The following is a 56154-nucleotide window of genomic DNA, read 5'->3' on the forward strand; positions in this document are numbered from 1 at the left end:
GTGATTGTCCGGGAAGCTGGACGGCCGGTCGAAGGACCGGCCCCGGTACTCAGAACCAATCAAACACCGACCGTCTTATCGACGGCAGGAAAAAATAGCCGTCAGGCAGTCTTGGTTTATCAAAGGAACAAAAAATGAGCGATATCGCAGACCGCGTGAAGAAGATCGTGGTTGAGCACCTCGGCGTCGATCCGGACAAGGTCACCGAGAATGCGAGCTTCATCGACGATCTTGGCGCCGACTCGCTCGATACGGTTGAGCTGGTTATGGCTTTCGAAGAAGAATTCAACTGCGAGATCCCCGACGACGCCGCCGAGACGATTCTCACGGTCGGCGATGCCGTGAAGTTCCTGACCAAGGCAACCGCCTGAGCCTGTAGCCGGGGACCATGTCTCCCCGGCACACCATCAGGGGGCAAGCGGGGCAAGAATGTTTCGCAGCCCGGGGCCACGAAGTTCCGGGCAGTTTGCGGTCAGTGGGGGGTGAGTAGCCGGGGAGCGCCATTTCCCCGGCCTTTGGAGGTTAAATGAGGCGCGTTGTCGTAACTGGTCTCGGCATGGTCGGCCCCACGGGTGGCAATGTCGAAACATCCTGGGCCAACCTTATCGCCGGCAAGAGCGGCGTGGTGAAGATCGATCGGTTCGAGACGGCCGATCTCAAGGCCCGGATCGCCGGCCTGCTTCCGCATGGCGACGGCACCAACGGTACCTATAATCCGGACCAGTGGATGGAACCGAAGGAGCAGCGCAAGGTCGATGACTTCATCGTCTTCGCCATGGCGGCAGCCACCCAGGCTCTTGACGACGCCAATTGGCATCCGGCATCCAAGGAGGACCAGGAGCAGACTGGCGTACTCATCGGCTCGGGTATCGGCGGCCTGCAGGGCATCGAAGATGCTTCGCTCACCCTGCACGACCGCGGCCCCAGCCGCATCTCTCCTTTCTTCATTCCTGGGCGCCTGATCAACCTCGCCGGCGGCCAGGTCTCGATCCGCCATGGCCTCAAGGGTCCGAACCATGCGGTGGTCACTGCCTGCTCGACCGGCGCGCACGCCATCGGTGATGCCTCGCGCCTGATTGGGCTCGGCGATGCCGATGTCATGGTGGCCGGCGGCACGGAGTCGCCGGTCTGTCGTCTGGCGCTGGCCGGCTTTGCCGCTTGCCGCGCTTTGTCGACCTCCTTCAACGAGGAGCCGATCCGCGCTTCGCGTCCCTATGACCGTGACCGCGATGGTTTCGTCATGGGCGAGGGCGCCGGCTGCGTCGTGCTCGAGGAGTATGAGCACGCCAAGGCTCGCGGCGCCAAGATCTACGCCGAAGTCATCGGTTATGGCCTGTCGGGTGATGCCTATCACATCACCGCCCCTTCCGAGGACGGCGATGGCGCCTATCGCTCCATGCAGATGGCGGTGAAACGAGCCGGCATCTCGGTGGGCGATATCGACTATATCAACGCCCATGGTACCTCGACCATGGCCGACACCATCGAGCTTGGCGCCGTGGAGCGCCTGCTCGGCAATGCTGCTGGGAAGGCCTCGATGTCCTCCACCAAATCGGCTACGGGGCATTTGCTCGGCGCGGCCGGCGCCATCGAGGCGATCTTCTCGATCCTGGCCCTCCGCGACCAGATCGTCCCGCCGACGCTCAACCTCGAAAATCCCGAGGTCGAGACGCCGATCGATCTGGTGCCCCTGACTGCGCGCAAGCGCGATGTGAACGTGGTCCTGTCCAATTCCTTCGGATTTGGCGGTACCAATGCCTCGATCATCCTGCGCAAAGTCAACTGACCCCCGGAGCAAAACGCGTTTGAACGGGAACGCTGTTTTGCTTCAACTCTCTGTTTCGGCGCGTTTTTTGGTGCTGGGCGATTCCGTTGGACCACAAGACGTCAAAGCGCCTTTAGTCACCTCCGGTGTGCCGGGAGTGCTACTGTCTTGAGGCTGGCCGGCATTTTCGCCATATTCGCGAGGCATGCCGTTCATCATAATGTTTGAATCGCTTATCGATCCGTTTGATTCGGAAGGCGATTTTGTGTTCCTGTTTTGAAGCATCCTTGCCGAGGCAGGCTGGTGTTCCGGCGTACCGCAAATCCGATCGACGATCCGGGCGGCCGCCACCAGCTGTGTGGCCGGCTCGAGGATGCCCAAGCATCTTGCGATTTGACGGAAATCGCAAGATGCGTCGGAACAAAGAGTTAGAGCAAATGGCGTTTTCGCTAGAACGCGTTTTGCTCTAGGGCGGACGAGGTTTTCATGGTTGACAATCGCGACGATTCGGGGCTGCCGAACGAACGCTCACGCTCCTTCGGGAGGGGCAGCCCGGGCGGGCGCGGATCACGCAACATGATCCAGCCCGATGCCGTCGCCAAGCCGCCGAGCCGCTCGAGGTCAGTGCGCAATCCGTTCATCGTTGCCGGCAACGCGATCTTCGTCATCCTCATGCTGCTGGCTATCGGCGGCTATTTCGGCCTGCGCCAGTTCACAAGTCCCGGACCGTTGACGGCGGCCAAGACGGTTTACGTGCCCAAGGGCAGTGGCCGCGACGAGATCGCCGACACTCTTGAGCGCGAAGGGGTCATCAGCGGGGCGACGACCTTTACCAGCGGCATCCTCCTGCTTGGCCGAGGCAAGGACCTCAGGGCGGGCGAATATGCCTTCCAGCCGAACGTCTCCATGTATGACGTCATGAAGACCATGCTGGAAGGCAAGGTCATCCAGCACTCCCTCACCATTCCCGAAGGACTGACCAGCCAGGCTATCATCGACAAGCTCAACCAGGACGACCTACTCACCGGCGATGCACCGCCGGTACCGCCGGAGGGCTCGCTGCTGCCTGACACCTATAATTATGAGCGGGGCACCACTCGCTCGGCCATGGTGCGCCGGATGCAGGACGAGCAGAAGCAGATGGTCGAGGAGATCTGGAAGCAGCGCGCGCCCAATCTCCCGCTGAAGAGCCCCGCCGAGATGGTGACGCTCGCCTCCATTGTGGAGAAGGAGACCGGCCAGGCCGATGAGCGTCCGCATGTCGCCAGCGTCTTCATCAACCGCCTGCTGAAGAATATGCGCCTGCAGTCCGACCCGACCGTGATCTACGGCATGGTCGGCGGCAAGGGCAAGCTGGACTCGACGCAGAAGATCGATACGAGCTGGAAGAGCCCCTTCAACACTTATATGAATGCCGGCCTGCCGCCGTCGCCGATTGCCAATCCCGGCCGCGCGGCGATGGAGGCCGCGGCTTCTCCGCTTGCGACCAAGGATCTCTATTTCGTGGCTGACGGCAGCGGCGGGCATGCCTTTGCCGCCACGCTGGACGAGCACAATAAGAATGTGGCGCGCTGGCGCCAGCTTCAGCAGCAGGGCGGCGATGCGACGCCGGCGCCCGTTGCCGATCCGCCGGCAACGCCGGCACCGGCCGCAGCTCCGGCGCCTGCCGCCGTTCCCGCGCCGGTTGGCCCGGCTGCCGCCACCGCTCCTGCCGCGCCCCCGCCAGCCGTGCCCGCCCAGAATGCCGCCGCACCGGCGGCTGCGCCCGCCAAGCCTTGCAAGAAGGGCAACAAGAAGTGCAAGCAACAGGCAACCCAGCAGCCGCCCGCGGCTGTACCTGAGGCTGCTCCTGCGCCGGCCCCGGAGGCTGCTGTGCCCGCCGCACCGCCGGTCGCGCCCGTCCCCGCGCCCACGGCCAATGCTCCCGCTCCGGCTGCCCCTGATGCAGCCTCGGGCACGCCGACCGCGACACCCGACCAGCAAGCCCAGCACAAGAAGGGTGCCTTTGACGATCCGGTGGCTAATACCCCGCATGATCCGCTGCTCGACAAGACCTTCGACCTGAACTCTCCACAGAGCGTGCAGTGAGGCCGCAAGCCCCGGCTTGAGTGCTGCCCGTCGGGGCTCTATCGTTTCGGAAGGCCCTGCCTCTCGCTCGAGTGGGGTCCACAGATCTCAGTGCCGGTGACCGCAGCCGGGCAGGATGCAGCATATGTCCGTGACCAGCATGACCGGCTTTGCCCGGGTGGAAGGGCACACCGGCGCAAATCGCTGGGCGTGGGAAATCAAGACCGTCAATTCCAAGAGCCTGGATGTACGCTTCCGCCTGCCGCCCGGTATGGACGCGGTGGAGGCGGCAGCGCGTGCCGCGCTGGGAAGTGTCTTTGCCCGTGGCTCCTGCCAGATCGGCCTCTTGGTTAAGCGCGAGGCGGTAGCGCCGGTGGTACGCATCAACCATAGCGTGCTCGACGCCATCGTGATGGCCATGTCCGAAGCCTCGCAGCGAGTGGATGCGGCCGCGCCGCGCCTCGACGGCCTCTTCGCCATCAAGGGTGTGCTGGAGGTCGAGGAGCAGGAGGAGGATGATCAAGGCCGCGCGGCGTTGCAGGCCGCCCTGCTGGAAGGCTTCACCAAGGCGGTGAACGAGTGCGCCGAGATGCGCCAGCGTGAGGGCGCGGCGCTTGCGCGCGTGCTGTTCGGCCGGATCGACGAGATCGAGGCGCTCACCAACGAGGCCGAGATCAATCCGGCCCGTCAGCCTGCAGCGGTGCGCGAGAAGCTGGCGACGCAGGTTGCCTCGCTGCTGGACGTTTCCAAGAGCCTCGACCCCGATCGGCTTCACCAGGAAGCCATCCTGCTCGCCGCGAAGGCCGATATACGCGAAGAACTTGATCGCCTCCACGCGCACATCGGCGCTGCGCGTGATCTTCTCGGCAAGGGCGGGGCGGTCGGCCGCCGGCTCGACTTCCTGGCGCAGGAGTTCAACCGCGAAGTCAACACGCTTTGTTCGAAGGCCAATGACGTCAGCTTGACCGCGACAGGGCTTTCTCTCAAAGCAGTGGTCGAGCAATTCCGCGAACAGGTTCAGAATATCGAATGAGCATGACTGCGTCCGCTCCCCAGCGCCGGGGCCTTCTCCTGATCGTCTCTTCGCCCTCCGGGGCCGGCAAGACCACCCTGACGCGACTGCTGCTGGCGGAAGACAAGGGGATGCATCTGTCGATTTCCGTGACCACCCGCCAACGTCGACCCAGTGAGATCGACGGCGTGCATTATCGTTTCGTCGACGGTGGTACCTTCGAGAATATGCGGGAGCGCGGAGAGCTTCTCGAATCAGCCAAGGTGCACGGGAATTACTACGGCACTCCCGCCGGCCCCGTGGAGGAGGCGCTTGCCGCCGGCCGCGATGTCCTGTTCGACATCGACTGGCAGGGGACCATGCAGATCTACAACAAGATGAGGCCCGATATCGTCTCGGTCTTCGTGCTGCCGCCCTCGCTTGCGGAACTGAAGGCCCGCCTGGAGCGCCGGGCCGAGGATTCGGCCGAGATCATCATGCAGAGGCTGCAGAATGCGCGCGTAGAGATCAGCCACTGGACGAAATATGACTATGTGCTTGTTAATGCCGACCTGCAGACCACCTATGCCAAATTGAAGGAAATCCTCGATGTCGAGCGCATGAAGCGCGCGGACAAGTCGCAGGTCTCGCATCTGGTGGACACGCTGAAGGCAGATCTCGACGCCCTGACGCGGAAGTAGTCAGGGGGAGAGGCGGCATCGCGCCGAGCCGAGGTGCGTGGGGACGGCCGCCCGGGTGCTGCGGCAGTCGCCTGGATCTATTTTGCCAGCATATTGGCAAGCACTACGAAGCTTTCGACCGGCACTTCCTCCGCCCGCATGTCGGGGCGAAGACCCGCGGCTTCCAGGGCCGTCGATAGGTCACCGCCAAGGCTCTTGAGGCTCTGGCGCAGCATCTTTCGGCGCTGGCCGAAGGCAGCCTGCGTCACTCGTTCGAGCGCTGATGGCGTGCAGGGCGTGGGCTCGGGGCGGGGGCGCAGATGCACCACGGAGGATGTCACTTTCGGCGGCGGCACGAAGGCGCTCGGCGGCACGTCGAAGACAATCTGGGCCTGCGTCCGCCAACCGGCCAGCACGCCGAGCCGGCCGTAGGCGTCGTCAGCCTCAGTGGCGACGATGCGCTCGGCCACCTCCTTCTGAAACATCAGGATCATCGCATCGAACCAAGGCGGCCAGGGCTCGGTCTTGAGCCAGCCGATCAGGAGGGGCGTGGCGATATTGTAGGGCAGGTTGGCGGCGATGCGGATAGGGCCCTCAAGCACCCTGATGAGATCGGGCCAGTCGGCCTCCAGCGCATCGCCGGCATGGACAGTCAGGCGTCCGGGATAATGGGCAGCAATCTCGGCAAGCGCCGCCAGACACCGCTCGTCGCGCTCAACCGCCACTACATGCTTCGCCCCGCTCGCCAGCAGCGCGCGTGTCAAGCCGCCGGGTCCGGGGCCGATCTCGATCACGTTGACGCCTTCCAGCGAGCCGCCGGCGCGGGCGATTTTGGCGGTGAGATTGAGGTCGAGCAGGAAGTTTTGGCCAAGCGATTTCTTGGCCATCAGCTCATGCTGGCGGATAACTTCGCGCAGCGGCGGAAGCGTGTCGATCTGAGCCATGGCTTTCAGCGTGAGAGGCGGTCGGCCAGCTTGAGACTGGCAAGGAAACTGGAGGGATTGGCCTTGCCGGTGCCTGCAATGTCGAATGCGGTGCCGTGGTCGGGCGAAGTGCGCACGAAGGGCAGCCCCAGCGTAACATTGACAGCCTCGTCGAAGGCCAGCGCCTTGGCCGGAGCCAGCGCCTGGTCATGATACATGCAGAGCGCCACGTCGTAATTCTGGCGTGCGCGGGCATGGAACATGGTATCGGCGGGCAGGGGCCCCCAGGCATCGATCCCTTCTGCCCTCAGCCTCATGATGGCCGGTGCGACAACGTCGCGATCCTCGCTGCCGAGCGCGCCGTTCTCCCCGGCATGGGGATTGAGCCCCGCCACGGCCAGCCTCGGGGCGGCGATGCCGAAACGGGCCTTGAGGTCGTTGGCGACGACGAGGCCGGTGGCAAAGATCAAGTCTTCCGTCAACGCCGCGGGCACGTCCGCCAGCGGGATATGGATGGTCACCGGCACCACGGCGACCGTCTCCGACCAGATCATCATCACCGGTTCGGTCGGCCGGTTCCAGAAGCGCCGGCCGAGTTCGCCGAGGAACTCGGTGTGGCCAGGGTGCCGGAAACCGGCGCGATAGAGCACATCCTTCATGATCGGCGCCGTGACCATGGCGCGGGCCCGGCCCAGCCGGATCGCCTCAGCGGCGCGTTCGATGGCCTCGATCACCGCGGCGGCGCCGGCGACATCCGGCTGGCCCGCCCTGTCCGGCGCTCTGCTACCAAGAGGCACGACCGGCAGGCCCTTTTCAAAGGCATGACCTGCGCCTGCTTCGTCAGTTTCCATGATGGTCACATCGAGGCCGATTTGGCGCGCCCGGGCAGCGAGCAAGGCAGGATCGGCATAGGCGAAGAAGGGAGCAGCAAGTGTACGGCCGGCAGCTGCCAGAAGGATCAGTTCAGGGCCAATGCCGGCCGGCTCCCCCATGGTGAGGGCGATCGGGAGCAGGGTTTGATTGTCATGCGGCACGGCAAAGACCCATTGGTGGAGGCATTCAAAGAGATGCTGTAGCCTGTCTCACCCAGCCTGTCTTGGCGATATCGCTCCGTCGGTGCGCATAAAAGCAGATGCCCGAGGCATACCCCGGGCATTGTCTGCAATTGCGAGAGCCGACAGCGTCCTCAATAGGTGCTGCCTCCGGTCAGGTTTCCGTCCGTATCGGTGAAGGCACTCGACTTGGTGACATTGGCACTGGTGAAGCCATCGTTCCACACCTTGTCGGCGAATTCCTTCGGATTGCCGCTCACACCGAGGCCGCGCAGTTGGAGCTGGACCTGTACCGTGGTGTCGTATTTGAACGCGGTGGTGTCATAGTCACGCTGCAGGCTCATGCCGAAAGCGATGCAGGCGTCGACATAGGTCAATCCCACAAAGCTGGTCGAGAAGCGCTTCGTCTTCATGTCGTATTGCGCGCCGGCACTGGCGATCCAATTCTCCGTGACTTTCCAGGCGGCCGTGCCGTTGAGACCCTCCCGCTTTTCGAGGCCGAGCAGGGGCTGGGCATCGTAGCTAGCATAGGTGATGTCGGTCTTCAAATTGCCGATCGTACCGATCGCGCCGACCTCGAAAGCCTTCATGTCCCAGGTCTTTTCGTTGAAGCGCGCATCGGTCAGGACAGCGAAATTATTGACCGGCTGCAGATAAATGCGACCAACATAGTCAGACTTATTGGTGTCCAGGCCTGATTGAAGGCCGGTGTTGGCCATGTCCGGATCCTTGTACGGATTGGTTCCGCCGAAGGAGTAGGACTGGCCAAACAGGGCGTTGTAATAGCCGCCGCCATTGGTGGTCAGCGAATATTGGAAGCCGGCATTGATGCGCGAACCATCCTCGACACGGTCATAGCCGGAGTACTTGTCCCAGGCAAAGAGATTGGAGTCGTCGAAGATCAGGCTCTGGGCATCCTCGTTGGGGAAGGAGCCGGTCTGCGCCGCCTTGGGCCGCAGGATTATCTGGGCGATTGGCTCGAAAATCTGCGTTCCCCAGTCCGACTGCGAGATGAAGGGGTAGCGGTAGTCGAGGCCGATGGCTGGGAGGACCCGGGTGGCCGTGTCGCTGCCGTTGCCGACGAATTGCTGGTTGGTCGGATCATCGAGGCGCGTGAAGCCCAGGTCACCGCGGACATAGGTGAAGGGCGTCCATTGCTCGCCCCAACTGTCCGTGATGGTCTTCTTCCAATAGAGGTTCATCGATGCCCGCGCATAATTGCCGTCGATGCCGCGCAACAGGCAGTTGCTTCGGGTGATCGGGGTGCTCGCGTCGCAAATCTGGCCGACAATATTGTCATAGGCCGACTGCTGTCGCGTCAGGTTGGTGAAATTGAAGTTCCAGCCGACCTCGCCGCCAAGAACCGGATGATTGACCACATAGTCGTAGTCCAGCACCGGCAGCACTGTGGGCAACTGCTTCTGGACGTCGACGGATGTCAGCCCCTGGAAGTAGTAGCCGCGCAGGTCGAACCAGGACTTGTCGCCGGAACCCGTCAGATAGAGCGTCGATGTTGCGGTGACCTGCCCGCGCAAATTGTCGAACCTGTAATCACGCCAATAAAATTTGTCGGTGAGCGCATTCACGTCCCAACCGAAGCGCCATTTGTCGCTCAGCCAGAACTCGCCCTGGGTCGAGACCGAGCCGCGGAAATCGGGAGTGCCGATGTTCTCATTGGCGAACTTGTCTGGATTGGCCAGGAACGCGCCGGAGGCCAGGATCGAGTAGCTGCCATTGAGCAGGCGATGACGCCATTCGATCTGTCCCGTCGGGCCCTGGGAAGTTGTGAAGCCTGGCGTCAGAGTCAGGTCGTAGTTGGGAGCGAGGTCGAAGAAATAGGGCGCTTCGAAGCCATAGCCGAGATCGGAGGTGTGGAAATAGCGTGGCGACACGAAGCCAGACTTTCGCGTCACCGAGGGATCGGGGCTCGACATATAGGGCAGATAGGCGATCGGCAGGCCGAAGACTTCGAAGTAGGCGTCTTCGAAGTACAGCATCTTCTCCTGCTCGTTGTGGATCACCTTCATGGCCTTGACCTGCCACAAGGGCGGCTTCGCGGGATTGTCCTTGCAGGGTTCGCAGGCGGTATAGACGCCATTCTGGAACACTGTGACATTGCCGTCGGTACGTTCGGCGCGGTTGGCGGCGATGCGTGTTTCATCCGGGGTCAGCATCCGCAGCGAATTGATGAAGCCGTCCTTGAAATCATCCGTCAGGTCGAAATCATCGGCATGAGTGACGGTACCGTCGGCCTCGGTGATGACGACATTGCCATAGGCGTGCACGCGATTGGACTTGCGGTCATAGACCACGCGGTCGGCCTGCAGGGCACGGCCACTGTAATAGATCTGCACCGAACCTACGGCCGTGACAACGTCCTTGTCCTGGTCGTACTGCATCTCCCTGGCCTTGAGGACCATGTTGGGCTTCTTGCCATTGTCATTTTCGGTGGTCGGGCTGAGACCCCCGAGCAGGCTCTGGGCCGGAGCGGGCGAGGGCGCAAGCGCCAAGGAGAGCGCTACCACGGCAACAGTGGTACACAATACATTCCTGAGGAAGTGGCGAGCTGATACGCGCATCAGCCATCCTCCTGGTTAAGCAACACAGTAAATCCGATCAGAACGCCAACAACAGCCGGAGTCCAGGCAGCAGCGGCTGGGTCGACCAGCCCCGCTACTCCTAGATCCCTGGCCATTTTAGTTACCACATACAACACGAACCCAGCCCCGATACCACTCAACACCATAACGCCGATACCGCCCAGGCGGGCAAATCGCAGCGAAACGGTGGCTGCGATCAGCACCATCGCCACGAGCAGCATGGGGCGAGCCAGAAGTACCTGATATTGCAACCGGTAGTCATTTGCTTCAAGCCCTGCGGCGCCCTGCTGTGCGATTGCTGACGGGAGTCTCCAGAAAGACACGCTGTCCGCTTCCACCGCAAAATTCTGGTCCACTTGGGCCTTGGTCAAAAGTGTAGGAAAATCAAGAGTTTCCATGGATTGGGGCTCTTGATTGGGTACGAATTCCCTTACTTTCGACAGATGCCAGACGCGCTTGTCAAGTTTCGCCGTATCGGCTTCCAAACGTTTGGTAAATCGATTGTCAAGGTCGAAAGCATAGATCGTCACTCCCGACAGGGTGCCATCGTCGGCATTTTCGGCCAGGGCATGGATCACGGCCTGGCCATCCTTCGAACGTTGGCGGATCCAGAAGACCTTGTCGGAGTCACCCTCTTGGCGCGCTCCGAACACCTTGGCGTCAAGAACGTCGCTGCGGGCCTTGAGGGTCGCCGAGATCGGATTGAAACCGACGGCGGCAAGGGCACCGAGCACGATTGCGCAGACCAGCGGAGGAAGCAGGAACTGCCAGACCGACAGACCGGCGGCGCGCATCACCACCAGTTCGAGGCGCAGGCTCAGATTGACGAAACAGATGATGGCGCCGAACAGGAAGACGAAAGGCAGTGTCTGCTCGATGACAGAGGGGGTGCGCAGGAGCGAGATCGCGGCGATGGAGGTGATCGAGACGTGCGGCATATCGCCGGCCCGCCGCGTGGTGTCGGCGAAGTCCAGCAGGAAGATCATCACGAACAGGAAGGCGAGCACGCCGAAGATCGCGGCGAGGAAGCGCCTCGACAGATAGCGCCCGAGAGTCGAGACCAGGATCATGCGCGCGCCGCCCGGCTGGTGAGGCGGCTTGTGACGTCACTGAACCAGTCCATCAGGCCGCGCGGCACCGAGAGGCGGATCCAGCCCAGGACGACGCAGAGGCAGAAGACAGAAGTCAGGATCGGCACACCGAAGGCGATATAGACACCGCTCGTCGAATGGACGCTGAGGCTTTGGGTCGCGATGAAGCCGATGATGCGCACCACCAGCACACCGAGAATGGCAAAGACGCTGGCGCTGGCGCGGCTCTGGCGCGTGGTGCGGGCCTGTCCCAGGGCGGCGAGGGCAATGAATATGAAAGCGATCGGATAGAGTGGCGCCGTGAAGCGGTCGACGAGTTCACCGCGAATGCGGCCCATCTCGACCACGCTCTTCACATCGGCGAGTTTGGTGTTCCAGAGCTCATCCGTGTAGCGATCACGCGGCTTGAAATTGACGGTGTCGTTATCGTCATTGGCAAGCTGCGACAGATCGAACTGATATTGATCGAAGGTGACGATCGAGGCGTTGGAGGCGTTGCCGCCTTCGTGTTGCTGGAGCGAGCCGTTGTTGAGGACGAGGATCAGGCCGGTGGGGGAATCGACCACCTTGCCGGTCTCGGCGATATAGGTGATCGTCTTGTTCTTGTCGCGCGCATCCTGCACGAAGATGCCGAGCAGCGTGCCGTCCGACTGGCGCTCGCGGATGTGGAAGGTATAGCCGCGCAGGGTGGTGAACTGGCCTTCCTTGAGAAAGTGCTGCACCACGTCGGCGGCGGCGGCCACGCGCCAATTCGTCAGCTCATGCTGGCTCGCCGGCTGCCCATAGAGCGTGATCGCCGCGATGCCGGCGGCGGCCAGTGCTGCGATGCCGGCAAAGGGCGTGATCAGGCGGGCGGGCGAATAGCCGGCGGCATTGAGCACCACCAGCTCCGAGCCGGCATTCAGGCGCTGGAGCAGCCAGATCGCCGCAACGAAGACGGCAAGGGGGGCGACGACCACCATCAGCGCGGGCAGGGCGAGCGAGCTTATCGCGAGGAAGACCAGCACGGACTGGCCTTGCGCCGTCATGACGTTGAACTCGCGCAGGGCGCCGACCATCCAGGCCAGGAGCGTCAGCACGACGAGACAGACCAGAAACGCAAAGCCGAACTGCCTGGCGATATATCGGCTGACGAGATTCATAGACCCCTCGGGACTCCGGACCGGGTTTTGTAGCCTCGTGCTAGGATGCGCGCGAGACGTTTGTGTGGCGAGGCCGGTGTTGCGAACTGATTGTTGTAGACATGGTTACGGATTGACATGCAAAAGTTCCAACAACCCGTCAATCCGACGGCACCTTTTTGACATAGGCATGGAATATGGTTTCCGAATTGAAACTGTCGTTTTCGAAATTTGAAAAGATTGCCGACGGTATCGCCGTCATCTTCACCAATGCTGATCTGGCTGTCTCCGCCGAGACTGAGGCTGCTCTACCGGGTGTTGAGAGCGTGGTCAAACGTGCGGCTGCCGCGGACAATTTCAAGGGGTCCGCACTCGCTTCGCTCGACATTCTCGCTCCGGCCGATCTGCCGGTGGCTCGTCTCATCGTCGTTTCCCTCGGCAAGGTGGAGGAGATCGCCACGACGGACTGGGTGAAAACGGGTGGCAGCGTGCTCGGTAAACTGCCCGCTTCGGCCAAATCCGCCACGGTGGTGCTGGACCTGCCGGGCACCTCCATCTCTGCCGACCAGGCCGCGGATTTTTCGCTAGGGGCGCGGCTGCGGGCCTATGGTTTCGAGCGCTACAAGACCAAGAAGAAGGACGACAAGGCAGCCAAGAGCCTTGCGGTTACCATCTTCTGCGGACATGACAGCCATGCAAAAAAAGCGGGCAAGGCGCGTGATGCGATCGCCGAGGGTGTCAACCTCGCCCGCGATCTCGTCAACGAGCCACCGAACGTGCTCTTTCCGGAGGAGTTTGCCAAGCGCGCCTCCACCTTGTCGGAACTCGGGATCGAAATCGAGGTCCTTGACGAGAAAACCATGAAGAAGCTCGGCATGGGAGCTCTGCTCGGCGTCGGCCAGGGGTCGAGGCATGAGAGCCGCCTCGTCGTCATGCGCTGGAACGGGGCCAAGGATGCCGATGCCAAGCCTATCGCCTTCGTCGGCAAGGGCGTCACCTTCGACACTGGAGGCATCTCGATCAAGCCGGCGGCGAACATGGAAGACATGAAGGGCGATATGGGCGGGGCTGCCTGTGTCGTCGGCCTCATGCACGCCCTGGCTACCCGCAAGGCCAAAGTCAACGTCATCGGCGCCATCGGCATCGTCGAGAATATGCCCGATGGCAATGCCCAGCGCCCCGGCGATATCGTGACCTCGATGTCCGGCCAGACTATCGAGATCATCAACACGGACGCCGAAGGCCGCCTCGTGCTGGCCGACGTGCTCTGGTATGTGCAGGACAAGTACAAGCCGCAATTCATGGTGAATCTGGCCACGCTTACCGGCGCTATCATGGTGGCGCTCGGCCAGGAACATGCCGGCCTTTTCTCGAACAACGACGAATTGGCGACACGTCTCCACGCGGCCGGCCAGGCGACGGGCGAACGCGTCTGGCGCATGCCGCTCGGAGCCGAATATGACAAGCTGATCGATTCGCGGTTCGCCGACATGAAGAACACCGGCGGGCGCAACGGTGGCTCGATCACGGCGGCGCAGTTCCTGCAGCGCTTCGTCAACGATACGCCCTGGGCGCATCTCGACATCGCGGGCACGGCCGTAAGCGCACCGTCCACCGAGACCAATCGCAGTTGGGGCTCGGGCTGGGGCGTTCGCCTGCTCGATCGCCTCGTTGGGGAGCATTACGAGGGGTGAGCATCACGCTGTTCGGCACGCCGGAGAGCGTCTATGTCCGGATCGTGAGGCTGATTCTCGAGTTCAAGAAGCTCGACCATGTCTTTGTGATGGCCGATGTTTTCGAAGATCGCGGGCTGCCGGCGGATTATGAGGCAAGGCATCCTTTCCGGCGCATCCCGAGCATCGAGATCGATGGTGTCAGCCTCTACGAGACGGATGCCATTGCCCACTATCTCGACGCGGTCTTCCCCCATCCCGCCATGATCCCGCCGGATCCGCTGGAGGCCGCGCGCATGCGTCAGATCATGCGGGTGGTCGATGCCTATGCCTATCGGGCCCTGGTTTGGGATATCTATGTGCCGCAATGGTGGCGCGAAGGCGCAGAACCGGGTCCGGAGGCGCTGGCCGCCGGCCGGCACGTGCTGCTCGCCCTGGAGGCGCTGATGACGCCGGCGTTCCGCGCTTCGCCGCCCACGCTCGGCTCGTGTTATCTTGCCGCCGTGCTTGCCATGACGGACAGTGTCGTTCCCGGCGCCGGACTGATCGACCAGGTCCCCGCGCTGAGGTTGTGGTGGAACGACATTCGGGAAGGGTCGCTCATGATCGCCACGCGTTCGGACGAGAGCCTCTATTGAGGAAGGGTGGGATGACCGAATTGCTCTTCTACCACCTGCAGCGCGCGCCGCTCGACAAGGTGCTGCCCGGGCTGCTCGAAAAGTCGCTCCAGCGCGGCTGGCGCTGCGCCGTGCAGGGCTCGCCCGAGCGCCTGCGCGCGCTTGACGACACGCTCTGGACCTATGGAGAGGAGACCTTCCTGCCGCATGGGCTGGAGAGTGACGATGGTCCGAACCAGCCGATCGTGCTTGTGAGCCACGAAGGCAATCCCAATGCCTCGGCCATCCGCTTCCTGATCGACGGTGCACCGCTGCCTCCGGATGCGGCCGGTTATGAGCGCATCGTGCTCCTGTTCGATGGCAATGACGCCGACGCCGTGCAGGACGCCCGCGAGCATTGGAAGCAAGCCAAGTCATTGGGCTTCAGCGCCACCTATTGGCAGCAGAGCGACGAAGGCCGCTGGGAGAAAAAGGCCTAGCGCTGCCTGCGGGCTACCCCTTCAACTGCGCCAGCACGCCGGCGATATCGCCCATGCCCCAATGTTCGACGATCTTGCCGCTTTCCACCCGGAAGATGTCGCAGGAGGTGAAGCGCAGCGTCTTGCCTGTCGGTGCAACGCCGAAATAGGGACCCTGATGGGTGCCGGTATAGACGAAGCTTGCCGCGGTCTTGTCGTCACCGGTCACCTGCGCCTCGATGGTGACCTTGAGATCCGGCATGCCGATAAGGCGGGCTTTGAAGAAAGCGACCGTGCCCTGCTTTGGTGTGAGATTGCCGGGCGGAGGCGCGGCCGCACTGCGCTGATGGTTGACGTAACCATCGGCAAAGAGGGCTGCGAAGCTCTCGATGTCATGTGCGCTCAGCCGGGCCGCGAAGTCATCAGCGACGGAGCCGGAGCCGGCGTGCACCTTTGTCGCTGCTATGCCGCTCGCCAACAGTGCCCCGCCAATGATGATCTGCCTTCGTGCGCGATCCATACCCTTCCTCCCATGTGCCGGACGGCCATTGCACCAGCATGCGGTCACACCGGAATGGCGAGATACCGATGACATATGGCGTTTCAAACCCCAAGCCCGTCCGCACACACGCGCGGAGCTGGAAGGGTTTTCAAACGCCATGCACGTTGGACAGCGCGGCAATGTCGCTAGGCCGGGAGGGGCCTTAACTCGCCGTCTGCGGCCGTTCCACCGCCGGATCATGTCCGAGCACCAGCACGATCACCGCGCCGACGATGGCGCAACAAGCCAGGAACAACAGGCCGGCCGAGTCGCTGTGAGTTGTGTCCCGGAGCCACCCGAAGGCCTGGGGGCCAAAGTAACCGCCGAGATTGCCGATGGAATTCACGGCAGCGATACCAGCGGCCGCGCCCGTCCCCGAGAGGAAGGTCGTGGGCAGGGTCCAGAACACCGGCAGCACGGCGAAGAAGCCGAAGCCGGCAATGCACAGGCTGGCCATCTTCAATGCCGGCGTCGGCGCTGCCGCGGCGAGCGCCAGCCCGGCGACGATGGCGCCCAACGCGATGACGGTGTGCCATTTGCGCTCCGCCACCCGGTCGGAATGGCGGCTCCACAGGATCATGCCGATCGCGCCAACGGCATAGGGAAGTGCGTTGATGAAGCCGATTTCGACATTGCTGAGCTGCCCGAAGCCACCGACGATCTGTGGCAGGAAGAAACTGAGACCGTATTGCGGGATGTTGCAGCCCATATAGACCACGCCGAGCGCGAGGACGCGGGGATCGAGCATCGAACTCAGCCAGGACATGTGGCCGTGGCGCTCGCGGTTGGCCCGCTCGGCGTCGAGGCGCTCCTGCAGCCATTGCGCCTCTTGCGGCTCAAGCCACTGTGCGTCGCGAGGGCGGTCCGTGAGGTAATAAAGTACGGCAAGTGTCATCAGGATGGCGGGCACCGCCTCGATCAGGAACATCCACTGCCAGCCATGCAGCCCCCAGGCGCCGTCGAGGTTGAGGATGAAGCCTGAGATGGGGGAGCCGATTACCGTCGAGATCGGGATGGCGAACATGAACCAGCCGATGATCCGGGCACGGTAGGCCGCTGGGAACCAGAGGGTGAGGAAGAAGATCACGCCGGGGAAGAAACCCGCTTCGGCCACGCCCAGCAAAAGGCGGATGACATAGAGGCTGGTCTGTCCCACCACGAAGGCCTGCGCGCCAGCAACCAGTCCCCAGGTCAGCATGATGCGGGCGATCCACAATCGCGCCCCGTAGCGGTCGAGCGCCAGGTTGCTCGGCACCTCGAAGAAGAAATAGGCGATGAAGAAGATGCCGGCGGCTCCGCCGAATGCAGCCGCCGAGAGGTCGAGGTCGGTCCGCATCGAGGCGCCGGCGAAACCGATATTCACTCGGTCAAGATAGGCGATGAAATAACAAAGTATCAAAAAGGGAACGAGGCGCCAGGTGACTTTGTCCATGGTGCGTTTTTCGATCTCGGGCATAGCGTTCCTCCGTGTTTGTTATGATATTTGGTTGCTATGGATGCCAGGTTGCAAAGGTCTGGGTTCGAAATCCTTCCTCAAAGGGCAATGCCCGGGGGGCCTGCGCGGCGGAAACCTATGTAGGTCTATTAAAAACCAGGCTCACGGGCTAGCCAAAATTAGGCCTTGCCCGTACGGATACCCGCTTCTTGCGAATGTCAGGAGGCGCCCGGTCTCCGGCAGCCAGTCTCCGACCATAGGTCGCCGATATGCTCGTCGAGGCGAGGGCGGCGCATGGAATGCCAGCTACGTCCGGACGTAAGGGCGCGCAATCAGGCGCCGGCTCCTTCCAGCGCAGCGCTGGCTTCCAGCCAGGCTTCCTCCGCCAGCACGAGCCGCTCGGCCGCTGTGGCGCGGGCCTTGGCCATTTCCGCGGCCCTGTCGGGCGATTTCTCGAACAGGCCGGGGCGCGAGAGCTTCTCGTCGAGATCGGCGATGATGGCATGGAGCTTGTCCATCGCCGCCTCGATCTGCTTCACCTTCTCGCGGCTGGACGCAGTCTGGGCCCGACGCGCGGCATTGCTCTGGCGCTGGCTGGGCTCGCTCGCGCGCTCGTTCTTCTCCGTCGCGGGCTTGGCGAGCACCAGCCGGCGGTAGTCCTCCATGTCGCCCTCGAAGGGCTTCACCGTGCCGTTGCCCACCAGCCAGAGCCGGTCGACACAGGCTTCCAGCAGATAGCGATCATGGCTGATGAGGATGACCGCCCCGGGATAGTCGTTGAGCGCCTGCACCAGCGCCTGGCGGCTATCGATGTCGAGATGGTTCGTCGGCTCGTCGAGGATGAGGAGATGCGGGCCGCCGAAGGTGGCAAGGCCCATCAGCAGACGCGCCTTCTCGCCACCGGAGAGGTTTTCCACCGGCGTGTCGGCCTTGTCGGCACCGAAGCCGATCTGGGCGGTGCGGGAGCGGATCTGCGCTTCGGTCGCCTCCCTCAAAAGCTCTGCGACATGGTCGCGGGCAGTGGCCCGCGGATTGAGTTCGTCCAGCTGATGCTGGGCGAAATAGGCGACCTTGAGGCTCGAGGCGCGCCTCGCGCGGCCGCTCATGGTCTCCAGCCGTCCGCCCAGAAGCTTGGCGAAGGTCGACTTGCCATTGCCGTTGGAGCCGAGCAGACCGATGCGGTCCTCATTGTCGATGGAAAGATCGAGCCGCGAGAGCACTGTACGCTCACCGTAGCCGGCGCTCGCGCCTTCCATGGCGATAATGGGCGGGGAGAGCGGCTTGGCAGGAGGAGGAAAGTCGAAGGGCTTGACTTCGTCGTCGACCAGGGCAGCCACCGGCTCCATCCGGGCCAGCATCTTCATGCGCGATTGGGCCTGCACGGCCTTCGATGCCTTGGCCTTGAATCGATCGATGAAGGACTGAATGTGACGGCGTTGATCTTCCTGCTTTTTCCTCAGCTTCAGGCTGAGGGCCTGCTTCTCCCGCCGCTGCTTCTCGAAGCCGTCATAGCCGCCGCGATAGAGTTCGAGCCTGCCCTCGCTCAGATGCAGGATGTAGTCGACGGAGGCGTTCAGGAGGTCGCGATCATGGCTGATCACCACCACCGTGTGGGGATAGGCGGCAAGATAGTCCTGCAGCCAGAGCGTGCCTTCGAGATCGAGATAGTTGGTGGGCTCGTCGAGCAACAGCAGGTCCGGCTCGGTGAAGAGCAGGGCGGCAAGCGCCACACGCATGCGCCAGCCGCCGGAAAATTCCGAGCAGGCCCGGCTCTGCGCCGCGTGGTCGAAGCCGAGACCCGCCAGGATCGTCGCGGCGCGGGCCGGGGCGGCGTGCGCGCCCTTGTCGGCAAGGCGCGTCTGGATCTCGGCGATGCGATGGGGATCGATGGCAGTCTCAGCCTCGGCTAGGAGGGCAGTACGCTCCTCGTCCGCCGCCAGCACCACCTCGATAAGGCTCTCCGGGCCACCCGGCGCTTCCTGGGCAACGCGGCCGATCCGCGTGCCGCGGGGCACTGAGACGGTGCCGAGATCGGGAGCGACCTCGCCCATGATCATGCGGAACAAAGTGGTCTTGCCGGTGCCGTTGCGACCGAGAAAGCCCACGCGCGCATCCGGCGGCAGCGCCACGGTGGCGTTGTCGAACAGGACGCGCGGTCCCAGGCGGTAGGTAAGGCCGTTCACATGCAGCATGGCGGGCTTTTGGCATGGGCGCGGCTGCGGGGCAATGCCCTGGCTCCAAAACGGCCTGCCGGGGCCTTCGTCGGCCAGCCCGGAAGTCTATTCATATCATTACGTTGCGGCATATATGCATCTTGATTGACCTGACGTCAGCGGTTCCCTGAAAGGTGCCTTCCTCATGTATTTAGAATTTTTGTCATAAGGCATTCATTTGTTCATGGCTTTGTTCAGGAATCGTGATATTCCGCTGCTTGTTGCGGACAAAGAGGTATAAATTACACCCCAACTGCGACCCTAATGCTACGAATCCAGGCGAAGTTAAACTTAGTTCCATCGAGATGGATTAGTTACGGTCTGAATCTAGCAATAACTCGATAAACAAGCCCCCATGGATTAGACATGATTAAAAAATTGACGGCAGAGTTCTTCGGAACATTTTGGTTGGTATTTGGTGGCTGCGGCAGCGCTGTGCTTGCGGCGGCCTTCCCACAACTGGGCATCGGATTTGTTGGCGTCGCTTTCGCCTTCGGTCTCACGGTGCTGACCATGGCCTTCGCGGTCGGCGGCATTTCCGGCGGCCATTTCAATCCGGCCGTCTCGCTGGGCCTTGCCGTGGGTGGCCGCTTCGGCTGGGCCGAACTCATTCCCTACTGGATCGCGCAGGTCATCGGCGGTCTCGTCGGGGCGGCCGTGCTTTACGCGATCGCCACCGGCAAGCCCGGCTTTGAGGTCGGTGGTTTCGCTTCCAACGGCTATGGCGACCTCTCGCCTGGCAAGTACAGCCTGCTGGCCTGCCTGATCGCCGAGATCGTGCTCACGGCGGCGTTCCTGATCATCATTCTCGGGTCGACTTCGAAAGTCGCTCCGGCTGGCTTTGCGCCCATCGCTATCGGCCTTGGCCTCACCCTGATCCACCTGATCTCGATTCCCGTCACCAACACCTCGGTCAATCCGGCCCGCTCGACGGCGGTGGCCTTCTTCGCGCAGACCGGCGCCGTCGGCCAGCTCTGGCTGTTCTGGGTCGCCCCGCTGGTGGGCGCCGTGGTCGGTGGCCTGATCTGGAAGGTGCTGCTGGAGCCGGAGGAGGCCTGAGCCAGCAGGAACCGCGATGGGCGGGCCTCCTGTTTCAAATGAGCGGCGATCGGCAATCCGGTCGCTGCTTCTCGTCGGGGGCGGGGCACACGGCCATCTTTTGCCGTCTTGCCAGCTTTGCCGGGGTTGAAGCCGGGCAGGGGGCTGGCTATAAGCCGCTCACCTCAACCCGAAAGCAACCAGGACGACCATGGCAATCGAGCGTACCTTTTCGATCATCAAGCCCGACGCGACCAACCGCAACCTTACCGGCGCCATCAATGCCGTGTTCGAGAAGGCCGGCCTGCGCATTGTCGCCCAGAAGCGCGTCCGCATGACCCGCGAGCAGGCCGAGACTTTCTACGGCGTGCACAGGGAGCGCCCCTTCTTCGGTGAACTCGTCGAGTTCATGATCTCCGCCCCGGTCGTGGTGCAGGTGCTGGAAGGCGAGAACGCCGTCGCCAAGCATCGGGAAGTGATGGGCGCCACCAACCCGGCCAATGCCGCAGAAGGCACGGTGCGCAAGCTTTACGCCCTTTCGGTCGGCGAAAACTCCGTGCACGGTTCGGACTCGCTCGACAATGCCAAGATCGAGATCGGCCAGTTCTTCTCCGGCAACGAGATCGTCGGGTAAGGCGTTTCCTGGGATTGCAGGCTGTCGCCCCAACCATCTTGATGGTTGGGGCGACAGCCTGCTCTTGGAAACGCTCCGCCCTCTTGAGAGGGAGAGCAGGCAGGGATGCCTGCGATCCCAGGAGGCTGGACCCTTGAGCGAACGACCATCAAGGCGATCCATGTGGCCGCCTTTCCCGTTTCGTTTATTTTCTACTAAATCTATAGAAATTAATTGACACTCACTTTCTGCCGACGCAAGCTGTCGTCCGTTGGGTGGCAATTGGTCTGTTCGGAGGCCTGCACCCGTCCTGAGGAGAGGGGAACAGCCATGACGACCTGTTGCCGTTGAGCCTGGCTTTCCGGCCGCGTGCCAGCGGCCGTTCCCTCCCGATATTCCCTCTCCGTCGGCTTTTTGACCGCGCCTGGAGCGCTGCGGCGGGGCTGACTGTTGCCTCCAAGGATCTGTCATGTCTGCCATCAATCGCCGTCTCTTCATCGCCGCCAGCCTCGCGCTTGGTACGGCCCTCGCTTCGCCTGCCTTCTCTGCCGACAACAAGGTCACCATCGGCTTTCAGACCGGTGTCGACCCCGCCAAGGTCGCCCAGGCTGCCGGGGACTATGAAAAGGCCACCGGCTGGACGATCGAGTGGCGAAAATTCGATTCCGGTGCCGATGTGATCACCGCCATCGCCTCGGGCGACGTGCAGATTGGCTATGTCGGCTCGAGCCCGCTGGCCGCCGCCGCCAGCCGCAAGCTGCCGATCGAGACCATCTTCGTCGCCGCTCTCCTTGGGGATTCCGAGGAGTTGGTGGTGCGCGATGGCATCAAGGATCCCAAGGATCTCGTCGGCAAGAAGATCGGCACGCCCTTCGTCTCCACCTCGCACTACAGCTTGCTGGCGGCGCTCAAGCATTGGGACATCGATCCGAAATCCGTCCAGGTCCTGAACCTGCGTCCGCCGGAACTGGCGGCGGCCTTCGAGCGCGGCGATATCGATGGCGGTTACGTCTGGGATCCCGCTCTCGGCAAGCTGAAGGAGAAGGGCAAGGTGCTGGTCTCTTCGGCCGATGTCGCCAAATGGGGCGCGCCGACCTTCGACGCCTGGATCGCCAGCACCGATTTTGCCAAGGGCCATCCCGATGTGGTGACAGCCTTCGTCAAGGTCACCGGCCAGTCCTACAAGGCCTATCGCGACAATCCTGATGCCTGGACCGCGACCTCGGATCAGGCCAAGGCCATCGCCCGCCTCACCGGTTCAAAGCCCGAGGATGTGCCCGGCCTGTTGAAGTCGAACATCTGGCCTTCGCTGGCCGAGCAGTCCTCCCCCGACCTGCTGGGCGGCGCCTCGATCAAGGCCATCGCCGATACGGCCGCCTTCCTCGCCGAGCAGAAGAAGATTCCGGCCGTGCTGCCGGACTACTCGGCCTATGTAAACAAGACCTATGCCGCACAAGCCCTGACGAAGCTCTCCTCCCAATAGGATTTCGCAGGGCCGCCTCGCCCCGGGAAAGCCCTCTTCCCGGGGCGAGGCCTTTTTGGGTACGCCGGTCTTCTCAGCCACATCGACTCTGGGTCGATGTGGCGGCAGCGGCACGGTTTGACGAGAGATGACGGTGCCTCCACATCGACCGAAAGCCGATGTCGCTGAGAAGACCGGCACACCAGGAATTATCCCCTTGTCCACACTCTCCGCACGCGATGTCGATGTGCTCTACGCCGCGCGGGGCGGTCGTTCGGTCCACGCCCTCAGCAATGTCTCCCTCACCATCGAATCCGGTGAATTCGTCGTCGCGGTGGGGGCGTCGGGCTGCGGCAAGACCACCCTGTTGAAGCTGTTCGCCGGCTTCCAGGCACCGAGTTCCGGCGCAATCACCCTGGGCGGCAAGCCGGTGGAAGGCCCGGGCGGGGATCGCGGCGTGGTCTTCCAGGACGACGCCCTGTTCCCCTGGCTGTCGGTGCGCGGCAATATCGAGTTCGGGCCGAAGATGGCGGGCGTCGGCGCTGCGGAGCGCAGGGATCGCTGCGGGCGTATCATCGACCTCGTCGGCCTTGCCGATTTTGCCGATCATCGCATCTGGGAACTCTCGGGGGGCATGCGCCAGCGCGTCGGCATGGCCCGGGCGCTTGCCAACGAGCCTTCCATCCTGCTGATGGACGAGCCGCTGGGCGCCCTCGACGCGCTCACCCGCGAGAAGATGCAGGAATTGCTGATCCGCCTGTGGGACAAGACCAGGCGCAGTGTATTCCTGATCACCCACAGCGTCGAAGAGGCGATCTTTCTCGCCACGCGCATCGTGGTGCTGTCGCCTCGGCCGGGCCGTATCACACGCGAATTCCGCGCCGATTTCTCGCGTCGCGTTCTCGCCGGCGAGGACAGCCGCGTCATCAAGTCGGACCCAGCCTTCATCGCCCTTCGAGAGCAGGTGCTGGCCGCCGTCCTCAAGGAGGCCGATGCATGAGCGAGTTCGTCAATTCCACCAACCTCGACGATCTTGCTGCCAAGAACTCGCAGGCAGGGAGGGCGAGGGCCGCCGCGCTCGGAGCGGGACCTGTGCGCGTGGTAACCGTGCTGGCGCTGCTGGTGCTGTGGTCGGCAGCCTCTTATTTCGAGTGGCTGCCGGCGTTCTACCTGCCATCGCCCCGCGCCGTGCTGGACCAGCTCTACATCGTCACCACGGACGGCTATGCCGATGCCACCCTGCTGCAGCATTTCGATGCCAGCCTCTGGCGCATCCTTGGCGCCCTGCTGATCGCTTTCGTCACCGCCGTGCCCGCGGGCATTGCCATAGGCCTCAGCCCGATCGCCCGGGGCCTCCTCGATCCCATCATCGAGTTCCTGCGCCCGGTGCCGCCGCTCGCCTATCTACCGCTGGTGGTGATCTGGTGCGGCATCGGCGAGACCACCAAGATACTGATCATCCTGATCGCCATCTTCGCACCGGTGGCGATCACCACCGCCGCCGGCGTCGCCACCGTGCCGCCGGACCGGCTCGACGCAGCACGGGCGCTCGGCGCCAGCCGATGGCAGGTGCTCCGCCATGTCATCCTGCCGAACGCATTGCCCTCGATCCTCACAGGGGTGCGCATCGGCCTCGGTGTCGGCTGGTCGACGTTGATCGCGGCAGAGCTGGTGGCAGCCTCGCGCGGCCTCGGCATCATGATCAAGACGGCCTCGGACTTCCTGCAGACCGATATCGTCGTGCTCGGCATCTTCGTGATCGCGCTGGTGGCGATCGTCTTCGAGTGGATCGTCAGGCTGGCGGAGAGGATACTCGTACCCTGGCACGGGAAGGCGTAGCGCTCCAGGGTTACCTCGTGCCGAACCGCGTTTCTCTGAAGAGCGTCTTCTGCTCATGCGGAGGCGCACGCCAGTATTGCGGCGGAGCGTCGACGCTGGCGCCGAGCTTGGCAGCGGCATGCCAGGGCCAGCGCGGGTCGTAGAGCATGCCTCGGGCCATGGCGACGAGATCCGCTTTGCCGCTGGCCACGATCTCTTCCGCCTGCTGCACTTCGGTGATCAGGCCCACGGAAATCGTGTTGACGCCGGTGGCCTGCTTGACCGCTTCGGCGAAGGGCACCTGGTAGCCGGGGCCAAGGGCGATCTTCTGCAGGGGCGAGACGCCGCCTGAGGAGACGTCAATCCAGTCGACGCCGCGCTTCCCGAGCTCGCCCGCGAAGACAAGGGCCTGTTCGATGCCCCAGCCGCTGCCCTCGACCCAATCGGAAGCCGAGATCCGTACGCCCACGGGCTTGTCGGCCGGGAAGGCGGCGCGCACCGCGTCGAATACTTCGAGTGGGAAGCGCATGCGGTTCTCCAGCGAGCCGCCATAGGCATCGTTGCGCTGATTTGCGATCGGCGAGAGGAACTCATGCATGAGATAGCCATGGGCGGCATGAAGCTCGAGCCCGTCGATGCCGAGGCGGTCCGCTCGCCGGGCCGCTTCGACGAAGGCGGTGCGGATGCGGGCAAGGCCGGCTTCGTCGAGCGCGATCGGTGCCGCCTCGCCTTCCTTGTGGGGCAGCGCGGACGGGGCATGGGTCAGCCAGCCGCCCTGCGCGATCGGGATCTGTTGTCCGCCCTCCCACGGCAGGTAGCTCGATGCCTTGCGTCCGGCATGGGCGAGCTGCATCGTGACGGCGATCCTGGAATGCGTGCGGATGGCCGCCAGCACCGGCACCAGCGCCGCCTCGGTCTCGTCGTTCCACAGGCCGAGGCAGCCGGGCGTGATGCGGCCATCGGCTTCCACCGCCGTTGCTTCGATGCAAAGCATGCTCGCGCCCGAGAGCGCGAGATGGCCGAGATGGATCATGTGCCAACTGCTGGCCTTGCCGTTCTCGGCCGAATATTGGCACATCGGCGAGATTACGATCCGGTTGGGCAGGGTAAGGCTTCGCAGCTCGAAGGGCGTGAACAGAGCGCTCATGGGAACCTTTGGGACGGCAGAGTTCAGGGAAGGCAGCTTAGCCGATCTCGATGGAATCGACCCGCTCCGGATAGAAGGCGACATGTTCCTTGATCTCGACAACCGGCGTGTACGGTTTCTCATAGGTCCAGATCGCGTTGACCGAGCGTTCGCCGCCAACGGGGATGCTGTAATAGGAGGCATCACCCTTGTAGGGGCAGTAGCTTGCATGGTCGGTGCGTGACAGCAGCGACATGTCGACATCGCTGCGAGGGATGTAGAACACGGCCGGATAGCTCGCCTCCTTGAGGCTGAGCGCATGGGTGGAATCGGCCACCACCTTGCCGGCCACGCTGACGACGATGCGCGAGGGGCTCGGCGTAATGGTGATCGGGTGGTCCGGGCCTGGGATTTTCACGGGCTTGTTCATGATTGCTTTTCCTATTCTGCAACTATAGCGACGTCTTTTGAGCAGGTCTTGCTGGCCTGGCGCTGGCCGAGGCCGGCGGCAAGGCAGGCGCCGGCGATATGGCAGGCGGCGATGGCAAGCAGGGTCAAGGCGAAGGCATAGCCGATACCGGCAGCATCCGTGCGGCTACCAAGGATCGTATAGAAAAGTCCGCCCAGCACGGCGACGCTGATGGCGGCACTGACCTGCAGGGTGGAATTCACCATGCCGCCGACCAGGCCCGCATGGCGCGGCCCGACGCGCTCGACGATGGCGCGCATCATGGTTGGCATGGTCATGCCCATGCCGAGGCCGATAAGGGCCAGCGCCGGCGCCATCAGCGCGAGAGGCGGCATCGCTCCCGCAGGGAAGGCCAGGATGACGGCCGAGGTGGCGATAGTGCCGAAGGCTGAGAGACCGTAGCCGAGGGACGGCGCGCTGCCGCCCGCCCAACGCCCGATGGCCGGGCTGAAGGTCGAGCCGGTCAGGAAGCCCGCCGAGAAGGGCAGGATGGCAAGGCCTGCCTGCAGGGCGCTGTAGCCGAGCGCCGACTGCAGATAGATCGAATAGACCAGAAAGAAGGTCGCCATGGCATAGAGCGTCAGGATGGCGACGATGCCGCGCAGGAGACCCGGCAGGCGGAAGACCTCCATGTCGATCAGGGGGTCGCCGCCCGCCCTGGCGAGACGGATCTCGTAACGGCGGAAAAGCTCGGCAAAGACGGGAGTCATCGCCAGCATGACGATCGACCAGACCGGCCAGCCGCGCTCGCGGCCCTCGACCAGCGGCAGCACCAGGCTGGAGAGGGTGAGGCTCGAAAGCACCACGCCGCCGAGGTCGAGGCGGGGGCGGTGATGGCTGCGAGTCTCGCGCAGCAGGGGGATGGCTGCGACGAAGGCGACGAGGGAGATGGGCAGGTTGATCAGGAAGATCAGGCGCCAGCCGAAACCCTCGACATCGGCGCCCACCAGGGCACCGCCGAGCAACTGCCCGACGATGGAGGAGAGGCCGAGCACCACGCCATAGATGCTGAGCGCGCGACCCCGCTCCTGGGAGGGAAAGAGGGCGTGGACGGAAGCGAGGGCCTGCGGCGCCATGGCGGCGGCGGCAAGCGCCTGCAGCATGCGTGCGCCGATCAGCACCTGCGGCGACCAGGCAAGGCCGCACAGCGCCGAGGCAAAGGCAAAGCCGGCGAGGCCGATCATGAAGATCGACTTGCGGCCGAAGATATCGCCGAGGCGTCCGCCCGTGATCAGGAAGACCGCGTAGACGACGGCATAGCCGGAGATCACCAGTTGGACATCGGCGGCGGTGCTGCCGAGCCCCTTGGTGATGGAAGGCATGGCGACATTGACGATGAAGAAATCGAGGGGAGCGAGAAAGGCCCCAGTGAGCAGGATCGCCAGGGCCGACCATCGGTTCGGGTCGAGGCCGACGGCCTCCCGCTGTGGAGCAGGAGCAAGGGTAGCAGCCGTATCGGGCATGGGGAAAACCTCATTCGTTCTGAAAATCACGAAGACAATACGGTCGTCCATATTGCCTTATGGCAAAGGTCTGTGTCGTCCTGTTGAAAGAGGACAGTTCAACGCAGGATGGTGGTGAACAGGAATCTCTTGAAACGCTCGACCGGCGCGGGGTCACGCTGCGCCTTGGCCATCAGATTGGCACCCTGCATCGAAGCAATGATGAAGGCGGCGGTATCCTCGCAATCGAAATCTTCTCTGAGCTCGCCGGCTTTCACGGCGGCGCGCAGACAATAGGCATAGGAGCGCTGCGTCTCGGCGAAGATATCCAGCAGCTTGGCTCGAATTGCCTCATTGTCACCGGAGGCCTCGGCCGTGAAATTGCCGAACAGGCAGCCCGTGCGCATGTTGTTGCGCAGCAGGCGGTTCTTGCTGGCGTCGATATAGTCGCCCAGCCGCTGCAGTGGCGGCAGATCGTCATTGAGCAGCGTCTGGCGCATGCTCTCGCAGCTATTGGCGAAATAGAGATCTATGACCTCCAGGCCGAAAGCCTCCTTCGAGGCGAAATGGTTGGTGAAGGAGCCCTGCGGCACACCGGCCGCCTGAACGATGTCGCGCACACTGGCGCCGGCGAAGCCATGTGCGTGCACGACACGCAAGCCTTCGGAGAGAATCTTTTCGCGATTGGATGCTCGAGCCATGCCACCAATATGGACGGACGTATTGGTTTGTCAAGAGAGGTAGCCTGGGAGCGCGGACGTCTCGTCCGCTCTTGAAACGGTTCGATCGCCGGAAGAGTGGGACCTCCCGATGGGCCGCAACCGCCCGCGCCTTCTCGCGCAGACCTATCGTTTCAAGAGCGGACGAGGAGGTCCATATGCGCTAGGATAAGACGGAATTGTCGCAACGCTTCACCCTCCCCTTGATGGGGAGGGTCGGCCTGAAAGGCCGGGGTGGGGTGAGAACCACTACACTCACAAGCATAGCGGTCTTTTTTGATCATCTTTTGCAAGAAGTCACCCCACCCCGACGCTTCGCGTCGACCCTCCCCATCAAGGGGAGGGTGGGCGTCGCGCCTATCTTAGCGCCTATGGACGAGGAGGTCCGCGCTCCCAGGAATGCTCTCCCGGTCTACTTCTTCTTTTCCGTCTGCTGCCTCTCCGAGGCCTTCAGCCGCCGTTCGAGCCAGAGGCTGTAGCGCGAGGCGGCGAAGCAGATGGCGAAATAGACGATGGCCGCGAAGACATAGGCTTCGGTGTAGCGGCCCGGCCAGACCTGTTCGTTGCTGGCGGCGATCTTCACGGCGCTGAGGAAGTCGATCATGCCGATGAAGGCGATCAGCGGCGTCGACAGGAACACGCCGATGCCGAGATTGACCAGTGGCGGGATGATGGCGCGCAGCGCCTGCGGCAGCACCACGAGGCCCGTCGTCTGCCAGTAGGAGAGGCCGAGCGCCCGCGCTGCCTCGGTCTGGCCCGCCGACAGGGACTGGATGCCGGCGCGGATCACCTCGGCGAGATAGCAGGCGATGAAGATGGTGAGCGCCACCTCGACGCTGAAGAACAGGTTCACGTCGAAGGCTGGCAACATCATCGGCACGATCTGGCTGGAGACCAGCAGGATCACCACCATCGGCAGGCCGCGGATGATCTCGATGAAGCCGGTGCTGACGAGGCGGATGCCGCCCATGTTGGAGCGACGCGCCAGCGCCAGCGGAATGGCGATGGCAAAGGCGGCCGCATAGGCGATGGTCCAGATCAGCAAAGTGAGCGGAAGGCCGCCCCAATCATTGGTGGAGACAGGCCTGTCCGTGAAGAAGCCGCCCAGCAGCAGGATGACGGCGAGAGGCGTGGCGATCCAGGCGAGAACCAGCCATTTGCTCCACAGGCGTGGCACCATGGAGGCGATCATCAGGCCGAACATCAGGATGAGGCTGAGGATCGGGCGCCACAGCAGTTGGCTCGGATAGGTGCCGAACACCATCAGCTTCGAGTTCGCGCGCACGAAAGCCCAGCAGGCGCCGCTGCCTTTGGCGCAATCATCCGCCGTGCCGGTCCAGGTCGCGTCAACCAAGGCCCAGCGCACCAAGCCATGCAGCACCCAGACCCCGATCGCCACCACGATGAGGGTGACGATGGTGTTGAGAGGCGAGGAGAACAATCCCGCACGCCAGACCCGCCAGCGGTCGTTCCAGCCCGACGGACGGGCGCGTGGGATCGCAAGGTCGCTCATTTCGCGATGATCCCGCGCTTGGCGAGACGCCGATTATAGAGATTGATCAAATAGGACACCGGCAGGCTGACAGCGAGGAAGACGATAACGAGCACGATGATCGTCGCCACGGCATTGCCGTCCTTGTTGGCGCTGACCTTGATGACTTGCGTCACCTCGAAGAAGCCGATCAGCGGGCCGAGACTGGTATCCTTGGTGAGGTCGAGAAAACTCGAGGTCATCAGCGGCGTGATCACCCGCATCGACTGCGGGAAGACGACCAGGCGCATGATGCGTCCGCGTGACAGGCCGATGGCCCGACCGGCCTCCCACTGGCCGATGCCGACCGACTCGATGCCGCTGCGCACGCTCTCAGAGATGGAGGCGGCGTAATAAAGCGTCAGGCCGAGCAGCATGGCAGCGAATTCACGCGACATGCTCAGGCCACCGCGGATGTTGAAGCCCTGCAGAGCCGGCAGATCGGGTGTGAAGGAGATGCCGGCAAGGAGAATCCAGACGATGGCAACGATGGGGAAGGCTGCGAGCAGCGCGATAAAGGCGCCGGGAGACAGCGGGCGCTGGCGCCGGGCCAGCACGAAGCGCGCGGCGAAGGCGAGCAGCACCAGCGCAATGAGGAGCGGCCAGAGGCTTCCGGTCTCGACGTTGAACCAGGGCAGGAAGATGCCGCGGATGGACAGGAAAGTCGCTGGCAAGGGCTGCAACGCCTGGCGCGGCTGGGGCAGGGCCTGCGTCAATGCAATCCAGAAGAAGAGCTGCAGGGTCAGAGGCGTGTTGCGGATCAACTCGACATAGGACTGAACGAGCCGCGACAGCAGGAGATTGCCGGAGAGCCGGATGACGCCGAGCGTCACTCCGAGGATGGTTGCGAAGATGCAGCCGAAGAAGGCAAGCTTCACGGTGTTGAGGAGGCCGACCAGGATCGCCCGCCCGAATGTGTCGTCGGAGGTGAAGGGAATCAGCGTTTCGTCGATATCGAAGCCGGTGCGCTGCCACAGATAGTCGAAGTTCGGCTCCATGCCACGCGCGGCCATGCTGTGCAGGATGTTGCTGCCGAAATAGGCCGCGATGAGGAACAGCACCGCGATCAGGACGGCCTGGCTATAGGGCCTGTCTCCCCACCAGATGCGCATCTTGCCGGCAAAGCCCGGCCGGGCGGGGGCGCCGATACCTGCGATGTCAGCCATATTGCCTGTCTGCAAACAAGAAAGGAGAGGCAGCGCGAGGCCGCCTCCCAAAAAAGCCTCAACGGAACGGGGGCGAGTAGATCAGGCCGCCCTTGGTCCAGAGATTGTTCAGGCCGCGATCGAAGCCGATCTTGGTGCTCTTGCCGAGATTACGCTCGAAGATCTCGCCGTAATTGCCTACCTTCTTGATGATGTTGTAGGCGAACTTGGGATCGAGGCCGATCGCTTCGCCCAACGAGGTGTCGACACCAAGGAAGCGCTTGATGGCTGGATCGTCGCTTGTGAGGAAGGTGTCGACGTTCTGGCTGGTGATGCCCCATTCCTCGGCCTGGATGGTGGCGAAAACAGTCCAGTTGACGATCTCGAGCCAACGGTCATCGCCACCTAGCACGGCCGGGGCGAGGGGCTCCTTCGAGAGGCGCTCGGGCAGGAGCACATAGTCGTCGGGGTTCGGCAGGGCAGCGCGGCGCAGGCCGAGATCGGACGAATCCTGCGTGAGCGCGTCGACGCGGCCTGAAAGCAGCGCCTGCGTGAAGGTGTTGGTGTCCTCGATAACCACGGACTTGTAGGTCTTGCCGGCCTTCTTGAAGAAGTCGGCGATGTTCTGCTCGCCGGTGGTGCCGCTCTGCACGCCGATGGTGGCGCCGTCGAGATCGGCCGCCTTGCTCACGCCGAGCGACTTCTTCACCAGAATGCCCTGGCCGTCATAGAAGACCACCGGGCCGAAATGGAAGTTGAGCTTGAAGGCCCGGGTGATAGTCTCCGTGACGCCCGAGAGCAGTATGTCGAACTGGCCGGACTGGAGGGCCGGGAGACGCTGCTGGGGCGAGGAATTGGTGAATTCGACCTTGTCGGGATCGTTGAACACGGTCACGGCGAGGGCGCGGCCGAAATCAACAAAGAAGCCCTGCCACTTTCCGTTGCTGTCGGGCGCGAAGAACCCGGCCTGGCTGCCGACACCGACCTTGATGACACCCCGCTCCTTGATCTTGTCGAGCGTGGGGCCGGCCTGGGCCGGCGCGGCGGCGATGAAACCGGCGGCCAGCGCAGCAATCGCGATGCCGGCGGTTTGTTTCCACGACCTGAGCATGAAATTCCTTTCTCTTCCTCTTTGGGGCGGCTCCAGCGCCAACGTCCCAGCGCGTCTCTTATACGGAAGGATATTCAGCCCCGTTTGACATGATCAAGCGACAAAGCCTGGAAAGCAAGAACCTTCCGTTCCGCTATGCCACGTAAAATCTGGGAATTATATCCAATCAGCACAGTTCGGTTGTAGAATATTCCAAATTACATTGTCTACAATTTTTGTGAACTAACCTGAAAGATTTGTGGTCCCCTTCAAAGTCCGACATCGAAGAAGATCTGGTTCATGGTCCGGCCCGGCTCGGCGCTGCCGGCGAAGCCGACGATGCGGGCGGGAACGCCGGCAACGGTGCGATGCGACGGCACGGAATTGATCACCACCGAACCTGCGCCAACCCAGGCACCTTCGCCGATCTCGATATTGCCGATCAGCTTGGCGCCCGAACTGATCAGCACGCCCTTGCGCACCTTGGGATGACGCTCGATGGCGTCCGTGCCGCTGCCACCCAGAGTGACCGATTGCAGGATCGAGACATTGTCCTCGATCACCGCCGTCTCGCCCACCACGATGCCGGTGGCGTGATCGAAAAACAGGCCGCGCCCGATGCGGACGGCCGGATGCATGTCGACCTGCAATATTTCGGATACGCGTCCCTGGAGATACAGCGCAAAATCACGCCGTCCTTCGCTCCACAGCCAATGCGACAAGCGATGCAGCCCGAGGGCGTGGAAGCCCTTGAAGTAAAGCAGCGGCTCCAGATAGCGCGTGCAGGCTGGGTCGCGTTCCAGCACTGCCTGGATATCGGCGCGAATGGCGGGACCGATGCCGGCATCGGTAGCCAGCGCCTCGCGGAAGGCGTGCTGCAGCGCGGAGGCTGGCATGTCCGGATGCCCGACGCGATGGGCCAAGCGATGGATCAGCGCTTCCTCCAAGGAAGCGTGGTCGAGCACGGCGGCATAGAAGAGCGTGGCAAATTGCGGTTCGGCCTCGATGGCCTCATGGGCCTCGTCGACCAGCCGGTCCCAGATCAGGTCGGCAACTTGCCCAGGGGCCCGCTGGCAGCGCGCGATCTTACGTCCAATCGAGGTATTCATGGTCGAAACCTCCATTTCGAAACTAACGCGCGGCCATTCCGGTCCGCCTCGCCAGAGCGCGCTCAAGACTGCCGAGACCATCGTAGATCAGCACGGCGAGCAGGGCGACGATGATGCCGCCCTGCAATATATAGGCGGTGTTGGTGGTGGTGATACCGGCCATGATCACCTCGCCCAGGCTCTTGGCGCCCACCGTCGAACCGATGGTCGCGGTGCCGAGATTTATGACGAAGGAGAGCCGGATGCCGGTCAGGATCACCGGCAGAGCCAGCGGCAGTTCCACCTGGAACAGGCGCTGCGAACCTGTCATGCCCATGCCGCGCGCAGCGTCGAGGGCAGTCGGCGGCACGCTTTTCAGCCCCGCCATGGTATTCTCGAAGATCGGCAGCAAGCCATAGAGCGTAAGGGCCAGCAGTGTCGGCTCGGCGCCGAAACCGAGCGAGGGAACAGCGATGGCGAGCACAGCGATCGGAGGGAAGGTCTGGCCGATATTCACGATGGCGCGCGACAGCGGCAGGAACTCCGCGCCAGCCGGACGGGTGACGAAGATGCCGGCGATCAGCGCCAGGCCCCCGCCGACAAGGGTCGAAAGGGCGACGAGACCGAGATGGTTGAGCGCCAGGAACAGCAGGCTGCCCTGATGGTAGATCGCCGGCGCGCCATTGTCGTTGAGGGGGGCCAGGATCGGAGCGAAGAGGTCCGTCTCCACGAGAAGAAGGACGAGGAGAAGGATGGCCGCCGCCCTGGCCGTATATCCGAGCCATTTCATGCCGGTGCCTCCGCCTGGGTATCCTTGCCGGCGAGGCCGAGAATGGCAGGCAGGGTGATCTGGCCGCGGGACTGGCCGTCCGCACCGGTCACGGGCAAGGCCTGCCTGCCGGACCAGAGCAATTCGGAGAGGGCATCCCGAAGGCTGGCATCTTCAGCGACGGGCTTGCCCTCGGCTTCGCCGGGCTGCATGGCCCTCGCCACCTTGATCAGCGACAGCAGGCGCAGCGAGCGGTCGGGACCACCGATCAGCCGTTCCACGAAGCCGGGCGCGGGATGAGTGAGGATCTCGGCGGGCGTCGCATACTGCAACAACTTGCCGCCATCCATCACCGCGATGCGGTTGCCGAGCAGCAGCGCCTCTTCCATGTCGTGGGTGACGAGAATCACCGTGATGCCGAGGCGGCGCTGCAAGGCAAGCAGGTCCTCCTGCGCCTTGGCGCGGATGATCGGATCGAGCGCCCCGAAGGGCTCGTCCATCAGCAGTACGGCGGGCTCGGCCGCCAGAGCTCGGGCAACGCCGACGCGCTGCTGCTGGCCGCCGGAGAGCTGGTGCGGCAGTTTCTCGGCATACAGGCCGGGATCGAGGTCGAAGAGCTTGAGGAGTTCGTCGACCCGCTTGGCGATGCGCGCCTTATGCCAGCCGAGCAGTTGCGGCACGGTGGCGATGTTGCGCGCCACCGTCCAATGCGGAAACAGGCCGTGGCCCTGAATGGCATAGCCGATGCCGCGGCGCAGTTCCTCGCCCGAGATGGCGGCGGTATCGCGCCCGTCGATCAGCACCGTGCCGGATGTCGGATCGATCAGCCGGTTGATGATACGCAGCAGCGTGGACTTGCCGCTCCCCGATGTGCCGACCAGCACGGTGATGGTGCCATGCTCGATGGTGAGGGAGACATTGTCGACCGCAAGCTGCGAACCGAAGCGACGGCTGACCTCCTTGACTTCGATCATGCATGCCGTCCTTTGAGGGTGTCGACGATGGCGTCGAGAATTATGGCTGCCGAGAAGGCGAGCGCGATGGTGGGAATGGCGCCGAGCAGCACCAGGTCGATCGCGGTGGCCCCCATGCCGTTCTGGACATAGACGCCGAAGCCGCCGCCGCCGATCCAGGCCGCGATGGTGGCAAGGCCGATATTCTGCACCAGCACGATGCGCACACCGGTGAGAATGACCGGGAAAGCGAGCGGCAGCTCGACCTGAAACAGGCGCTGCCGGGCCGTCATGCCCATGCCACGCGCCGCATCCACGACAGTGGCTGGAACCGAATTGAGGCCGATCGCCGTATTCGAGACGACTGGCAGCATGGCGTAGAGGAACAGCGCGATCAGTGCCGGCGAGGGACCAGTGCCGTGAATGCCGAGCTCTCCGAGAAAGGGATAGGCCCTCGACAGGAAGGTGAGCGGCGCGATCATCAGGCCGAACAGAGCCAGTGACGGGATGGTCTGGATCATGTTCAGGGCCGGCAGGATGACGCCGCGCAGCCCAGGCGAACGCTGGCAGAGGATGCCGAGTGGCAGGCCGACGATCAGGGCGCCGGCAAGGGACGCCAGCGCTAGCACGACATGACGAATGGCATTGGCCGGGAAGTCGGAGCCATTGGTGGCATATTCCTTCATGATCGACAGCCCGCTCCAATGCCCCGAGAGCAGGAAGGCCGCAAAGACCGCCAAGGCGATGAGGAGGGCGATGACTCTCTGTGCCGGTTTCAGCGAGAGCTTCACCAGCGCGTCGGTGAGAATGATGGCGAAGGAGAAGGTGAGCAGCCAGAAGCCGGCGGCCGGGCCTACACGCGGGCGGGCATTGCCGGCAGGTATCAGCGTATCCGGTGTGAGGCCCACGAGCAGGCCGAGCAGGACAAGGGCGACGACCGCGGTTGCCAGACGCAGGCGCGGTGCCGTCCGCCCCACGATCAAGGCCAGGGCGACAACAAAGAGGGCGAGCGCGGCCCAGCCGACGCCGGCCGGCAGAGCGTCGAGGAAGGGAACGCCGCGCGGCTGGCCGATGCGGCTTGGCCGGAAATTGGCGAAGGGCAGCCACAGACCGGCCAGGGTGATGACCGCCATCGCCACGCCGAGCCTGTCGATACCCCAGACGAAGAAAGCCTTCATTGTCGCAGAGGACGCCGGGAAGGCACCTGTGTCCAGCCTTGCCTTCCCGGCGTTCAGCATCACTTCACAAAGCCCTTCTTCTTCAGATAGTCGGCGGCGACATCCTTGGCAGCCTCGCCATCGACCTGGATGCGGCCATTGAGGGCCTGCAATGTCGTGAGGTCCAGGCTGCCGAAGACCGGCTTCAGCCAGTCGGCAATCTCCGGATGGGCCTTGAGAACGGCTTCACGGATCACCGGCGCCGGCGCATAGACGGGCTGTACCGATTTGTCGTCGTCGAGCACCACGAGACCACCGGCCTCGATGCCGCCGTCGGTGCCATAGACCATGGCCGTATTGACGCCGTCGGTCTGTTCGGCGGCGGCCTTGATGGTGGCAGCGGTGTCGCCGCCCGAGAGCACCACGAGCTGGTCGGGGGAGAGCTTGAAGTTGTAGGTGGTCTGGAAGGCGGGCAGGGCGCCGGCGCTGTTCACGAACTCCGCCGAAGCGATCAGCTTCACCTTGCCGCCTCCGGTGACGAACTTGCCGAAATCATCGAGCGACTTCAGCTTGTTCGGCTCGGCCACATCCTTCCGGATGCCGATGGCCCAGGTGTTGTTGGCGGGCGCCGGCTCGAGCCAGACCAGCTTGTTGGCGTCATAGTCGAGCTTCTTGGCTTCGGCATACCCCTTGGCGGCATCCTTCCAGAGGCTGTCGTCGGCCTTGTTGAAGAAGAAGGCGGCGTTGCCGGTATATTCGGGATAGAGGTCGATATCACCGGCCACCAGAGCCTTGCGCACGATCGGCGTGGTGCCGAGGCCGACCCGATTGTTCACGCTGAGACCGTGCGATTCCAACACCTGCACGATGATGTTGCCGAGCAGGTTGCCTTCGGTGTCGATCTTGGAGGCGACGGTGACGTCGGCGGCCTGCGCGGCGCCTGCCGTCGCCAGCATGGCCAGGGCTGCTCCGAGGGAAGCGACCTTGGACGCCAGGGTTCGGGGTTTGCGGGAAAGTGCCATATGGGTACTCCTGTCATTATTGAGGCAACGCCGCGACCTAGAGCCGAAACGTCAACCAGGCAGCAGTTGAATCAGATTCTGAAGATCAGGAAGCGCATTTATCTCATTGATTTAGCTGCAACTTGCATATCGTCTGTTCCAAATCACGCGTTCCGAGTCGTGCCCGTCACCAGGCTTCCGCACAAAGCCGCGACGCCAATCCAGATACTCGCCGACCAATAGGTAACGATCGCCAAGGGATGGGCGCTGCGGCACAGCGAGCGTGCAAGCTGGCAAATGTCGGAGTTGCTGACAAGACAAACTCCCGCGTCTGGCAGGGACATGTAATTATAGCCGACGACATCACGGTAGGTGAGCCACCACCAGCCCACCGAGAAAAGGACTATGATCGCGCCCGATGCGATGAGGAAACGGGTGGCGATTGGGAGCGTTTGCATATCAAGAAATCGTCAGGCCGAGCGCGGTGAGGATCTCGCGGCGCAGATGAATGAGATCCCTGTCATCGCGATGGCGGGGATAGGATTTGTCGACCGTGAATTCCGCCTTGATGCGGGCAGGGCGGTCCGAAAAGACGACGATGCGCGAGGCCAGCAAGAGGGCCTCCTCGACATCGTGGGTGACCAGCAGGGCCGTGAAGCCCGTGCGCCGCCAGAGTGAAACCAACTCGTCCTGCAGGGTCAGCCTCGTCAGCGAATCGAGCTTGCCGAGCGGCTCGTCGAGCAGGAGCAGGGCGGGATCGTTCACCAGCGCCCGCGCCAGCGAGGCGCGTTGCGCCATGCCGCCCGAGAGCTGGTGCGGATAGGCGTCGGCGAAGGCATCGAGATCGACCAGCGAGAGGGCCTGGCCGACACGGTGCCGCTGGCGCGCTAGGACACCACGCGCCTCCAGGCTCGAGGCGACATTTTTCCAGACGGTCAGCCAGGGAAACAGCGTCGGGTCCTGGAAGACCAGGATGCGCGACGGGTCGGGCCTGGTGATCGCCTCGCCATTGGCCAGGATCCTACCGACGGCAGGCGCCTCGAGGCCGGCGATCAGGCGCAGCAGGGTGGACTTGCCGCAGCCCGAGGGACCGAGCAGGGCGACGAACTCGCCAGGCTCGACCTTGAGGTCGATGCCGTCGAGCACCGGGAGCTGGCTGCCTGAGAGATCGAAGTGATGGCTGACATCCTTGATGTCGACACCGATATTGCGGGCGGTGGCGACCATCAGATGAAGCCCTTCTGCCAGGTGAGGAGACGGTCCCGCGCCACGAAGAGCAGCTTGACGATGCCGGCGCAGATCAGCGCCATGATCAGCAGCGTCGCATAGACATTGGCATATCCGGAATAGGCGGTCTGGAACTGGATGTACCAGCCGAGGCCATATTTGGCGCCAAGCATCTCCGCGACCACCAGCACCGCGAAGGAATAATACAACCCCATGAACAGGCCCACGAAGACATGGGGGAGCGAAGCTGGGATCGCGACCTTGCGGATGAGGTACCAGTTGCCTGCGCCGAAGATGCGGCTGACGTCGTAATAGGCGCGGTTGACCGAGGCGACGCCCGAGGCAGTGAGGATCGCCACGGGAATACCGGAAGCGAGCGCTACAATGAATACGCTGGCATCGAAGGTGGTGGGAAAGAAGTAGAAGGTGCAGGGGATCCACGCTGTCGCGGGCACCGGCCCGATCAGCTTGAGCAGCGGCATGCCCCAATAGCTCACGCGCTTTGACCAGCCGAGGGCGATGCCGCCGGCATAACCCACCACGATGCCGGACAGAAAGCCGAGCGACCACAAGCGCAGCGTGTAGGCGATGCAGATCAGCAGGCGCTGGCTTTCGACGACATAGACGTTCAGCAAGCCGTGCGGCGGCGAGAAGAAGGGTTTGGGCAGCCAGCCGGTCTTCGCCGTGCTCAGCTCCCACAGCGCCAGCCAAATACCGATCGCAAGGAACCAGGGTCCGTAATGCAGCAGCGTCGGTCTGAAACGGCCAAGCCGATGCACGCTGAAGGACAGGATCAGGAACAGCACGGCCCCGGCGCCGGTGATCGCGGCGAAGAGGTCGGCGCTGCCCCAGGGCACGACATCGGGTAGGCCGACAGCGATGATGGCGGTCGCTGCCCAGGCGAGGGCCGCGAGCAGGCCGTGCTTCCACACATGACTCCAGAGCCCCTGCAGGGCCGAGGAGGGCGAACCGACCTCCAGGGCACGAATGGTATCGCTCATCGTTCCGATCTCAGGCGAGCAGGTTGACCGTGATCCGTTCGGCGAATTCCTTGGGATCGGTGGTGGGATCGAGCACCTTGACGAGCTTGAGGTCCTCGGAGGCCTGGCGAATCTGGTCGACCAGCGCCTGGCCGATCGGGTGGTTGTGATAGACGAGCGTGCCGAGGATCTCGGTGAGGTCTTCCTTGCTGAGGCCGGCCGGCTTCAGCGTCTCGAAATACCACTGCGCCACCTCGTCGGGATGGTTGGCGGTGTATTCGTGGATCTCGATATTCGCCTCGGCGACACGGCGCAGCGCATCCTTGTTGGCCTCGAGGAACGGCCCGTTGGCCCCGAGTACGCAGCAGGTATGGTTCTCGTAAGCGCCTGTCTGCGTATCGGCGATCGTGGTGAAGCTGAATTGCTTTTCGATCGACCAGGCCCAGGGGTCGAGATGGGCGGCAAGATCAGCATCGCCGCGGTTGACGGTTTCGCCAACCAGCTCGAAGGGCACGGCTTTCCAGGTCACGTCAGCGTTCGGATCGATGCCGGCCTTGGCCAGCGTCACCTGGAACGCTACCTGCGGCGGGGCCCCGATGCCATAGGTCGCTATGGTCTTGCCCTTGACGCCGGCAAGGTCGGTGACGCCCGAGGCCTTGGAGGCGAGCAGGCGCTGGCAGCCGCCATGCGAGCCAACGAAGAGCTTGACGTCGAAACCTTGTTCCAGGGGCTTCAGCCAATCGCCGATCAGGCCCGCGCCGGCATCGGCCTTGTTGGTCGCGAGGGCCTGGATCAGGGTCTGGCCGCTGGCACCCTGGTAGAACAGCTCCACGTCGAGATTGTGCTTGGCATAGATGCCCTTGGCGACGCCGAAGCCAAGCGGGGAGTGGCACGCGGCAACTTCCGTCCAGGCCAGCCGGACCTTGGGCGCCGGCGCGGCGATGGCCGGGGAAAATATGCGGTCGCTTACGGCACCAAGCGAGGCAAGGGCGCCGGTGGCTCCCGCCAGTTTGAGGATCTTGCGGCGGGAGAGAGAGGGAGGTTTGGGCATGATCTGGGTTCCTGGCGGGGGCATTGGCGATAAACACGTACAGGGCAGAGCGAGACGCGTGCCCTCCCCACGAAGCTGGGGAGGGGCAGGGGTGGGGTGTGGGCGGAGTGAGGCGCTACGCTTGCTAGAAAGGTCGCATCCGCCACATTTTGAAAGCGTTTGGCGGGCGGGCCACACCCCCTCCGACCTCGCTTCGCGAGGCCACCTCCCCCAGCTTCGTGGGGGAGGCTGGTCGCGTCCTACGCGGCTTCCTTCAGCTCATCGCCCTCTGCTGCGGCCAGCGCCTGGGTGATGTCGGCGATGATGTCGTCGGGATGCTCGATGCCGATGGAGAGGCGGATGTAGCCGGGGGTGACTCCTGTCGCGAGCTGCTCCTCGGGGCTGAGCTGCTGATGCGTCGTGGACGCCGGATGGATGGCCAGCGAACGCGCATCGCCGATATTGGCGACGTGGTAGAGCAGCTTGAGCGCATCGATGAAACGCTTGCCGGCCTCGATGCCGCCCTTGAGCTCGAACCCGACCAGCGCGCCATAGCCACCCTTCAGATAGGCCTCGGCCCGGCGGCGGTTCTCGTCCGACTGCAGGCCGGGGAAAATGACATGGCTGACGGCGGGGTGTCTCGAGAGGACATCCGCCACCTTGATGGCATTCTCGTTGTGCTGGCGCAGGCGCAGCGGCAGGGTTTCGAGACCCTGCAGGAGCTGGAAGGCATTGAAGGGCGAGAGCGCGGCGCCGACATCGCGCAACAGCTTCACGCGGACGCGCAGGATATAGGCGATTGGGCCTAGCGGCTTGGCGGCTTCGGTCCAGATGGCGCCGTGATAGGCCTCGTCCGGCTGCGTCAGCAGCGGGAAGCGCTCGGCATGTTCCTCCCAAGGGAAGTTGCCGCCATCGACGATGAGGCCGCCGATCGAGGTGCCGTGACCACCGATATATTTGGTGGCGGAATAGACGACCACGGCCGCGCCATGTTCCAGCGGGCGGGCGATCAGCGGCGCCGCCGTATTGTCGACGATAAGGGGAATGCCGAGCGAGCGGCCGATATCGGCGATCTCACGGATCGGCAGCACATGCAGTTTCGGGTTGGGCAGGGTCTCGGCGTAATAGGCGCGGGTCTTGTCGTCGCTGGCGCGGCGGAAGTTCTCCGGATCGGCCGGATCGACGAAGCGGACCTCGACACCGAACTGCTTGAGCGTGTTGGCGAAGAGGGTCCATGTGCCGCCATAGAGGTCGGTGGAGGAGACGATATTATCGCCGGGCTGGGTGAGGTTGAGAATCGAATAGGCCGAAGCCGTCTGGCCAGACGCGACCGCCAGGGCCGCGACGCCGCCTTCGATCGCCGCGATGCGTTGTTCGAGCGCGTCCGTGGTCGGGTTCTGCACGCGGGTATAAATGTTGCCCAGTTCCTCGAGCGCGAAGAGGCGCGCGGCGTGGCCGGTATCCTGGAACTGGTAGGAGGTCGTCTGGTAGATCGGTACCGCCACGGCACCGGTGGTGGGATCGGCGCGATAGGTGCCGCCGTGAAGGGCGAGGGTCTCGAAATGCCGAGAATCGGTGGTCATGGGAGGGCTCCAGGCGGGAAGGGATCAATATGAGGAAGCGGGCGCGGCCGGCTTGGACACGTCGACCAGATCGGGATGGTGACGGCGCGCCACATCGGGATGGGAACGTAGGCGGCTCTTGAGGTAGTTGCGGCCGACCTCGCGGAAGAGCGGGTTGAGCGGATCCTGTGTCAGCCCGCGAGCGCCGGCGGCAAGGTCAGGCGAGAGCTTCAGCAACGGCACCTCGGCGGCGAGATGGGCGCCGAGGAAGAAAGGCACAGAAAGCCGGTCAGTGCCCACCGGCGGCGAAACGACGCGGTGGACATTGGCGCGCAGATAGCCGTTGGAAGCCAGCTCCAGGATTTCGCCGATATTGACCACGAAGGTGCCGGAAATGGGCGGGGCATCGATCCAGCCGCGTTCGCCTTCGACCTGCAGGCCGCCCTGCACATCCTGCAGCAGCAGCGTGAGGAAGCCCGAATCCTTGTGCGCGCCGACTCCCTGGTCACCCTCACTCTTCTCGCGGCCGGGGTAGCGCACGATCTTGAGGAGCTGGTTTGGCTCGGGCGTGTAGATCGGCTCGAAGACGTCAGCCTTTTGCCCTAGCGCCAAGGCAAAGGCCTGCAACACGCGGATGCCGAGCTGGGTGATCTCCTGCTGATAGCGCAGGATGGTAAGCTGCAGCTCCGGCAGCGCCGCCGGCCATTGGTTCGGGCCCTGCAGACGGGTCCAGGCCGGCGCCGTGGGATCGACGGGGCGGGCGCGCTTCTCGGCGCCGATGTCCACCTGCTCTCGCCAGTCCGGCTTGCCGCGGGTGTGCTCGAACCCGGCGCGGTTATAGCCGCGGAAATGGGGTGACTTCACCATCTCGATGGCGAGCTTGTCTTCCTCCGGCAGGTCGAAGAAGCGACGCGACAGGCGCAGGACCTCCTCGATCAGCGTCTGTGGAATGCCATGGCCGGTGAGATAAAAGAAGCCCGGCCCACGCGCCGCCTCGCGCAGATCCTTCAGGAAGACGAGGCGCGCAGCATCGCCCTGGTCGAAGCGACGGAAGTCGAGAATCGGCAGGGTCTCAGGAGGGAGCGTTGCGGCTTTGAGCGTTGCGGTTTGGCGGGTTGCGGCTTGGCTCGTCATGGCATTCCATCGTCCGGCTGAAGCGAGGCCTCAAAATCGAGCATGACGACTCTTATAAGTCAACTGATTTTATAGGCTATATGGATTTAAGGCCTATGCTTGTGAAAAATCCGCGCCTTGACAAGGAGATAGGGTGAGTTTCGGATTCAGCTACTCAGGCGCTGCAAGCCAAATCTCAGAGGCATGTCCCGTCTGTGCCCGCCCGGTTCGAGCTCGCGCGGCACCGTCGTTCCGGGCGACCCAAGGAAGACCCGGAATCCATGAACACAGTCCTATCAAGGTTGTGTTCGTGGATTCCGGCGTGTCGCTGCGCTCCAGCCGGAATGCGGCTTCCTTGGCTTTCACCGATGCCAAGCCGATTGGCGGTCGGCCCTTCGTGTATTTATTATTGACTAAATCTATCGATTTATAGGACAATGAGGTAAATCGCTCTCAAGGATCAGCCTATGACCTCGCTCTGGACTCGACGCTCCTTCCTCGCCGCCGCCTCGGCCATGCCCTTGGCCATCACGCTCGGCCCGGCTCGCGCCGATACCAAGGTGGTGCGGGTGGGCTATCAAAAATATGGCACTTTCCTTCTGCTCAAGGCGCGCGGCAATCTGGAGAGGAAGCTGGAGCCGCTCGGCTTCAGCGTGAGCTGGACGGAGTTTCCCGGAGGCCCTCAGCTCCTCGAGGCCCTCAATGTCGGCGCGCTCGATTTCGGCATCACCGGCGAAGCGCCGCCGATCTTCGCCCAGGCGGCCGGTGCACCCCTCGTCTATGTCGGCAATGAGCCGGCTGCGCCGCTGAGCGAGGCGATCCTGGTTCCCAAGGATAGCCCGCTCAAATCCGTCGCTGAGCTGAAGGGCAAGAAGGTCGGCCTCAACAAGGGCTCCAACGTCCATTACCTGCTGGTGAAGGCGCTGGAGAAGGCGGGCCTCGCCTATACCGATATCGAGCCAGTCTTCCTGCCACCTTCCGATGCCCGCGCCGCCTTCGAACATGGCGATATCGACGCCTGGGCGATCTGGGATCCCTTCCAGGCGGCTGCAGAGGTAGCGATCGAGGCGCGCCAGCTCACCAATGGCGAGGGCATCGTCTCCAATCGTCAGTTCTATCTCGGCGAGAAGAGTTTCACCGAGGCCAATCCGGCAGCCGTAGATGCCATCCTTGCTTCCATCAACGAGATCGACGCGTGGGCCAAGGACAATGTCGAGCAGGCCGCCAAAGAGCTTGCTCCCGTCGTTGGTATTCCCGCGCCGGTGCTGAAGCTGGCGCTCGGACGCCAGGCGTGGAACGTGCAGCCGATCACGGCCGAGACCGTCGCCGCCCAGCAGCAGATCGCCGACACCTTCCACAAGCTCGGCCTGATCCCCAAGCCCATCAAGATTGCCGATGCGCTGCGCCCAGGCGTGGCGCTGTAGGGGGAGGGGCGATGGTGCAGCACGGTCTCGGCCGCTTCTCACAACGCCTGATTCCCTGGGTGCTGCCGGTGCTGATCCTGGCGGGCTGGGAGATCGCAGCGGATGTCGGCTGGCTGCAGGCGCGCGTGCTCTCGGCGCCAAGTGCGGTGGCGCTCGCCTTCTGGCAGACGCTGCAGGATGGAACGCTCCTCCACAATGTTGCCGTAAGCAGCGGACGAGCCCTACAGGGTCTCGCCATCGGCGGTCTTCTGGGCTTCGCCCTCGGCGTGATCAACGGCGTCTGGCGCCCGGCGGAGCTGGGGCTCGACTCCACCCTGCAGATGCTGCGCAATGTGCCGCATCTGGCCATCATCCCGCTGGTGATCCTGTGGTTCGGCATTGGCGAGGGCGCCAAGATTTTCCTGGTGGCGCTGGGCGTGCTCTTTCCCGTCTACATCAACACCTATCACGGCATCCGCACCATCGATCCCCAGCTGCTGGAGATGGCACGGGTCTATGGCCTCGGCCCGCTGGCTCGTTTCTGGCGCGTGATCCTGCCTGGGGCGCTGCCTTCCATCTTCGTGGGACTGCGCTACGGCCTCGGCATCATGTGGCTGACGCTGATCGTGGCCGAGACCATCTCGGCTTCCTCCGGCATCGGCTACATGACGATGAATGCCCGCGAATTCCTGCAGACGGATGTGATCCTGCTCGGCGTGATCATCTATGCCGTGCTCGGCAAGCTTTCAGATATCGTCGTGAAATCCTTCGAACAGGCCGCTCTGCAATGGCATCCCTCCTATGTGCAGCCGCCCCGGGAGGTTCCGGCATGAGCAACGCCCTGCACGTCGTCGAGGACGCCTATTTCGAACCGGAGCTCTCCCGCCATGCCCTCCCATTACGTGAAGAAAGGGAGCCGGCGCGACCCCACGGCCTTGCCATCGATCTGCGCGGTGCTTCGAAGGCGTTCGACCATCGCCTGGTGCTGGACCGTCTCAGCCTTTCCATTGCGCCGGGCGAATTCATCGCCGTGGTCGGGCGTTCGGGCGGCGGCAAGTCGACCCTGTTGCGCCTGGTGGCCGGGCTCGAACAGCCAACGGCCGGCGAGATCATCATCGATGGCAGGGTAGGTCGCGACGCCCGCGCCCGGGCGCGGCTGATGTTCCAGGATGCTCGCCTGCTGCCCTGGCAGCGCGTGATCGGGAATGTTGGCATCGCCCGCGGGCCCAACTGGCGCGCTTTGGCACAGGCGGCACTCGACGAGGTCGGCCTCGGCGATCGGGCCGGGGATTGGCCAAGCGTGCTCTCGGGCGGCCAGAAGCAGCGGGTCGCCCTGGCGCGCGCTTTGGTGAGCCGGCCGGAGATCCTGCTGCTTGACGAGCCCTTCGGCGCCCTCGACGCCATGACTCGCCTTGAGATGCACGGCCTCCTCTCGCGCATCTGGCGCGAGCACGGCTTCACCGCGATCCTGATCACCCATGATGTGGCGGAAGCAGTTGCGCTCGCCGACCGCGTGATCGTGCTGCGCGACGGCGCCGTGGCGCTGGACCAGCCCATCGACCTGCCCCGCCCGCGGCGGGAGGGCGATGAGAGAGCGGCCTCGAAGATTGCGAGTCGGATTCTGGCGTATGTATAGGACATGACCCGCCTCCCCCGGTTTCGTGGGGGAGGTTCGCAGTAAGCGAAACTCAAAATCCTCGAACACAACAGTTGACTAATTTTATAGACTATATATTCTCAATTTATCGGCTCGCTAGCGAGTCGGTCGCGGGCATTTGAGCGAGCAGCTTGCGCCGCGTCATCAAACGCTAAAGCGCCACGGCTGATGTCGTGGGCTCCCAGACAGGATATGACCCATGATCGCGATCGGCATGACCAAGGTAAAGAGATCTCCAAAGAGAATGCAGGGCGAGATGTGTAGTGGCTGTTGCCGCTGATCCCTCTCGAACCTCCGTTAACTCTTGGTCTTGTGGAGCGCCACGTTCGTGGCGGCTGAACCCATGTCTCTTTCGTCCGAATCCCAATTCCGTTCCGAATCCTACATCATCGAAATCTCCGGCGCGGCCGTAGGCATTGTCGTGCGCCAGGCCGAGGCGCGGCGCTTCGCCTTCCACGCCGCGAGCCGCCGCTTCAACCGCTACAACGGCATGACGTTCTCCGGCCCCCGCGACGCGGAGCGTTTCATCTCCGGCCAAGTGGCGCGGCGGTTGCACTCCCTCCTCGAGGAGTTGGTCGCGTGAACGCGCCTGTGAGACTGGAGAGCCTGGGGCAGCCGGGAGGACTTGTGACGGCCGAGCCGATCGTGCGCTTCGAGCGCGTCTCGCGTTCCTTCGCCGCGCGCAAGGGCAGCGCTGCCGTCCATGCTCTCGACGACCTCAGCCTGGAGATCCCGCGCGGCGAGATCTTCGGCGTGATCGGGCGCAGCGGCGCAGGCAAGTCGACGCTCATCCGCCTGATCAACGGACTGGAGCGGCCGAGCAATGGCCGTGTCATCGTCGACGGTGTCGAGATCGATGCCCTCGGCGAACGAGAGCTGCGCCCGGTGCGCCGCTCCATCGGCATGATCTTCCAGCACTTCAACCTGCTCTCATCCCGCTCCGTGTTCGACAATGTTGCGCTGCCGCTGGAGATTGCAGGCGTGCGGGCCGCAGAGATCAAGGCGCGCGTGGAGCCGCTGCTCGACCTCGTCGGTCTCGCAGACAAGCGCAATCGCTATCCCTCCGAGCTCTCCGGCGGCCAGAAGCAGCGCGTGGGCATCGCCCGTGCTCTCTCGACCAATCCGAAGATGCTGCTCGGCGACGAGGTCACCTCGGCTCTCGATCCCGAGACCACCGGCCAGATCCTGGCCTTGCTCGCCGATATCAACCGGCGGCTTGATGTCACCATCATCCTGATCACCCACGAGATCCCGGTGATCAAGGAGATCTGCCACCGGGTGGCTGTGCTGGAAGCCGGAAGGCTGGTCGAAACCGGCCGGACCTTCGACGTGCTGACGAAACCCCGCCATCCCACCACAGCGAATTTTGTGCGCAACGTTACCGGCGTGGAGCTGCCGGCGGACCTTGCTCGGCGACTGCTGCCTGCTCCCGCTCCCGGGCATCAGGCGGTGCTGCGCATCACCTTCACGGGCTCGCATGCGACCGCGCCAGTGATCAGTCGCCTGACCAGCATTCTCGGCATCGACGTCAACATCCTGGCGGGCCGTATCGATTCCATCGGTGGTGAGCCGTTCGGGGCGCTGCTGGTCGCGGTGCCCGGTGAGGAAGTGACGCGCCTTGCCGCCATCTCAGCGCTGGCAGCACTGCAGCTCAAGGGGGAGGTGATTGGCTATGTCGCCTGACATCCTCTGGGTCATCGCCGAGGCCACCCGCGATACCGTGGTGATGGTCGCCATCGCCACACTCTTCGGCGCGCTGATCGGGTTGCCTGTCGGCATCTTCCTCGCCATGAGCAAGCGCGGCGAGCTGCTGGCACTGCCTGCCGCCAATGGCGTGCTCGGCGCCATCGTCAATGCGGCGCGCTCAACGCCATTCATCATCCTGGTGGTGGCGATCATTCCGCTCACGCGGCTCTTGGTCGGCACCTCTATCGGCACCGCGGCGGCGGTCGTGCCCTTGACGCTCGCGGTGGCGCCCTTTATCGCGCGCATCGTCGAGAGTGCCATCCGCGAGGTCGATCCGGGCCTGACCGAGGCGGCGCGGGCCTTCGGCGCCACGCCCTTCCAGATCATCAGCAAGGTACTGCTCGCAGAGGCCCTGCCAGCCATCGTGCTCGGCCTTACCCTCTCGACCGTAAGCCTGATCGGCTACTCGGCCATGGTCGGGGTGGTCGGCGGTGGTGGGCTTGGCGATGTCGGCGTGCGCTATGGCTACCAGCGCTTCATGCCCGACGTGATGGCCACGGTGGTGGTCATCCTCATCCTTCTCGTCCAGGGGGTCCAGTCTGCGGGAGACCGCATCGCCAGAAGGCTCAACAAACGCCTGCGACACGACTGACCTTCAATCTAGACCGTTCTACTTTCGGATTGAATCATCAAGAATCGAAAAATGCTTCTATTTCCAATGACTTAAACCAAACAAGTTGTGACCTGAACGCATTTTGCTTTAGCAACAGGAACTCTACGCATGTCGACCTACAAGCTGACGCGCCGCCGCTTCGCCGGCGCTGCCCTGGCGCTTGCCTTCGTTCTCGGCCCGGTGGGCGGAGCGCTCGCCGCTGAAACCATCAAGCTCGGCGTCATCGGTGGCGACGAGGAGCGCATCTGGGAGGTGGCCAAGAAGGTCGCCGCCAAGGACGGCCTCGATATCGAGCTCATCTCCTTCTCCGACTATGCCATCCCCAACGAGGCGCTGGAGAAGGGCGATCTCGACGCCAATGCCTTCCAGCACAAGCCCTATCTCGACAGCCAGATCGCGGCGCGCGGCTACCGGATCGTGCCGATCGGCTACACGCTCGTGGCGCCCATCGCCTTCTATTCAAAGAAGGTCAAGGCTTTCGCCGACCTGCCGCAAGGGGCCACCATCGGCATTCCCAACGATCCCTCCAATGGCGGCCGCGCCCTGAAGCTTCTGGAGGCCAATGGCCTGATCAAGGTGAAGGCGGACAAGGGGCTGCTGCCGACGGTGCTCGACGTCACCGAAAATCCCAAGAACGTGCAGTTCAAGGAGATCGACGCGGCACAGATTCCCAATCTGCTGCCTGATCTCGATGGCGCCGTGATCAACACCAATTACGCCCTCGGCGCCGGGCTCTCGCCTCGCACGGATGCGCTGGTGCAGGAGAGCCGCACCGGCAATCCCTATGGCAATTTCATTGCGGTGCGCGAGGCGGACAAGGACAAGCCAGTGTTCAAGAAGCTGGTGGCCGCCTACCAGAACCAGGAAGTGGCTGACTTTATAAACGCCAATTTCAAGGGCGCGATCCAGCCCGCCTGGTGAGGATAGGGGCGCCGGTCCGGTGTGCCGGTCCTCAGACCGGCATGGGACCATGACGCCCTGCTAGGGCCGGCGCCTAAAACCGCCGCGCCACACCCTTGAAACGTAAGGGCCGCACAACTAGCTCCTCAGCAGCGGCTTTTCCGCCTTTCCAAGGACGTGATCTCGGCGCAACACGACGTATTGAAACAACCGTCCAACGCATGGTGGGACCAGTGTTTCACCAAAGCGGTCGGATCGTAGCCCTACATGTGGTGTGCGAAGAAAGAAAAGAATATAAAATCTATAGACATTAACTTCTTATTGTTGCACCATTCTTTGCGGTTGCGCCGCTGGTGCCGTGAAGGGGAGCGGGGCTTCCGCGCCTGATCTGAATGACGGATACGACCATGAATATCTCTGTGAAGGTTCCTTCGATCGGATCACCCTCCCTGCGCGATGCCATGCGGTTGGTCGCTGGCGGTGTGAGCGTTATCACGGCGGGCGAGGGGGACGAGCGCACGGGCCTGACCGTAACGTCAGCCGTGTCGCTGGCAGTCGATCCACCCACGATGATCATTTGCGTCAATCGCGAAGCTTCGGCCTGGCCGATCATCCGGCGCTACGGCCATTATTGCGTGAACATCCTCGCCCACGACCAGCAGCATGTCGCCGACCGCTTCGCCGGCAAGGGTGGCATCAAGGGCGTCGGACGTTACGAAAATGCCTCCTGGCGCAGTCTCTTCACCGGCGCCCTGGCTCTCGAAGGTGCGCTGGCCTCGATCGACTGCGAGGTCGAGGAGTTCATCGACCGGCACAGCCATTCCATCGTCATCGGCGCCGTGCGTGGCATCCGCACCAATGCCGGCAAGCCCCTGGTTTATGCCCAGGGTAGTTACGGCGGATTCCATCCGGCCTAAAGCGGCGGTGGGGGAAACGACGCGCTCCATTCTAGACCGCCTCATTTCGTCGAACCAGAGAGAGCTCACTCTATCTGATTCCCATTTAGTCGATAAAATATATAGACATTAGAGACTCGATAGTGCAGCATTTCGCGGAATCCATTCAGGTTGCTGCCATGACAATCTCCATCGCCCCGCCGATTACTGCCGAGCCGCCGGCCTTCGATCTAGAACCACAAGCCCATGTCATCCGCTCCGATGCCGAGGCCGTCGAGGTGGCGAAGGCCCTGGCCGCCGAATTCGCCGTCGAAGCCGCGCAGCGTGACAGTGAGCGCCGCTTGCCCGCCGCCGAGCTCGACCGTTTTTCCAAGAGTGGGCTGTGGGGCATCACCATCCCCAGGGCCCATGGCGGGGCAGGGGTGTCCTGGGTCACGCTGACGGAGGTCATCAAGCTGATCTCGGCCGTCGATCCCTCCATCGGCCAGATCCCGCAGAACCACCTGGCCGCGCTCGACGCCATCCGAGTTACCGCCTCGGAGGAGCAGAGGAAGCTGTGGTTCGGCCGCGTCCTGCAGGGGTATCGGCTCGGCAACGCCTTCTCGGAAGCACGATCGAAGCATGTCGGCGCATTCGAGACGACGCTGACGCCAGACGGCGATGGCTATCGCATCAACGGCGAGAAGTTCTATGCCACCGGCGCGCTGTTTGCCCACTACATCCACATCGGCGCCGTCAATCCCGAGGGCAAGGTGCACCTGGCCATCGTGCCGCGCGGGGCAGCGGGGCTTGCCATCATCGACAATTGGTCGAGCTTCGGCCAGCGCACCACAGCTAGCGGCAATGTCAGGATCGACAATGTCCGTGTCGAGGCCGAGGGTGTGATCCCGGCCTATCTCGGCGGCGAGAAACCGACCACCAACGGCTCGGTCTCGCAGATCATCCAGGCCGCCGTGGATGCCGGCATCGCCCGCGGCGCCATCGACGAGACCATCCAATTCGTGCGCAACCATGTCCGCCCCTGGATCGATAGCGGCCAGGAGCATGGCTATGACGACGTCTTCACCATCGCCCAGATCGGCGATCTCAAGATTAAGCTGCATGCGGCCGAGGCGCTGCTGGAGCGTGCCGGCCGGGCGATCGATGCCGCCTTCGAGGACACCACGGAGGAGGGCGCCACGGCAGCCGCCGTCGCTGTCGCCGAGGCCAAGGTGCTGACGACCGAGGTCGCCATTCTTGCCACCAACAAGCTGCACGAGCTCGGCGGCACGCGTTCCACTCTCGGCCAGTACAATCTCGACCGGCACTGGCGCAATGCGCGCACCCATACGCTGCATGATCCGGTGCGCTGGAAGTTCTTCCATGTCGGCAACCACACGCTGAACGGGGTCAATCCGCCGCGCCACGCGTGGAGCTGAACCTGGGAGCGCGGACGTCCCGTCCGCTCTTCCTCTCACCAAATGCCGCGTTTCCAAGAGCGGACGAGACGTCCGCGCTCCCAGGATTTTTCCATGCCCGCAGCCCTTGCCACCCCAGCCGAACGCATCGTTGCCTTCAGGGCCCCACCGCCCCGCGTGAGACACGCCCATGTCATCAAGGACGATGCCGAAGCGATTGCCGTCGCCCGTCGACTCGCCGACAGGATCGCCGAGACAGCCATCGAGCGCGACCGTGAGCGGCGCCTGCCCTTCGAGGAACTCGACTGGCTCTCTGATGCCGGTTTGCTCGCCATTACGGTGCCGAAAGCCTATGGCGGCGCCGAGGTTTCTTCCGGCACCTTGGCCGAGGTGATCGCCATCCTCTCGGAAGCGGACGGCTCGATCGGCCAGATTCCCCAGAACCATTTCTTCATCCTGCACGCCCTGCGCCTCGAAGGCAGCGAGGAACAGAGGCGTTTCTTCTACGGGCGCATCCTCTCGGGCGAGCGCATCGGCAATGCCCTCTCGGAGATCGGCACCAAGACGGCGCAGGACCACAACACGCGCCTCACCAAGGACGGCCCGGTGCTGCGGCTCAACGGTCGCAAATTCTACTGCACCGGCGCGCTGTTCGCCCATTGGGTGGCCGTGGTCGCCAATGACGACGAGGGCCGCTCGACCATCTCCTTCGTGCCGCGCGAGACTCCCGGTCTCACGGTGATCGACGACTGGTCTGGTTTCGGCCAGCGCGTCACGGCGTCCGGCACCACCACGCTGGACAATGTCGAGGTCCATCCCTTCGCCGTGATCTCGCTGCGTGCGGTGTTCGACCGGCCCACCTCGATGGGCCCGGTCGCCCAGATCATGCATGCTGCCGTCGAGGCCGGCATCGCCCGCGCCGCGTTGAAGGAAACGGTGCATTACGTCCGCAACCATGCGCGGCCCTGGAAGGACAGCGGCCTCGATCACGGCTATGAGGATCCCTATACCATCGCCCAGATTGGCGAAGTGAAGATCCGCGTCTCCGCCTCCGACGCGCTGCTGGAACGGGCCGGCCGCATCGCCGACATCGCGGTGGCCGATCCCACCATCGAGACGGTGGCTGCCGCCTCCATCGCCGTGGCCGAGGCCAAGGTCGCCTCGACCGAGGCCTCGCTTCATGCCGGCAGCAAGCTGATCGAACTCGCCGGTTCGCGCGCTACCCAGGCGCAGTACGGGCTCGATCGCTTCTGGCGCAATGCGCGCACCCACACCGTGCACGATCCCGTGCGCTGGAAATACCGCGCCATTGGCGACTACTGGCTCAACGGCATCAATCCCCCGCGCCACGGCGCGATCTAGAGCGGATGACTCGCCATTGAGACAACACGCGATCGTCATTGCGACCGAAGTGAAGCAATCAGAGGCCGATGGGCGGAGTCCTTTGCTCTCCGATTGCTTCACTTCGGTCGCGATGACGGCGGTGGTTGCAATCCTTACTGCTACCGACTGAGAGACCCGCATCATGCCCTATGATCTTGACCTGCCGCAGCCCGCCAAGGAGACCGACGTCCTCTGGTTCCTGCCGACCCATGGCGACGGCCGCTATCTCGGCAGCGAGGAGGGTGCCCGGCATGTCTCGCTCGGCTATCTCTCGCAAATCGCCCGGGCGGCCGACGAGCTCGGCTATTTCGGCGTGCTGTTGCCCACCGGCCGCTCTTGCGAGGACAGCTGGGTGATCGCCTCGGCCATGGTGCCGATCACCAAGCGCCTGCGCTTCCTGGTGGCAGTGAGGCCCGGCCTCACGACGCCCGCCTTCGCAGCCCGTCAGACGGCTACGCTCGATCGGCTCTCCGATGGCCGTCTGCTCATCAATGTGGTCACCGGCGGCGATCCCGTCGAGCTCAAGGGGGACGGCGTCTTCCTCGACCATGCCGAGCGCTACGAGGTGACCGACGAGTATCTCACCATCTGGCGTGAGCTGCTGCAGGGCGGCAAGGTCAATTTCCAGGGCAAGCATCTGCGCATCGAGGACGGCACGCTTTTGTATCCGCCCGTAAACCAGCCCTATCCGCCGCTCTATTTCGGGGGCTCCTCGGCCATTGGCAATGAGGTTGCCGGCAAGCATGTCGATGTGTACCTGACCTGGGGCGAGCCACCGCAGCAGGTGGCGGAGAAGATCGCCCACGCCAGGGCCGTGGCGGCCAAATATGGCCGCACGCTTTCCTTTGGCATACGCCTGCATGTCATCGTGCGCGAGAGCTCGGCCGAGGCCTGGGCTGCGGCGGAGAACCTGATCTCCAGGCTCGACGACGAAACCATCGCCACTGCCCAGCAGGCCTTCGCGCGCATGGATTCCATCGGCCAGAGCCGCATGCGGGCGCTGCATGGCGGCTCGCGCGACAAACTCGAGGTCAGCCCGAACCTGTGGGCGGGCGTTGGGTTGGTGCGCGGCGGCGCCGGCACGGCGCTGGTCGGCAATCCCGACGAGGTAGCCGAGCGCATGAAGGAATATATGGCGCTCGGCATCGATCGCTTCATTCTCTCCGGCTATCCACATCTGGAGGAGTGTTACCGCTTCGCCGAGCTGGTCTTCCCGAAGCTGCCTTTGAAGAAGACCACGGGCAATGATCTCGGTCCGGCTCGCAACGCCGGCCCGTTTGGCGAGATCATCGCCAATGTCGTGGCGCCCTCTCACCGCAAGGCTGCGGCGGGGTAAGGGAACGAGTGTCATAGGGCGCGACTCGCCTTCCCCACGAAGCTGGGGAAGGTGGCCTTGCGCAGCAAGGTCGGATGGGGTGTGGGCCGCTGGCTCGACAGCCGAGGTTCAGGCGCTATGTTCTGCCCACACCCCATCCGGCCCGACTTCGTCGGTCCACCTTCCCCAGCTTCGTGGGGAAGGCGAGTCGCGCCTCACCCTGCCGGTTTATCGTCCTATGCCCAAGCCCATCCGCTTCAATGCCTTCGAGATGAATTGCGTGGCGCACCAGTCCCCCGGATTGTGGCGCCATCCGCGGGACCGCTCACGTGATTACAGGAGGCTCGATTACTGGATCGATCTATCAAAAACTCTGGAGCGAGGCCGGTTCGATGGACTGTTCCTGGCCGACGTGCTGGGCGTCTACGACGTCTTTGGCGGCAATGCCGAGGCAGCCTTGCGCCATGGTACGCAGACCCCGGTGAACGATCCGCTGCTGCTGGTGCCCGCCATGGCCGCGGCCACAAGTCATCTGGGCTTCGGCGTCACCGTCAATCTTTCCTATGAGCCGCCCTATGCCTTCGCCCGGCGAATGTCGACGCTGGACCATCTGACCGGGGGACGCATCGGCTGGAACATCGTCACCGGCTATCTCGACAGCGCGGCCCAGGGCGCGGGCAAGCCCAAGCAGACGGCGCATGATGATCGGTATGCCATCGCTGAGGACTATATGACGGTCGTATACAGGCTCTGGGAAGAGAGCTGGGCTGACGATGCGGTGGTTGCGGATGCCAGCGCTGGCGTATTCACGGATCCCTCTCGCGTGCGCAGAATTCGACATGACGGACCACATTTTCGCATCGATGCCCTCCATCTGAGCGAACCCTCGCCGCAGCGCACGCCGGTGCTGTACCAGGCCGGCACCTCGCCGGCGGGGCGGGAGTTCGCCGCCCGCCATGCCGAGTGCATCTTCATGTCCGGCCCGAGCCGCAAGGTGATCGCCCCGCGCGTCGCCGCAATCCGCGAGGCGGCGGCCAGGCTCGGGCGAGACCCTTCCGCCATCCTGATGTTCACCCTACTTACGGTGATCGTTGCGCCGACGGATGCGGAGGCGCAGGCCAAGTTCGCCGACTATCGCCGCTATGCCGATCCTGAAGGCGCGCTGACGTTGATGTCCGGCTGGACCGGCATCGACTTCTCGAAGCTGGACCCCGATGCGATCGTGCAGCATGTCGAAAACGAGGCCGGCCGGACCGCGCTCGAGAACATCACCCGCGCCGATCCTGACCGGACCTGGACGGTGCGCGAGGTCGCAGAGCATGTGTCGATCGGCGGCATCGGCCCCGTCATCGTCGGCTCACCCGCCACGGTTGCCGACGAACTCGAGGCCTGGGTCGACGAAACTGGCATCGACGGCTTCAACCTGGCCTTCGCGGTACGCCCTGAAACCTTCCGCGATGTCGTCGATTTCCTGGTGCCGGAACTGCAACGGCGCGGGCGCTACAAGACCGCCTATCAGGAAGGGACGTTGCGCGAAAAGCTTTTCGGCGGCTCGGCGCGACTGCCGCCGGACCATACCGGTGCGAGTTACAGGCAGGTTTGGCAGGCTATCGAAGCCGTCTGATTGGCAAATCACCTGTTTTGCTATTACCAGATATCGAAAGGAATTCTCGCTGACACGTCCCCGGGGGCCGCATGCTGACGAAGAAGGGCAAATACGGCCTCAAGGCGATGGTGCATCTGGCAGGGCAGGAGCCCGGGAGGCCCTGCCTGGTCTCCGACATCGCCGAGCAGAACGGCATCCCCAAGAAGTTCCTCGATACGATCCTGGGGGAGCTCAAGAATGCCGGTTTCCTGCATTCGAAGAAGGGCAAGGGCGGCGGCTATGTGCTGGGGCGGCCCGCCAGCGAGATCAGGGTCGGCCATATCGTGCGCGTGCTCGACGGGCCGCTGGCGCCAATCCCTTGCGCCAGTCGCACGGCCTATCAGCGCTGCGACGATTGCACCGACGAGAGCCAATGCGCTGTTCGCCTGATGATGCTGGAAGTTCGCCAGGCGATCTCGACCGTGCTCGACAACCGGAGTCTCGCCGAGATGCGCGCCTTGGCCGACCTCGACGACCTCACTTACATGTATCACATCTGAAGCTGCGAGGGGTTCGCACCTACGGGAAAGCGGCTCGGCGGCCTCCAAAGTCTCCATCAAAAAGTCGCGGGAACTTCGGCTTTTGTCATCACCGGGCTCGTCCCAGTGATCCATGGTGGCGCAAACGCTGGCAAATGTT

General features: G+C 63.5%; 52 protein-coding genes. 26 read left to right on the plus strand and 26 right to left on the minus strand.

What is annotated here, in order from left to right:
- Window positions 1-134: 134 nt before the first annotated feature.
- The 5 genes from ACMDCR_RS13465 to gmk all read left to right on the plus strand — a co-directional run bounded on the left by ACMDCR_RS13465 (window position 135) and on the right by gmk (window position 5524).
- The gene (locus ACMDCR_RS13465; RefSeq protein WP_068287214.1) at window positions 135-371 is read left to right on the plus strand and encodes an acyl carrier protein; all 237 of its coding nucleotides are present in this window, start codon (window positions 135-137) and stop codon (window positions 369-371) included.
- A gap of 155 nt (window positions 372-526) precedes the next feature.
- Window positions 527-1786 carry a beta-ketoacyl-ACP synthase II gene (fabF, locus tag ACMDCR_RS13470; protein WP_413993012.1) on the plus strand — a complete coding sequence of 420 codons (1260 nt, stop codon included), beginning with the start codon at window positions 527-529 and terminating at the stop codon, window positions 1784-1786.
- A 465-nt stretch (window positions 1787-2251) separates the two neighbouring features.
- Window positions 2252-3853, plus strand: coding sequence for an endolytic transglycosylase MltG (mltG, locus tag ACMDCR_RS13475; RefSeq protein WP_413993013.1), 1602 nt, complete (start codon window positions 2252-2254; stop codon window positions 3851-3853).
- 124 nt (window positions 3854-3977) lie between these two features.
- On the plus strand, window positions 3978-4865 hold the full coding sequence (locus ACMDCR_RS13480) for a YicC/YloC family endoribonuclease (RefSeq protein ID WP_413993014.1): 888 nt from the start codon (window positions 3978-3980) through the stop codon (window positions 4863-4865).
- Window positions 4862-5524: a guanylate kinase gene (gene gmk / locus ACMDCR_RS13485; protein WP_413993015.1), complete on the plus strand. Its 663-nt coding sequence runs from the start codon at window positions 4862-4864 to the stop codon at window positions 5522-5524. The genes ACMDCR_RS13480 and gmk overlap by 4 nt, the downstream gene beginning before the upstream one ends.
- A gap of 77 nt (window positions 5525-5601) precedes the next feature.
- On the opposite strand, the gene rsmA is transcribed toward gmk, so the two are convergent.
- From rsmA to lptF, 5 genes are all read right to left on the minus strand, one after another.
- Window positions 5602-6447 (minus strand): 16S rRNA (adenine(1518)-N(6)/adenine(1519)-N(6))-dimethyltransferase RsmA, encoded by an 846-nt coding sequence (gene rsmA / locus ACMDCR_RS13490; protein ID WP_413993016.1) that lies wholly within the window; start codon window positions 6445-6447, stop codon window positions 5602-5604.
- A 5-nt stretch (window positions 6448-6452) separates the two neighbouring features.
- Window positions 6453-7418 carry a 4-hydroxythreonine-4-phosphate dehydrogenase PdxA gene (pdxA, locus tag ACMDCR_RS13495; protein WP_413993611.1) on the minus strand — a complete coding sequence of 322 codons (966 nt, stop codon included), beginning with the start codon at window positions 7416-7418 and terminating at the stop codon, window positions 6453-6455.
- A 194-nt stretch (window positions 7419-7612) separates the two neighbouring features.
- On the minus strand, window positions 7613-10057 hold the full coding sequence (locus ACMDCR_RS13500) for an LPS-assembly protein LptD (protein WP_413993017.1): 2445 nt from the start codon (window positions 10055-10057) through the stop codon (window positions 7613-7615).
- Window positions 10057-11148, minus strand: a complete 1092-nt coding sequence (lptG, locus tag ACMDCR_RS13505; RefSeq protein WP_413993018.1) for an LPS export ABC transporter permease LptG — start codon at window positions 11146-11148, stop codon at window positions 10057-10059. Before lptG ends, ACMDCR_RS13500 begins: the two co-directional genes overlap by 1 nt.
- Complete coding sequence (gene lptF, locus ACMDCR_RS13510; RefSeq protein ID WP_413993019.1) at window positions 11145-12311, minus strand: LPS export ABC transporter permease LptF; 1167 nt, start codon at window positions 12309-12311, stop codon at window positions 11145-11147. Before lptF ends, lptG begins: the two co-directional genes overlap by 4 nt.
- A 176-nt stretch (window positions 12312-12487) precedes the next feature.
- Between lptF and ACMDCR_RS13515 the strand changes: the two genes are divergently transcribed.
- The 3 genes from ACMDCR_RS13515 to ACMDCR_RS13525 are packed head-to-tail and all read left to right on the plus strand — an operon-like array spanning window position 12488 to window position 15059.
- Complete coding sequence (locus tag ACMDCR_RS13515; RefSeq protein ID WP_413993020.1) at window positions 12488-13984, plus strand: leucyl aminopeptidase; 1497 nt, start codon at window positions 12488-12490, stop codon at window positions 13982-13984.
- A complete protein-coding gene (locus tag ACMDCR_RS13520) occupies window positions 13981-14601 on the plus strand; it encodes a glutathione S-transferase family protein (protein ID WP_413993021.1) in 621 nt (206 codons plus the stop codon). Before ACMDCR_RS13515 ends, ACMDCR_RS13520 begins: the two co-directional genes overlap by 4 nt.
- An 11-nt stretch (window positions 14602-14612) precedes the next feature.
- Complete coding sequence (locus ACMDCR_RS13525) at window positions 14613-15059, plus strand: DNA polymerase III subunit chi (protein WP_413993022.1); 447 nt, start codon at window positions 14613-14615, stop codon at window positions 15057-15059.
- Between the two features lie 13 nt (window positions 15060-15072).
- Here ACMDCR_RS13525 and ACMDCR_RS13530 read toward each other — a convergent pair whose 3' ends face one another.
- From ACMDCR_RS13530 to ACMDCR_RS13540, 3 genes are all read right to left on the minus strand, one after another.
- The gene (locus ACMDCR_RS13530; RefSeq protein WP_413993023.1) at window positions 15073-15558 is read right to left on the minus strand and encodes an ester cyclase; all 486 of its coding nucleotides are present in this window, start codon (window positions 15556-15558) and stop codon (window positions 15073-15075) included.
- 184 nt (window positions 15559-15742) lie between these two features.
- A complete protein-coding gene (locus ACMDCR_RS13535) occupies window positions 15743-17035 on the minus strand; it encodes an MFS transporter (protein WP_413993024.1) in 1293 nt (430 codons plus the stop codon).
- 311 nt (window positions 17036-17346) lie between these two features.
- Entirely contained in the window at window positions 17347-19206 is a 1860-nt protein-coding gene (locus tag ACMDCR_RS13540) for an ABC-F family ATP-binding cassette domain-containing protein (RefSeq protein WP_413993025.1), read from the minus strand.
- A 387-nt stretch (window positions 19207-19593) separates the two neighbouring features.
- Between ACMDCR_RS13540 and aqpZ the strand changes: the two genes are divergently transcribed.
- From aqpZ to ACMDCR_RS13565, 5 genes are all read left to right on the plus strand, one after another.
- Window positions 19594-20286: an aquaporin Z gene (aqpZ, locus tag ACMDCR_RS13545; protein WP_413993026.1), complete on the plus strand. Its 693-nt coding sequence runs from the start codon at window positions 19594-19596 to the stop codon at window positions 20284-20286.
- 190 nt (window positions 20287-20476) lie between these two features.
- A complete protein-coding gene (ndk, locus tag ACMDCR_RS13550; RefSeq protein WP_413993027.1) occupies window positions 20477-20899 on the plus strand; it encodes a nucleoside-diphosphate kinase in 423 nt (140 codons plus the stop codon).
- Window positions 20900-21347: 448 nt separating this feature from the next.
- Window positions 21348-22361 (plus strand): taurine ABC transporter substrate-binding protein, encoded by a 1014-nt coding sequence (tauA, locus tag ACMDCR_RS13555; RefSeq protein WP_413993028.1) that lies wholly within the window; start codon window positions 21348-21350, stop codon window positions 22359-22361.
- Between the two features lie 196 nt (window positions 22362-22557).
- Complete coding sequence (locus ACMDCR_RS13560) at window positions 22558-23340, plus strand: taurine ABC transporter ATP-binding protein (RefSeq protein WP_413993029.1); 783 nt, start codon at window positions 22558-22560, stop codon at window positions 23338-23340.
- Window positions 23337-24179 carry an ABC transporter permease subunit gene (locus ACMDCR_RS13565; protein WP_413993030.1) on the plus strand — a complete coding sequence of 281 codons (843 nt, stop codon included), beginning with the start codon at window positions 23337-23339 and terminating at the stop codon, window positions 24177-24179. The genes ACMDCR_RS13560 and ACMDCR_RS13565 overlap by 4 nt, the downstream gene beginning before the upstream one ends.
- 10 nt (window positions 24180-24189) lie before the next feature.
- Here the strand turns inward: ACMDCR_RS13565 and ACMDCR_RS13570 are convergent, their stop codons facing one another.
- From ACMDCR_RS13570 to ACMDCR_RS13655, 18 genes are all read right to left on the minus strand, one after another.
- Window positions 24190-25305, minus strand: a complete 1116-nt coding sequence (locus ACMDCR_RS13570) for an NADH:flavin oxidoreductase/NADH oxidase (protein WP_413993031.1) — start codon at window positions 25303-25305, stop codon at window positions 24190-24192.
- Window positions 25306-25342: 37 nt separating this feature from the next.
- Entirely contained in the window at window positions 25343-25714 is a 372-nt protein-coding gene (locus ACMDCR_RS13575; protein WP_413993032.1) for a DUF427 domain-containing protein, read from the minus strand.
- An 11-nt stretch (window positions 25715-25725) separates the two neighbouring features.
- Complete coding sequence (locus ACMDCR_RS13580; protein WP_413993033.1) at window positions 25726-27216, minus strand: MFS transporter; 1491 nt, start codon at window positions 27214-27216, stop codon at window positions 25726-25728.
- 98 nt (window positions 27217-27314) lie between these two features.
- Entirely contained in the window at window positions 27315-27896 is a 582-nt protein-coding gene (locus tag ACMDCR_RS13585) for a TetR family transcriptional regulator C-terminal domain-containing protein (RefSeq protein ID WP_413993034.1), read from the minus strand.
- A gap of 430 nt (window positions 27897-28326) precedes the next feature.
- Entirely contained in the window at window positions 28327-29427 is a 1101-nt protein-coding gene (locus ACMDCR_RS13590; protein WP_413993035.1) for an amino acid ABC transporter permease, read from the minus strand.
- Window positions 29424-30611 carry an amino acid ABC transporter permease gene (locus tag ACMDCR_RS13595; RefSeq protein ID WP_413993036.1) on the minus strand — a complete coding sequence of 396 codons (1188 nt, stop codon included), beginning with the start codon at window positions 30609-30611 and terminating at the stop codon, window positions 29424-29426. The genes ACMDCR_RS13590 and ACMDCR_RS13595 overlap by 4 nt, the downstream gene beginning before the upstream one ends.
- Before the next feature lie 58 nt (window positions 30612-30669).
- Complete coding sequence (locus ACMDCR_RS13600; protein WP_413993037.1) at window positions 30670-31701, minus strand: amino acid ABC transporter substrate-binding protein; 1032 nt, start codon at window positions 31699-31701, stop codon at window positions 30670-30672.
- Between the two features lie 248 nt (window positions 31702-31949).
- Window positions 31950-32789, minus strand: a complete 840-nt coding sequence (gene cysE, locus ACMDCR_RS13605) for a serine O-acetyltransferase (protein WP_413993038.1) — start codon at window positions 32787-32789, stop codon at window positions 31950-31952.
- A gap of 22 nt (window positions 32790-32811) precedes the next feature.
- Window positions 32812-33558, minus strand: a complete 747-nt coding sequence (locus ACMDCR_RS13610) for an ABC transporter permease (protein ID WP_413993039.1) — start codon at window positions 33556-33558, stop codon at window positions 32812-32814.
- Window positions 33555-34511 (minus strand): ABC transporter ATP-binding protein, encoded by a 957-nt coding sequence (locus tag ACMDCR_RS13615; protein WP_413993040.1) that lies wholly within the window; start codon window positions 34509-34511, stop codon window positions 33555-33557. Before ACMDCR_RS13615 ends, ACMDCR_RS13610 begins: the two co-directional genes overlap by 4 nt.
- Window positions 34508-35668 (minus strand): ABC transporter permease, encoded by a 1161-nt coding sequence (locus tag ACMDCR_RS13620; protein WP_413993041.1) that lies wholly within the window; start codon window positions 35666-35668, stop codon window positions 34508-34510. The genes ACMDCR_RS13615 and ACMDCR_RS13620 overlap by 4 nt, the downstream gene beginning before the upstream one ends.
- 59 nt (window positions 35669-35727) lie before the next feature.
- A complete protein-coding gene (locus tag ACMDCR_RS13625) occupies window positions 35728-36603 on the minus strand; it encodes an ABC transporter substrate-binding protein (RefSeq protein ID WP_413993612.1) in 876 nt (291 codons plus the stop codon).
- A 209-nt stretch (window positions 36604-36812) separates the two neighbouring features.
- Entirely contained in the window at window positions 36813-37106 is a 294-nt protein-coding gene (locus tag ACMDCR_RS13630; RefSeq protein ID WP_413993042.1) for a hypothetical protein, read from the minus strand.
- A 1-nt stretch (window position 37107) separates the two neighbouring features.
- Window positions 37108-37875 (minus strand): ABC transporter ATP-binding protein, encoded by a 768-nt coding sequence (locus ACMDCR_RS13635; protein WP_413993043.1) that lies wholly within the window; start codon window positions 37873-37875, stop codon window positions 37108-37110.
- Complete coding sequence (locus ACMDCR_RS13640) at window positions 37875-38876, minus strand: ABC transporter permease (protein ID WP_413993044.1); 1002 nt, start codon at window positions 38874-38876, stop codon at window positions 37875-37877. Before ACMDCR_RS13640 ends, ACMDCR_RS13635 begins: the two co-directional genes overlap by 1 nt.
- A gap of 10 nt (window positions 38877-38886) precedes the next feature.
- Window positions 38887-39906: an ABC transporter substrate-binding protein gene (locus tag ACMDCR_RS13645; protein WP_413993045.1), complete on the minus strand. Its 1020-nt coding sequence runs from the start codon at window positions 39904-39906 to the stop codon at window positions 38887-38889.
- A gap of 239 nt (window positions 39907-40145) precedes the next feature.
- Window positions 40146-41468 carry an O-acetylhomoserine aminocarboxypropyltransferase/cysteine synthase family protein gene (locus ACMDCR_RS13650; protein WP_413993046.1) on the minus strand — a complete coding sequence of 441 codons (1323 nt, stop codon included), beginning with the start codon at window positions 41466-41468 and terminating at the stop codon, window positions 40146-40148.
- A gap of 24 nt (window positions 41469-41492) precedes the next feature.
- On the minus strand, window positions 41493-42581 hold the full coding sequence (locus tag ACMDCR_RS13655) for an isopenicillin N synthase family dioxygenase (RefSeq protein ID WP_413993047.1): 1089 nt from the start codon (window positions 42579-42581) through the stop codon (window positions 41493-41495).
- A 446-nt stretch (window positions 42582-43027) separates the two neighbouring features.
- On the opposite strand from ACMDCR_RS13655, the gene ACMDCR_RS13660 reads away from it, so the two are divergent.
- From ACMDCR_RS13660 to ACMDCR_RS13720, 13 genes are all read left to right on the plus strand, one after another.
- Window positions 43028-43984, plus strand: a complete 957-nt coding sequence (locus ACMDCR_RS13660) for a sulfonate ABC transporter substrate-binding protein (protein WP_413993048.1) — start codon at window positions 43028-43030, stop codon at window positions 43982-43984.
- Between the two features lie 11 nt (window positions 43985-43995).
- Window positions 43996-44796 (plus strand): ABC transporter permease subunit, encoded by an 801-nt coding sequence (locus ACMDCR_RS13665; RefSeq protein ID WP_413993049.1) that lies wholly within the window; start codon window positions 43996-43998, stop codon window positions 44794-44796.
- Window positions 44793-45599: an ATP-binding cassette domain-containing protein gene (locus ACMDCR_RS13670; protein ID WP_413993050.1), complete on the plus strand. Its 807-nt coding sequence runs from the start codon at window positions 44793-44795 to the stop codon at window positions 45597-45599. The genes ACMDCR_RS13665 and ACMDCR_RS13670 overlap by 4 nt, the downstream gene beginning before the upstream one ends.
- A 349-nt stretch (window positions 45600-45948) precedes the next feature.
- Entirely contained in the window at window positions 45949-46203 is a 255-nt protein-coding gene (locus ACMDCR_RS13675; protein WP_413993051.1) for a hypothetical protein, read from the plus strand.
- Window positions 46200-47303, plus strand: coding sequence for a methionine ABC transporter ATP-binding protein (locus ACMDCR_RS13680; RefSeq protein WP_413993052.1), 1104 nt, complete (start codon window positions 46200-46202; stop codon window positions 47301-47303). Before ACMDCR_RS13675 ends, ACMDCR_RS13680 begins: the two co-directional genes overlap by 4 nt.
- Window positions 47293-47958: a methionine ABC transporter permease gene (locus tag ACMDCR_RS13685; RefSeq protein ID WP_413993053.1), complete on the plus strand. Its 666-nt coding sequence runs from the start codon at window positions 47293-47295 to the stop codon at window positions 47956-47958. The genes ACMDCR_RS13680 and ACMDCR_RS13685 overlap by 11 nt, the downstream gene beginning before the upstream one ends.
- Window positions 47959-48087: 129 nt before the next feature.
- A complete protein-coding gene (locus tag ACMDCR_RS13690; RefSeq protein WP_413993054.1) occupies window positions 48088-48900 on the plus strand; it encodes a MetQ/NlpA family ABC transporter substrate-binding protein in 813 nt (270 codons plus the stop codon).
- 386 nt (window positions 48901-49286) lie between these two features.
- On the plus strand, window positions 49287-49796 hold the full coding sequence (locus tag ACMDCR_RS13695) for a flavin reductase family protein (RefSeq protein ID WP_413993055.1): 510 nt from the start codon (window positions 49287-49289) through the stop codon (window positions 49794-49796).
- 158 nt (window positions 49797-49954) lie between these two features.
- Window positions 49955-51193, plus strand: a complete 1239-nt coding sequence (locus tag ACMDCR_RS13700; RefSeq protein WP_413993056.1) for an SfnB family sulfur acquisition oxidoreductase — start codon at window positions 49955-49957, stop codon at window positions 51191-51193.
- Between the two features lie 93 nt (window positions 51194-51286).
- Window positions 51287-52534 carry an SfnB family sulfur acquisition oxidoreductase gene (locus tag ACMDCR_RS13705; RefSeq protein ID WP_413993057.1) on the plus strand — a complete coding sequence of 416 codons (1248 nt, stop codon included), beginning with the start codon at window positions 51287-51289 and terminating at the stop codon, window positions 52532-52534.
- A gap of 163 nt (window positions 52535-52697) precedes the next feature.
- Window positions 52698-53891, plus strand: coding sequence for an FMNH2-dependent alkanesulfonate monooxygenase (ssuD, locus tag ACMDCR_RS13710; protein WP_413993058.1), 1194 nt, complete (start codon window positions 52698-52700; stop codon window positions 53889-53891).
- Window positions 53892-54108: 217 nt separating this feature from the next.
- Window positions 54109-55494, plus strand: coding sequence for an LLM class flavin-dependent oxidoreductase (locus tag ACMDCR_RS13715; protein WP_413993059.1), 1386 nt, complete (start codon window positions 54109-54111; stop codon window positions 55492-55494).
- 71 nt (window positions 55495-55565) lie between these two features.
- On the plus strand, window positions 55566-56015 hold the full coding sequence (locus ACMDCR_RS13720) for an RrF2 family transcriptional regulator (RefSeq protein WP_413993060.1): 450 nt from the start codon (window positions 55566-55568) through the stop codon (window positions 56013-56015).
- The last annotated feature ends 139 nt before the right edge of the window (window positions 56016-56154 follow it).

The sequence above is a fragment of the Labrys okinawensis genome, from assembly GCF_047345005.1.
GTDB classification, from domain to species: Bacteria; Pseudomonadota; Alphaproteobacteria; order Rhizobiales; family Labraceae; genus Labrys; species Labrys okinawensis.

What these genes read in the sequence shown, in the direction of transcription:
- ACMDCR_RS13590 (WP_413993035.1), bottom strand. Translation starts at nt 29,427, where the DNA reads ATGAGCGACCTTGCGATCCCACGCGCCCGTCCGTCGGGCTGGAACGAC.
- ACMDCR_RS13690 (WP_413993054.1), top strand. Translation starts at nt 48,088, where the DNA reads ATGTCGACCTACAAGCTGACGCGCCGCCGCTTCGCCGGCGCTGCCCTG.
- ACMDCR_RS13650 (WP_413993046.1), bottom strand. Translation starts at nt 41,468, where the DNA reads ATGACCACCGATTCTCGGCATTTCGAGACCCTCGCCCTTCACGGCGGC.
- ACMDCR_RS13500 (WP_413993017.1), bottom strand. Translation starts at nt 10,057, where the DNA reads ATGCGCGTATCAGCTCGCCACTTCCTCAGGAATGTATTGTGTACCACT.
- ACMDCR_RS13580 (WP_413993033.1), bottom strand. Translation starts at nt 27,216, where the DNA reads ATGCCCGATACGGCTGCTACCCTTGCTCCTGCTCCACAGCGGGAGGCC.
- ACMDCR_RS13610 (WP_413993039.1), bottom strand. Translation starts at nt 33,558, where the DNA reads ATGAAATGGCTCGGATATACGGCCAGGGCGGCGGCCATCCTTCTCCTC.
- ACMDCR_RS13530 (WP_413993023.1), bottom strand. Translation starts at nt 15,558, where the DNA reads ATGGATCGCGCACGAAGGCAGATCATCATTGGCGGGGCACTGTTGGCG.
- ACMDCR_RS13655 (WP_413993047.1), bottom strand. Translation starts at nt 42,581, where the DNA reads ATGACGAGCCAAGCCGCAACCCGCCAAACCGCAACGCTCAAAGCCGCA.
- ACMDCR_RS13570 (WP_413993031.1), bottom strand. Translation starts at nt 25,305, where the DNA reads ATGAGCGCTCTGTTCACGCCCTTCGAGCTGCGAAGCCTTACCCTGCCC.
- ACMDCR_RS13695 (WP_413993055.1), top strand. Translation starts at nt 49,287, where the DNA reads ATGAATATCTCTGTGAAGGTTCCTTCGATCGGATCACCCTCCCTGCGC.
- cysE (WP_413993038.1), bottom strand. Translation starts at nt 32,789, where the DNA reads ATGAATACCTCGATTGGACGTAAGATCGCGCGCTGCCAGCGGGCCCCT.
- ACMDCR_RS13660 (WP_413993048.1), top strand. Translation starts at nt 43,028, where the DNA reads ATGACCTCGCTCTGGACTCGACGCTCCTTCCTCGCCGCCGCCTCGGCC.
- rsmA (WP_413993016.1), bottom strand. Translation starts at nt 6,447, where the DNA reads ATGGCTCAGATCGACACGCTTCCGCCGCTGCGCGAAGTTATCCGCCAG.
- ACMDCR_RS13480 (WP_413993014.1), top strand. Translation starts at nt 3,978, where the DNA reads ATGTCCGTGACCAGCATGACCGGCTTTGCCCGGGTGGAAGGGCACACC.
- ACMDCR_RS13640 (WP_413993044.1), bottom strand. Translation starts at nt 38,876, where the DNA reads ATGAGCGATACCATTCGTGCCCTGGAGGTCGGTTCGCCCTCCTCGGCC.
- pdxA (WP_413993611.1), bottom strand. Translation starts at nt 7,418, where the DNA reads ATGGGGGAGCCGGCCGGCATTGGCCCTGAACTGATCCTTCTGGCAGCT.
- ACMDCR_RS13685 (WP_413993053.1), top strand. Translation starts at nt 47,293, where the DNA reads ATGTCGCCTGACATCCTCTGGGTCATCGCCGAGGCCACCCGCGATACC.
- ACMDCR_RS13715 (WP_413993059.1), top strand. Translation starts at nt 54,109, where the DNA reads ATGCCCAAGCCCATCCGCTTCAATGCCTTCGAGATGAATTGCGTGGCG.
- ACMDCR_RS13585 (WP_413993034.1), bottom strand. Translation starts at nt 27,896, where the DNA reads ATGGCTCGAGCATCCAATCGCGAAAAGATTCTCTCCGAAGGCTTGCGT.
- gmk (WP_413993015.1), top strand. Translation starts at nt 4,862, where the DNA reads ATGAGCATGACTGCGTCCGCTCCCCAGCGCCGGGGCCTTCTCCTGATC.
- ACMDCR_RS13600 (WP_413993037.1), bottom strand. Translation starts at nt 31,701, where the DNA reads ATGCTCAGGTCGTGGAAACAAACCGCCGGCATCGCGATTGCTGCGCTG.
- ACMDCR_RS13540 (WP_413993025.1), bottom strand. Translation starts at nt 19,206, where the DNA reads ATGCTGCATGTGAACGGCCTTACCTACCGCCTGGGACCGCGCGTCCTG.
- mltG (WP_413993013.1), top strand. Translation starts at nt 2,252, where the DNA reads ATGGTTGACAATCGCGACGATTCGGGGCTGCCGAACGAACGCTCACGC.
- ACMDCR_RS13525 (WP_413993022.1), top strand. Translation starts at nt 14,613, where the DNA reads ATGACCGAATTGCTCTTCTACCACCTGCAGCGCGCGCCGCTCGACAAG.
- ACMDCR_RS13705 (WP_413993057.1), top strand. Translation starts at nt 51,287, where the DNA reads ATGCCCGCAGCCCTTGCCACCCCAGCCGAACGCATCGTTGCCTTCAGG.
- ACMDCR_RS13620 (WP_413993041.1), bottom strand. Translation starts at nt 35,668, where the DNA reads ATGAAGGCTTTCTTCGTCTGGGGTATCGACAGGCTCGGCGTGGCGATG.
- lptG (WP_413993018.1), bottom strand. Translation starts at nt 11,148, where the DNA reads ATGATCCTGGTCTCGACTCTCGGGCGCTATCTGTCGAGGCGCTTCCTC.
- tauA (WP_413993028.1), top strand. Translation starts at nt 21,348, where the DNA reads ATGTCTGCCATCAATCGCCGTCTCTTCATCGCCGCCAGCCTCGCGCTT.
- ACMDCR_RS13635 (WP_413993043.1), bottom strand. Translation starts at nt 37,875, where the DNA reads ATGGTCGCCACCGCCCGCAATATCGGTGTCGACATCAAGGATGTCAGC.
- ACMDCR_RS13575 (WP_413993032.1), bottom strand. Translation starts at nt 25,714, where the DNA reads ATGAACAAGCCCGTGAAAATCCCAGGCCCGGACCACCCGATCACCATT.
- ACMDCR_RS13615 (WP_413993040.1), bottom strand. Translation starts at nt 34,511, where the DNA reads ATGATCGAAGTCAAGGAGGTCAGCCGTCGCTTCGGTTCGCAGCTTGCG.
- ACMDCR_RS13700 (WP_413993056.1), top strand. Translation starts at nt 49,955, where the DNA reads ATGACAATCTCCATCGCCCCGCCGATTACTGCCGAGCCGCCGGCCTTC.
- ACMDCR_RS13645 (WP_413993045.1), bottom strand. Translation starts at nt 39,906, where the DNA reads ATGCCCAAACCTCCCTCTCTCTCCCGCCGCAAGATCCTCAAACTGGCG.
- ACMDCR_RS13595 (WP_413993036.1), bottom strand. Translation starts at nt 30,611, where the DNA reads ATGGCTGACATCGCAGGTATCGGCGCCCCCGCCCGGCCGGGCTTTGCC.
- ACMDCR_RS13630 (WP_413993042.1), bottom strand. Translation starts at nt 37,106, where the DNA reads ATGCAAACGCTCCCAATCGCCACCCGTTTCCTCATCGCATCGGGCGCG.
- ACMDCR_RS13720 (WP_413993060.1), top strand. Translation starts at nt 55,566, where the DNA reads ATGCTGACGAAGAAGGGCAAATACGGCCTCAAGGCGATGGTGCATCTG.
- ndk (WP_413993027.1), top strand. Translation starts at nt 20,477, where the DNA reads ATGGCAATCGAGCGTACCTTTTCGATCATCAAGCCCGACGCGACCAAC.
- fabF (WP_413993012.1), top strand. Translation starts at nt 527, where the DNA reads ATGAGGCGCGTTGTCGTAACTGGTCTCGGCATGGTCGGCCCCACGGGT.
- ssuD (WP_413993058.1), top strand. Translation starts at nt 52,698, where the DNA reads ATGCCCTATGATCTTGACCTGCCGCAGCCCGCCAAGGAGACCGACGTC.
- ACMDCR_RS13665 (WP_413993049.1), top strand. Translation starts at nt 43,996, where the DNA reads ATGGTGCAGCACGGTCTCGGCCGCTTCTCACAACGCCTGATTCCCTGG.
- lptF (WP_413993019.1), bottom strand. Translation starts at nt 12,311, where the DNA reads ATGAATCTCGTCAGCCGATATATCGCCAGGCAGTTCGGCTTTGCGTTT.
- ACMDCR_RS13515 (WP_413993020.1), top strand. Translation starts at nt 12,488, where the DNA reads ATGGTTTCCGAATTGAAACTGTCGTTTTCGAAATTTGAAAAGATTGCC.
- aqpZ (WP_413993026.1), top strand. Translation starts at nt 19,594, where the DNA reads ATGATTAAAAAATTGACGGCAGAGTTCTTCGGAACATTTTGGTTGGTA.
- ACMDCR_RS13625 (WP_413993612.1), bottom strand. Translation starts at nt 36,603, where the DNA reads ATGCTGGCGACGGCAGGCGCCGCGCAGGCCGCCGACGTCACCGTCGCC.
- ACMDCR_RS13535 (WP_413993024.1), bottom strand. Translation starts at nt 17,035, where the DNA reads ATGCCCGAGATCGAAAAACGCACCATGGACAAAGTCACCTGGCGCCTC.
- ACMDCR_RS13670 (WP_413993050.1), top strand. Translation starts at nt 44,793, where the DNA reads ATGAGCAACGCCCTGCACGTCGTCGAGGACGCCTATTTCGAACCGGAG.
- ACMDCR_RS13565 (WP_413993030.1), top strand. Translation starts at nt 23,337, where the DNA reads ATGAGCGAGTTCGTCAATTCCACCAACCTCGACGATCTTGCTGCCAAG.
- ACMDCR_RS13465 (WP_068287214.1), top strand. Translation starts at nt 135, where the DNA reads ATGAGCGATATCGCAGACCGCGTGAAGAAGATCGTGGTTGAGCACCTC.